The organism is Bacillus sp. AFS098217 (genome assembly GCF_002551815.1).
Lineage (GTDB): Bacteria > Bacillota > Bacilli > Bacillales > Bacillaceae_G > Bacillus_A.
Window position 1 is genome coordinate 1 of the sequence record NZ_NVPR01000073.1, and the last position, 57,671, is coordinate 57,671.

Consider the following 57,671-nt stretch of genomic DNA (forward strand, 5'->3'; position numbering starts at 1 on the left):
TAATAACAAAGTCTCAGCTTTTCAAGCTGAGACTTTGTTATTATTTATGCGACAGGTAAGACATAAAATAGTACGCAGAAAAACATCATTGCACTACCGCCTAGTACGAAAAGGTGCCAAATTGCGTGATTGAAAGGTAGCTTTTCCCACAAGAAGAAGATAGCTCCTACTGAATATAAAATTCCACCTGTTAAAAGTAATGAAAATCCGTGTCCAGTTAAATTTTCATAAAGTGGTTTAATGGCAACAATAATGAGCCAGCCCATAATGACATAGCACAGTGTTGACATTTTAATAAAACGACGTACAAAGAAAATTTTAAAGATGATCCCACCGATGGCAAGTGTCCAAATAATTGCAAGTAGTGTCCATCCAAGGGGACCGCGCAGTGTAATGAGTAAAAAAGGTGTATATGTGCCAGCAATCAATAAATAGATAGCAGAGTGATCTAAAATGGTAAATAATTTTTCTACTTTTGGATGATGGATACTGTGTAGTAGTGTAGAAAATAAGTATAGTAGAAACATGCTCACACCATAAATAGTAAATCCAACAATAGCAGAGGCTGTACCATGTTTGGAAGCATGAATAATTAATATAATTAAGGCCGGGATACTTAAAATAGCCCCGATTCCATGAGTAATCGCATTGGCAATCTCTTCTTTTACGAATTGTGTCATTTTTGTTATTTTTTGCGTCATGATTTGAATCCTTTCTATTATGATGAAATAAGATATCATTTCTTTTACCATACCATATGCAATAAAAATAGAAAATGAAATTTGTATAATCGATTATATTTTTGGATTTTTTCGACAAATGATAGCGGATACATTGACGTTTACAGACTTTTTTGACAAAATGAAATTATGGGATAGTAGAATAAGAAATCTACTTATAAGGGAGATGGGGAAAAATGTTATCAAATATCGGCTTTCCAGGGTTAATTTTAATTTTAGTAGCTGTACTGATATTATTTGGTCCTAAAAAATTACCAGAAATCGGACGTTCTTTAGGTGAGACGTTAAAAGAATTTAAAAAATCCACAAGAGAATTAACGGATGATACGTTTCAGGACAAAGAAAAAAATAAATAAAAGCTAGGTGTAAGGCGCTTAACTTTTTATACTCACTTTCCTACTTTATGGAAATGATAATAAACGATTTGTATTCATTCTTCTAGGGGAAATAGAAGAATTTGGATTGGATGAGAGAAGTGTGGTGAAAGAGATGGAAGATCGAGAGATGAGTATAGTAGAACATATTGTGGAACTTCGAAAGCGCGTAATAATTACTGTCTTATCATTCGTAGTATTTTTAATAATTGGTTTTGTTTTCACCAAAGATATTTATTTTTGGCTTGTAAAAGATTTACCGATGAAATTGACAGTTCTCGGTCCAAGTGATGTATTATGGATCTTTTTCTCGATTGCTACTGTATTTGCCATTGTGTGTACAATTCCGCTAGCAGCGATGCAAATTTGGTTATTTGTGAAACCAGGTTTGCACCCACGTGAACAAAAAATGACATTAATGTACATTCCTATATTATGTGTATTGTTTATAGCAGGTTTATGTTTCGGATATTTTATTGTGATGCCCTTCTTATTTCATTTTTTAACGACAATAGGTAATGAAATGTTTAATACAATGTTTACGACGGAAAAATATTTTCATTTTGTATTAAATTTAACAGTTCCATTTGCAGTTATATTTGAATTGCCAGTTGTCGTTATGTTTTTAACAAGCATTGGGTTATTAACGGCTGGATTTCTTCAGCAAGTTAGAAGATATGCTTATGTTATATTGATTGTTATTGCTTCTTGTATATCTCCTCCAGATTTTTTATCACATAGTTTAGTAGCGGTACCGCTAATTTGTATTTATGAAATAAGTATCGCGTTATCAAAAATTGTAAGTAAAAGAAAACGAAGACGAGAAGAAGAAATGCAGTCAAAAAGTGCCTCATTATAAAGGCACTTTTTTTTATTTATTTGTTATACTATATTTATAATCGTATACAATATAAAGAAGAAAAAAAATATAGAATCTCCGAAATTTAGACAAACTTTTCACCATTGTAAGTTTATACTGAAGTTATAAATCCAATGAAAAAGAGGATTGATATCGTGATCATGAAAAGTTTTTATTTCACTCATTCAACAGGGAATTGTATTAAAATATTTGAAATTCCTGTCCTACAAGCACAGCATCCGTTAGCATTTCTAATTCAGTCGCGTCTTCAATTATTTATCGCTAAAATTCAAAAACAAAAACAACCGAGATTCTCATACTCTTTTCGCGAATATTTGCAAAGCTGCTTAAAGTGGAATGATTATTCGAATGTGTATAAAACAAATACTCTTGAAAAAAATGCATAATTGAAAGTAACGACAGCGTAAATGCACCCTGTCGTTTTCTTTTTAGGCATAAAACAGAAGATTTTTATTGAAAAATGGTTTCAAATGGTTGAAAGCCTTGGGAATGCTAGTATAATAACAAGGAGAGCGTATTGGAAAGGGAAGAAGTAGAATATGCAAAAAATTAAAATTGTTACAGACTCAACGGTGGATTTATCACAAGACGTGATTGAAAAATATGGTGTTCATGTTATCCCATTATCCATTTCTGTGAATGGAAAAACATACTTAGATCGTGTTGACCTACAACCGGATGAATTTATTGAAGAAATGGAAAAGTCAGAAGAATTACCAAAAACATCACAACCGGCGGTCGGATCATTTGTTGAAATGTACGATCGTTTAGGAGAGGACGGTAGCCAAGTTCTATCCATCCACTTAACACACGGTTTAAGTGGATCGGTTGCGACAGCTAATACTGCAGCAACAATGACTGATACAAAAGTTACAGTAGTAGATTCATTGTACATTACGCATGCTTTAGCCTATCAAGTAATTGAAGCAGCAAAAATGGCGCAAGAAGGACATTCTTTAGAGGATATTTTAAAACGTGTTGAAGAAGTGCGAAAAAACACACGTTTATATGTTGTTGTAGATACGTTAGAAAACCTTGTAAAAGGTGGCAGAATCGGAAAAGGAAAAGCGATGATTGGTTCTTTGCTAAACATAAAGCCAATTGCAATTGTTGAAGATGGTGTCCTCAATCCAGTTGCAAAAGTACGTAGCCAAGGCCAAATCGTAAAAACATTGATGAAAATGTTTGAAGAAGACATAGCTGGTAAAACAGTAAAATCAGTAGCTGTGCCGCATGCAAAAGCATTGCCATTAGCGCAAAAAATGAAGGAAGCTGTTGAAAAAATAAGCGGTTTTACCCAAACAGAAATTTTTTATACAACGCCAGTTATTAGTACTCACACGGGTGCAGGTGCAATTGGATTTTCATATTTTGCTGAATAGAAAAAGAGCTACCTGAGAGTAGCTCTTTTTTATTTTGCTATTCACGGTCAGTAATATCCAAGTAAAAAAGATAGGTGGGGTATTACTGCCCGTAAAAGTCCAGTTCGTGAGAGTTAATAATCAGTGAGGGGTGAAAAAACATTAGTTGCGATGTCATAACTGGTAGTAATATACAATGATTATCGTGATGATGGCACTTATTGAAATCATAAAGCGCCGTTGTAAATATTCCTTCATATAATATTCCTCTCCGTTTTTACAGATTTATATGAACAAAAAACACTTGATTATTTAGAGTTCTCTTTCATTATATGCATAAAAGAGGAAGGGGATTTATAGCTTTATGTGCTTTTTTACAGATTCTTTTATTTCAGAAGACATTTTTTCTAAAATAAAAGTTTGCCCTAGAAATAACACATGAAGTTGTTCCAAAGGCAACATACGTAAATTCCAGTTATTACGAAGTCTTGTCATGGCTTCTCTTGGTGTCTCATCTGCAAGTGCAAAAGCACCGTAATGCATGGGAATGAAATGTGTAGCATTGAAAAACCTGTTTTGTTTTCGTTCTTTACACCATCTTAAAAATGAACGAATCTTTTTTTGTATTAATATTATCCATGTTTTCATAGCGCTTTACCATGAACATCACCTTATTTGAAATCTTTGCAGCCGTATTGTACCGAAATGTTGTAAAGGAAAACAGTGAAAAAAGTTGATTAACAATTAAAAGATTGTAAAAAATGGTGCGAACATCTTTACAAAATAGAAAGCTAGCATGTGAACTACTCACTATCTATGCTAACGCTTAGAGGAGGGAGACTTCTTACCTAAAGTTAGTTAAAAGAGAAGATAAAATGTTATATAAAGAGGTAACAAAGAAATAATAATTAGTAAACAATGGAGCATTTGTCTATTAATTCGCTTGAAAATAGGAAGTGATTTACTTAATTTCGCACGATTTCGTGAACAAATAGGATAAACAATTTTCTCATAGTGTTTACTTTTGTTATGATAGACATATCTTACATAAATTAAGGGAAGAGAAGAGAGGTTTGAAAATGAAGCGTTATCAAAAGCTGATTGGTCTTTTAGTTGTTTTTTGCTTCTTTATACTTGCAGGATGCGACTCAGGATCAAAACTCCGTAAACCATTAAATTGGGATTTAGAAACTTTCCAATACATAAATCAAGATGGTAAACAGTTTGGAACGAAAGATTTAAAAGGGAAAGTATGGGTAGCTGATTTTATGTTTACTCATTGTAAAACGGTTTGTCCACCGATGACTGCAAATATGGCTAAGTTACAAAAAATGGCGAAAGAACAGAACTTAGATGTTCAATTTGTTTCGTTTAGTGTAGATCCTGAAGTTGATAAGCCAGAAGATTTGAAAGCATTTATACAAAAATTCACAGAAGATACGAAGAACTGGAATTTGCTTACAGGATACTCATTAGAAGATGTGAAGAAGTTTGCAAAGGATAACTTCCAAACACTTGTAGATAAACCAGATAATGATGATCAAGTTATGCATGGTACATCATTTTATTTAGTTGATCAAAATGGAAAAGTGATGAAGAAGTATAGTGGAATTAGCAATACGCCATATGAAGATATCTTACGTGATATGAAACGATTATTGGAATAAAAGAAGGATGCTTCGGCATCCTTCTTTTTATAACTGTATTTTGGGATTTAGATATATAGTAAATGTTAATCTATGGATAAAATATCATGTTGCTGTGGAAGTTTTGGTGCACGAATTTCTAATACGCCGTTTTGATAAGAGGCTTTTGCTGTCTTTTTATTAATTAAATATGGTAATTTAATAATGCGAGAGGCTTCTGACATTGAGCGTTCACGGCGATAATAGTTATGAGATGTATGCTCTTTCGTTTCCTCAAGCACGTCTTCTGTTACAGAAATTTTTAAGTATTCACTCTGTATTTCGATTTGTATTTGTTCTTTTTGAATCCCTGGGAGTTCAGCTTTGACAACGAGGTCTTTGCCGGCTTCATATAAATCTACAGGAAATGTTAATAAACGATTTCCTTTTTGAAAAAAATGATTCAAATCAGCAATTACATTACGAAGAGGTGTTTGCTCGAAAAAATCGTCAATCTGCTTTAAATAACTGCGAACAGGTGGACGAGAAGAGGAATCTTTTTGTTCTTCACTCATGGTATTCCCTCCTAGAAATCAATTTGCAATATCATATGACAAAAGCGAGTGAATGTGAGTGCCTATTTTTCATCTTTGCAGAAAAAAATGTTAAAAATGTGAAACGGAGTGATTTTTTATAGTTTTTTTGTCGCCATATTGAGTCGATTATGCTAGTATAAATAGGGTTGATATAGTAGTATAGAAACAGAATGAAAACTGAAAGAGGGTAAGAAGTATGTGTGGTTTTGTAGGATGTTTATGTGAAAACCCTAGAGAGTTTTCAGAAACAGAAAAACATCAATTTGAAAATATGAACACGATTATTTTCCACCGTGGTCCAGATGACGAAGGATATTTTCGTGATGAACATGTACAATTTGGCTTCCGCCGTTTAAGTATCATTGACTTAGAGGCAGGACATCAGCCGCTAACTTATGAAAATGATCGATATGTAATTATTTTTAATGGTGAAATTTACAACTATGTAGAATTACGTGAAATGCTACTTGAAAAAGGTGCAACATTTGCTACGCAATCTGATACAGAAGTTATCATTGCATTGTATGCACATATGAAAGAGAAATGTGTAGACTACCTTCGCGGTATGTTCGCATTCATGATTTGGGATCGTGAAGAGAAAAAACTTTTTGGAGCACGTGACCATTTCGGTATTAAGCCACTATATATCGCACAGCAAGGTGATACAACATTCTTTGCATCTGAGAAGAAAAGTATCATGCAGGTTATGCAAGATAAAGATGTAAACCCAACTTCTCTGCAACATTATTTTACGTACCAATATGGACCAGAACCAGAAACGTTAACAACTGATATTAACAAAATTGAACCTGGTCATTATTTTGTGAAAGAAATCGGTAAAGAGATGGAAATTCATCGCTACTGGAAACCGTATTTCAATGCTTCAAGTGCAACGAAAGAAGAGCACATTCAAGCAATTCGCGATGTATTATACGACTCTGTAAAAGTGCATATGCGTAGTGATGTACCAGTAGGTTCATTCTTATCTGGTGGTATCGATTCATCTATCATTGCGTCTATCGCAAGAGAAATGAATCCAAACCTTTTAACATTCTCTGTTGGTTTTGAGCGCCGCGGCTTCAGTGAAGTTGATGTAGCAAAAGAAACGGCAGAAAAATTAGGTGTTACTAACCATAGTGTCTTCATTACAGCAAAAGAATTTATGAATGAATTCCCAAAAATTATTTGGCATATGGATGATCCTTTAGCTGATCCAGCTGCTGTGCCGTTGTACTTCGTAGCAAAAGAAGCACGCAAGCATGTAACAGTAGTTCTTTCTGGTGAAGGTGCGGACGAGCTGTTTGGTGGATATAACATTTATCGTGAGCCAAATTCTTTAAAAATGTTCTCTTACATTCCTACTCCAGGAAAGAGCGTATTAAAAGCATTAAGTGGTGCGCTTAAAGAAGGATTTAAAGGGAAAAGCTTCTTAGAGCGTGGATGTACACCAATTGAAGAACGTTACTATGGAAATGCGAAAATCTTCCGTGAAGAAGAAAAAGCTGAATTAATGAAGTATTATAATGAAAGTATTAACTATATGGATATCACGAAGCCATTGTATAATGAAATCAAAGATTATGACGATGTAAGCAAAATGCAATACATCGACATGTTCACATGGCTACGTGGCGACATTTTATTAAAAGCTGATAAAATGACGATGGCAAATTCATTGGAACTTCGTGTACCATTCTTGGATAAAGAAGTATTTGACGTTGCGTCTAAAATTCCAACAGAATTAAAAATCGCAAATGGAACAACAAAAGCAATTTTACGTGAAGCAGTGCGCGGAATTGTTCCAGATCACGTGTTAGACCGTAAAAAACTTGGCTTCCCAGTACCGATTCGTCATTGGTTAAAAGATGAAATGCACGACTGGGCTGTTAATATTATTAAAGAAAGCAAAACTGAGCATTTAATCGACAAACAGTATGTACTAAACTTACTGGAAGCACATTGTGCAGATAAAGGCGATTATAGCCGTAAAATTTGGACAGTACTAGCATTTATGGTATGGCACCAAATTTATGTTGAGCATAAATATGATACGAATCATTTTCATGAAGAAACAAAACGTGCGTATAGCTTAGTTTAATTAGGAAAACCTTAAGATCGCATTCGATCTTAAGGTTTTTTTCATAAATATGTATGGTACTTGATACAATAATAATAAAAGGATGGACAAAGCGTGATTACATTTGAAAAAGTGAATTTTGAAACAGAAAAAGTTGTTGAGGAAATGTTTGCGTCACATAGCTTAGTGAAAAAAGATGTTCAATATTGTATAAAAGCTGATGATACATATATTGGGGTAATTGATTATTTGACACAAGGTGAGAGTGCTATATTATCTAATTTAATGATTCATTTTGATTATCAAGGCTATGGATATGGAACGAATGCCTATTTTACATTTGAAGAGATGATGAAACAGAGAAATATGAAGGATATCAAGGTGCTACAGGGAGAGTTAACCGAGCAAGCCAAGTCTTTTATAGGGAACCTAGGTTTTGTATTGAACAGTGAAATATATATGAAACGTTTCTAGTAACTAGGCAGGGAAATGAATAGAAGGCAGGTGGATGTATGACGATGACAACGGGTCTTTTTCTAGTTGGAGGCTGTTTTGTAGTAGCAGAACTATGTCAAATTTTTATTCGGAAAATGATGCGTAAAAAGCGCAAACCGTATGAATGGCAATACATTCCAGTGTTTTTTATTTTGTTTTGTACTTTATTTTTCTTGCAACATACAGCTCACTTTCCACCAATTTTAAATATTTTTTTGAAGTTTGGCTTATTATATAGCGGCATTGGGATTGCGATTTTATTTAGCTTATTTTGTATACGTCATATTCATTATCAATCTTACATATTTATTTTAAATTGGTTAAATCGAGCTGATAGAAACCGCCTTATATAAGGCGGTTTTTTATCTGTTTTTGTAACCAATTCTTTATGATTTACATAGAATAGGACGAGCATAAATATATGCTTTATTAAATAGAGGAAGGAAATGATATATGAAGCTCGTTATAGATGCAGGACATGGTGGATATGATTCTGGAGGTGTTGGAAACAGTCTAGTTGAAAAAGATTTAACACTGCAAATTGCGAAGCGTGTTCGAGATATTTTACTTGCAAACTATACCATTACTATTAAAATGACACGTGATAGCGATATATTCATCTCATTATCCGAACGTGCAAATATTGCTAATTCTTTTGGGGCAGACTTTTTTATCTCATTTCACATTAATAGTGGTGGTGGAACAGGGTTTGAAAGTTATATTTATAACGGATTATCAGATAGCAGCTCTGCAGCAAGTAAGCAACAAAAGATGCATACAGCAGTAAAGTCTGTACTAACAAAATATGGTCTTCGTGATCGAGGGGCAAAAAAAGCGAATTATGCAGTGTTAAGAGAAACTGCAATGGATGCATTATTAACAGAAACTGCTTTCATCGATACAACATTTGATGCGAACTTATTAAAAAACCAGCAGTTTATAGAAGATTTATGCCAAGCATATGTAAGCGGAATTACTACAATTTTGGGATTAGCATCAAATCCTCTCCCTCCGATTCAGCCTAATCCACAACCACAAACGAAAGGGGTTGCTTATATTCGCGGAAAGGACGTGAATTTAAGAAGTGGCCCATCAACATCATCTTCAGTTATTCGTAAGTTGAACGCTCCAGAATCGTATGTAGTTTATCAGGAAAGTAATGGATGGCTAGATTTAGGAGCGGGACAATGGATATACAATGATCCATCATACATTGATTATGTTAAGTATGGAAATAGCGATGGTGGTCCAATTGGAGTGGCATATATTCAAGGAACGAATGTGAATTTAAGAAGTGGTCCATCAACATCATCTTCAGTCATACGTAAGCTAAACCCTCCTGAAGCTTATTTAGTATATATAAACCAAAATGGATGGCTAAATCTTGGAGGAAGTCAGTGGATTTATTATGATCCATCTTATATTAAATATGATAAATATTAAAATATAAAGAGATTATTACTGAAAGTGAATCATAACTTTTCCTTGAATGTTTTACAAACGGTAAAACTTAGAGGGATTTTTTTTGTTAGAAAATTATTTTATATTTTATTAAGTAGGTGTTTTATTGATTTAAATGACTGAAAATTCTTTGTATTTATTGTGGATGGGTTGTAAAATGAAACTATTATTAGGAAAGGAGTGGAGAATGGTGAAAGGAGCTCATAAAGATTGGATTTTGTTTAATGGAAGAATTGTGAATACGAAGGAAGAACAGCCGATGGCTGCGCTAGAAGAACGAGGTTTACAATTTGGTGATGGAATATATGAGGTGTTCCGTTTATATAATGGGAAACCTCACTTGCTAGATTTGCATTTAGAAAGATTCTTTAAATCCATGAAGGAAATTCATCTTAATCCACCTTTTACAAAAGAGGAACTGATTGAACAACTTCAGCAATTAATTGAAAAAAATCAATTTCAAGAAGATGGGAATGTGTATGTTCAAATTTCAAGAGGAGCTCAGCCGCGAAATCATGTATATGATTCGAACTTGAAGCCAATGTATTTTGCAAATATTGTACCGTTTCCAAGACCGACTGAACTTATGGAAAAGGGGATTAAAGTAACGGTAGAGGAAGATATTCGTTGGAAGTTTTGTCATATAAAATCCTTAAATCTTCTTCCAAATATTATGATTAAAAATAAAATTAATGAAGAAGGATATCAAGAGGCGATATTAGTTCGAGATGGAATTATAACAGAAGGTTGCCATTCAAATTTCTTTATTATAAAAAATAATAAAGTGATTACGCATCCAGCAGATCACTTTATCTTACATGGAATTACTCGTCATCATGTCATTTCGTTAGCAAAATCTCTACATATTGAAGTAGAAGAGCGAGAATTTTCATTACAGGAAGTATATGAAGCGGATGAATGCTTCTTTACAGCGACGCCTCTTGAAATATTTCCGGTTACTCAAATTGGAGATGAGCAATTTGGTAATGGAGAAAGAGGAGCAGTTACGAAAAAACTACAAGCTGCTTATGAAGAAAGTATTGCACCTTTAAAAGTAACAAATTGAGTATATAAGGAAAGGGAAGCTGGTATTCCACCAGCTTTTTTTCATGATATAATGCAAGCGTAGGACAAATTTTAAAAATGCTGTAAAAGGGGATTTTATGTATATGAATTATGAAGCATTTAAAGAAATAATTCACGGACGCCGTAGTGTGCGAAAGTTTATAGAACAAGAGGTATCTGTTAGTGACATAGAAGAGATTATTGATTGTGCTCGTTATGCTCCAAGTGATACGAACTCACAAACGTGGGAATTTATTGTCATTATGAATCGAGATAAAATTAAAGATATCGAAAAAATGACATGGGATGCATTACATACGTTAGCTGAAAAGGCGGCAAAAAATGGAGAAGAAAAAGCTGGGAAGCTATTAACTCGTTCATTTGGGCCATATGCAACCGCCTTTTCTGAAGCACCAGTGCTAATTGTATGTTTAGCAACTCCGTATGAATCAAAGTTTCGTGAAAAAATATTTGATCCAATCAAATTCGTTCCAGATGCAGTATGGGAAGAAGAGGGGATTAAAAGTAGCTGTTTAGCGGCTCAAAATTTAATGCTGGCAGCACATGCAAGAGGTCTTGGGACTTGTCCGATGACAGGACCCGTTTTATTAGCACAAAATGAATTGCGAAAATATTTACAAATTGACCCAGAGAAACAAATTAATATGGTAATTTCGCTAGGATATCCAAAAGATAAGCCAAAGAAGCTTGCTCGAAAAGAAGTAACAGATATTACAAAGTTTATTTATTAGGATATTTTTGTGATAAACGTGAAAAAGACATTGGATATACCAATGTCTTTTTATACTGGATTGAAATGATGAATTTTGTTCAAGATTTTACTGTCCTAGGTTATAAAGTGAATGAGTTATTAAAAGAGTTTTTTACTGCATTCAATATAATGAAATTTTTTTCTTGGGAAGAAACCTTTTTAGATTGGAATATTTTCTAATAATAGTGGGTTAAAATAAAGAATAAGAAGGAATTGCTAATTATTTTTTGAAAAAATTTATGATATAAAAAAAGAAAATATGATACAGTTATGATGAGCGGAAACAATTGTTCACGGAAGTGTTGAAAAATAAATTTAAAATGAAAAGTTATTTTTGTATAATAAATTAAGAATCGATTTACAGGGGGGATGAATTTTGAAAAAATTCATAATCACTGGATTGTCTGCTTTGTTATTAGTAGGGTGTGGGGTTTCAAAAGAGGAAGTAAAACCTAAACAAGAAGGACAAGTTGTAAATGCAAGTGATGAGAGTATGATTCCTTTTCCTGAAGGAGTAATGCCAATTGGTGAAGGTAAAATAAAGATAGTCACACCAGATGGCACTTCTGAAAATGGTAATATACCGACTGTGTTTATAAAGAGAGACACCCTAATTCAGCAAGTCGAAATCGAACTTACTGATTTTCAAAATGATAAAGAAACGTTTGTATTTGTAGATGATATGTTTGAAGAGAAATATCAAGTTACCCGCACGACGCAGACAACAGTAGAATTAAAACAAAAAACGTTAGAAACTGGATCTCATACAGTAACTGCAGTCCAATTTGAGAATAATGATCCGAGTGGAAAAGTTATTAGCTATACGCAGGCGAAACTTGAAACGAAACCAGCCTCTTAAAATAGCTGAAATATTATAATAATAAAAAGTACATTACTTTTCTAAGTAATGTACTTTTTTATTTTGAATTTGAATGTAATGAATATGATTTACGAATTCCAATGAAAAAATATGTACCTATCATTTGACAGGTATATATTTTGTAGGGATTTTGTTTGAAAATGTCGAATACAATATACTGCGTCGTAAAAACACGTTTTCCATTGTTTAGTGTGAAACAAATAGGAGGGAGAAGCCGTAATGAAACGTGCTCTTATAAATATTGATTATACATATGATTTCGTAGCTGAAAAAGGTGCATTAACATGCGGAAAGCCAGGGCAAGAGATTGAAAAGCATCTTGTAGAAATTACAAAGCAGTATATTGAAAACGGAGATTATGTTGTATTTGCAATTGATAAACATGAAGAAAAAGATTTGTATCATCCTGAGACGCAGTTATTTCCACCCCATAATATAACTGGTACAAAAGGAAGAGATTTATACGGAGAGTTACAAAGTGTATATGAAGAATATCAAGATAAGGAAAATGTGTACTATATGGACAAAACACGTTACAGTGCTTTTGCTGGAACAGATCTAGAAATGAAGCTAAGAGAAAGAGGGATACAGGAAGTACATCTTGTTGGCGTATGTACGGATATTTGTGTTCTTCATACAGCAGTGGATGCTTATAATAAAGGGTTTCATATCGTTGTACATGAGAAAGCGGTAGCTTCCTTTAATGAGCAAGGGCATAAATTTGCCTTAGGACATTTTAAATCTTGTTTACATGCAGAAGTACAGTGAATATGGAAAAAATGAGAGCTATGTAAAGAAAGAGACCTTTTCATTGAGGTCTCTTTCTTTACATAGTTACAACTTGCTGTTGAATCAGGTTTTTAATAAACGGACTAATATTTTCTGGTAATTGATTTAGATCAAATGAATTGTTTGAACTTTTTTGTTTGTAGTATTTAGAAATTTCTTAATGTTATAATGGTAGTTGGTGATGAAGATGAATTATGATGAAAAGGAAATGCGGCGTCTAGAAGCATTAAAAGAAATTGCAGAATTATTAAATGAAGCAACAAATTTGCAGGAAATGTTAGAGAAAGTATTACATACATTATTGCAAGTTATGAATTTACAAACAGGTTGGATCTTTTTTATTGATGAAAACGGAATGCATCGTATGCTTGTTGATAAAAATTTGCCACCAGCACTTACATGGAAGGAAAAGAAACCGATGTGTGAAGGAGATTGTTGGTGTGTCGATCGATTCGTGAATGGACGTTTAGAAAAGGCAACAAATATTATTGAGTGTAAGCGAATTGAAGATGCCATTGAATATAATTGGGGAGAGACGGAAGAGATTACGCATCATGCGACGATTCCTCTTCGTGCTGGAGCTAAGAAGTTCGGTCTATTAAATGTTGCTTCACCTCATAAAACACATTTTACGGAGGAAGAATTAGCCTTGTTAGAAGCAATTGCATTTCAGATTGGAACAACGATACAACGAATTAGGCTAGTTGAGAAAGAGCGCAAATATGTAGTGGTAGCGGAGAGAAATCGACTCGCGCGTGATTTACATGATTCGGTTAAACAATTGTTATTTTCCATTATGTTAACTGCTAGAGGGACTCTTGATATGACAAAGGACAAAGAATTGCAAGAGATGCTAAGTTACATAGGAGAATTATCGCAAGAAGCGTTACAAGAGATGACATTATTAATTTGGCAATTACGGCCAGAAGGATTAGAAAAAGGGCTTGCAGAAGCGGTGCAGAATTACGGAAAGTTATTAGGTATTCAAGTAGCAATTCGAATTGATGGGATTATTTCAATTGGTGATGAAATAGAAGAAGTGCTGTGGCGTGTGAGCCAGGAAGCTTTACATAATTGTAAAAAGCATGCTTCATGCGGGAGGGTGTTTGTTAACTTAAAAACAGAAAATAGTAAGTTAAACTTTCAAATTGAAGATGACGGTATTGGGTTTGTTAAAGAAAAAGTAAGAGATTCAGCACTTGGTTTAAAAAATATGAAAGAACGAATTGAATTGATGAAAGGAACATTTCGAATAAGAACGAGGCCGGGACAGGGAACAAAGATTGAGATTCAGTTACCGGTTTGAAAGGGAGAAGGTTATTGAAAATTAAACTATTACTTGTAGAAGATCATCATATTGTTCGAAGGGGGCTTGTATTCTTTTTAAAAACGAAAGAGGAATTTGAAATTATAGGCGAAGCAGAGAATGGAGAAGAAGCGTTAGAGTTTGTTCGAAAAGAAAGGCCAGATGTAGTATTAATGGATTTATCAATGCCGAAAATGGATGGGATTGAAGCGACAAAACGATTGAAGCAATATGACGATACTATTAAAATCCTGATGTTAAGTAGTTTTTCAGAACAAGATTATGTTTTGCCAGCACTGGAAGCTGGCGCAGATGGTTATCAATTGAAAGAAGTACAGCCAGATCAACTTGTTGCTTCCATTATTGCGGTATATCAAGGAAATACAAACTTTCATCCGAAAGTAACTCCTGTTTTGTTAGGACGACCAGTAGTGAAAGAGGAAAAGCAAGATAGTTTGTCTATGCTGACAAAAAGAGAAAGAGAAGTCCTTCGTGAAATTACGAAAGGAAGAAGTAATAAAGAAATAGCAGCAGAGCTTCATATTACAGAACAGACGGTTAAAACACATGTTTCAAATGTACTTGCTAAGTTAGACGTAGATGATCGGACGCAAGCTGCTTTGTATGCTGTAAAACATAGTTAACTGTTTCAAAAAAGAAACTTGTACAAGAGTACGAGTTTCTTTTTTATTTTTATTGTTATTTCTGTTGTAAAGAAGCTCTTATTGGCTTTGTGAATAAAAATCAGAATAAATAAAGTGAAATCTTCATAAATAGTAAAAGAATGTCTTGTGTGGCGTGAAGTGTAATGGTACATATTGTAAGTTAAAAAGCAGTTTCACAAAATTTGAGGTGGTAAGATGGTAAACCAACAAGAAAAAAAATTATGTCTTTGCATGATTGTAAAAAATGAATCAAAAATAATTGAAAGATGTTTGAATGCGGCTAAACCAATCATTGACTTTGTTTCCATTTGTGATACAGGTTCTACCGATCGTACGCCTGGAATTATTGAAAAATGGTGTAAAGAAAATGGAATACCTGGAACGATTCATCATGAACCGTTTCGGAATTTTGGTTATAACCGAAGCTTAGCTGTATCATTGGCACAAGAAACGTATCCAGAGTCTGATTATTTGTTGGTGCTTGACGCAGATATGGTTTTAGAAGTTACACCTGATTTTGATAAACGTAGTTTAACTAAGGATCATTATCTGACGTTGCAATACGATATTCATATTAAATATTGGCTTACTCGTCTGCTAAAAACATCTTTACCGTGGAAATCCGTTGGAGTTACACATGAATACTGGGATATAGACCGTTCTAAAGTAGGTGCTGATTATAATGCGGGAGTAGATAGACTAGATGGTCTTATTATTAATGATCAAGGAGATGGTGGAAGTAAGGTTGATAAATTTGAAAGGGATAAACGATTATTATTGGAAGGGATACAAGACCTGACAACTACACCAGATTTAAAAGTAAGGTATTTGTTTTATTTGGCCCAAACTTATTATCATCTAAGTGAATTTGAGGAATCAATTAAATGGTACAAGAAAAGGGTTGAAGCTGGAGGATGGGCGGAAGAAGTATTTTATTCGTTCCTAAGAATTGGTCTTTGTTATGAACAGTTGGCGAATATCTCTTCATTCAAACAAGGGCAGCTTAAGAAAGAGGCGGAAGAAAATCAGTCTGAAATTGAAGGTTTTATTCAGCAGGAAGAACAGTTTTTTGCACTAGCTATTACGTATTTTCAAAATGCTTGGGAGTATAGACCAACTAGAGCAGAATCTTTATATCAACTTGCAAGGGTATATCGAACGATGTCTAAAAACCATATAGGTTTAATGTATGCATTGCAAGGAAAAGAAATCCCTTTTCCGAAAGAAGATCTTCTTTTTGTAGATTACCACGTGTACGATTATTTATTTGATTATGAGATTTCCATTTGTGCCTATTATATCGAAAGTAAGAAACATTTAGGCGCAAAGGCACAAAAGTATCTCGAGTCTAAAATAAAAGAGTTACCGATGCATATAGCAAGTGCAGTAGAGAAGAATACGCAGTTTTATTAAAAAAGAAATAAATCGCAAGAATCATTGAGTTTACAGTAAACAAGAGCGATAGTGTATTTAAATCATTAACAAATAGAACGGTCATTTCTAGAAACTCATACAAAAGTATGAGTTCTTTTTTTATTCTTCATACTATTTTCTCAAAGAATTTCCCTCTTTTGATTGTGATTTGTATATAAATTTCTGATAATATATAGATAGAACTTAAAACAAAGGGGAGAAATATTCATGAAATTAGTCGTAATTAATGGGACACCACGAAAATTTGGTAGAACACGTGTTATTTCAAAATATATTGCTGAGCAATTTGAAGGAGAATTATATGATTTAGCGGTTGAGGAATTACCTTTATATAATGGTGAAGAATCACAGCGTGAATTAGAAGCAGTAACAAAGTTAAAAACTTTAGTGAAAGAAGCGGATGGTGTAGTGCTTTGCACACCTGAATATCATAATGCAATGAGCGGTGCGCTTAAAAATGCATTAGATTTTTTAAGTAGTAGTGAATTTATTCATAAACCGGTAGCCTTATTAGCAGTTGCGGGCGGAGGGAAAGGCGGAATTAATGCATTAAATAGCATGCGTATTGTAGCGAGAGGTGTGTATGCGAATGCAATTCCAAAGCAGGTTGTATTAGATGGTTTATACGTACAAGATGGCGAGATTAGTGAAGAGGCAAAACCATTGATTCAGGATTTAATAAAAGAACTAAAAGGATACATGAATGTATATAAAGAGGTAAAGAAACAATTAGGGGTTGAGGGATAAAACGCTCTTTATCATAATATTGACGAAGAAGGTGTACGATCAAATCTATATTTTCGTGATAGAGATGTAGTCGTTAATTCGTACTAAAACTCTAAACTATGTCCATCAAATGTATCTGTAAACTAAAATAATGCTACCTCAAGTAACGAGGTAGCATTATTTTGTACCAATAGTAAAACGAGACAAGGCGTTAATGCAATTATAAAAAAACAGAACCATCCCTAATACTTCTATGTTATGTACCGCAAAAAGTTCGGTAAGGGTAGGATGATGGCGCAGGCGGTGTGGCGTAATCAGCCTGTTCCGGGGAGTGCGCGTAGGGACGCGAAAGAACATCAAGAAGTTGCTTCATCACGCTGTAATCTCCTTGTTTCACTGCGGCTTCTAGTGCGGCTTCTACCCGGTGATTCCGCGGGATTAGTGCAGGATTGCTGTTTCGCATTAATTGATGTGAAGAAGCTTTCGATTCCTGCTGTCTGTCTAGTCTCGCTTGCCACTGCTTATACCATTGAGTAAATTCTGGGGTCCCAAACAAGACTGTATCCTCTAGTGTATCAAAAGTTAATGTGAGGAAGGTATTAGTATAGTCCGCACGATACTTCTGCATCATACTAAGGAGGTCTTCAATAAGGGATTCATCCTGTATTTCTTCGTTAAATATTCCTAGTTTAGCTCTCATTCCCGTGAGCCAATTAGATTGATACAACTTAGTAAAATCTGAAATCGCATCCTGGGCCAGTTTGATAGCCTGCGTCTCATCTATATGCAGCAGTGGCAATAGAGTTTCAGCAAATCGTGCGAGATTCCACCCGGCAATATGAGGCTGATTGCCATAGGCATATCGACCTTGAATATCAATGGAGCTGAATACCGTTGCCGGATCATAAGTATCCATGAAGGCGCAAGGACCATAATCAATAGTTTCTCCACTAATGGTCATGTTATCGGTGTTCATCACTCCGTGAATAAAGCCAACAAGTTGCCACCCGGCAATTAGTGTGGCTTGACGTTTAATCACTTCTTGAAGCAGGAAAAGATAGCGGTTCGGGGCAGCGCCAACGTCTGGATAATGGCGTTGCAATGTATAATCAGCGAGAATTCGGAGATCTTGAGCAGTGCCCCATTTTGAAACGTATTGAAAGGTGCCGACGCGCAGATGACTTGCAGCTACACGGGCCAGAATTGCCCCAGGTTGCTCGGTTTCACGAATTATTGACTCACCGGTAGTCACTACCGCTAGACTACGGGTAGTAGCAATACCAAGCGCATGCATTGCTTCACTGATGATGTATTCGCGCAGCATCGGTCCAAGTGCTGCGCGACCATCACCTCGGCGGGAGTATGGTGTTTTACCAGAACCCTTAAGCTGAATATCAACCCTCTTATCTAGGGGAGTAATCTGCTCGCCAAGTAACAGAGCTCGGCCGTCTCCTAACAAGTTAAAACGTCCGAATTGATGCCCCGCATAAGCTTGAGCAAGAGGTAAGGCACCTTTGGGAATCCGGTTGCCAGCAAGCACCGCTATACCATCTTCGCTTTGCAGCGCCTGATCGTTCAACCCTAGGGATGCTGCCAATGGATCATTGAGAATGCACAACTTAGGTGAACGTACAGGAGTTGGACTGTGGGTGGTAAAAAATGATTTTGGCAGACGGGCATAACTATTGTCTAAGTTCCATCCTGTTCCTGTTATTTCTTTTCCCTTTGTCATTGTATCTCCCTTTCTTTTTGTTTTTTACATAAAATAAAATTTGTTATGAGAAAATCTTAAAGCAGGTCCTCTTTTCTTGTCACATAGCAATATTTTTAGGAGAAAGATCAAAATTATACTCAAATTGGAAAATGAAAAAATACATTGAAATCTGAAATTGCAAAAGGTTTTAGCGCACAACTTGATACAATTATAACATCTCGTGCAAATGATTTTGTTGGTGGGTTCTTTTCCTGAGTTTATCTAAAAAAATAGTTAATTTCAATAAACGGAAGATGTAGAGCTTCTCTTGTTGATTGTATTTATGTGAAAAGAACATGCGAAAAAGAGGAGGAACTTCCAGTAAATCCATTGCATGATGGGAGCAAAAATACAAAAGTTATAAGGGAATCATATAAAAGAGGGTGTGAATTAACATGGGAAAAACGAAAGCACTAGGATCAGCGAAACATAAAGGTAATCAAACGCAGGATCATACGTCTTCAAAAAAAGCACGAAATCCTCAAAATGCAGGACAACGTAGTCACTAAAAATACTTCTGTCTCCCTTTCTTTTTCGATATAATGTAAAGAAAGGGAGTGTAAATTTATATATGAAATGGATTTTATTTTTCCTTTGTTTATTGCCAACACTATATATTATGTATATAACATATCGCATGAATAAAGTAGCTCATGAGAAAGTAAGCAATTGCGCTCCGTACATATTAATTTTAGGAGCAAAACTATTTGGGGATAAGCCTTCTTTATCTCTTCAAAATCGATTAGATGCAGCTTTAGAATATCTGCATGCTCATCCAGAAACAAAAGTGATTGTGTCGGGTGGCCAGGGGGAAGATGAGGATATTCCAGAAGCACATAGCATGCGAAATTATTTATTGAGCCGCGGTATTAAAGAGGAATTTATATTACTTGAGGATCGTTCGACAAGCACATATGAAAACCTAAAATTTAGCATAGATTTATACGGTGTGAAGCACGCTGTTGTTGTAAGCAATACGTATCATTTATATCGGACGAAGATTATTGCTGAACGTTTAGGTATGAGGATGGAAGCATTAGCTGCCCCGACGCCAGTGCGTTCTAAGAAAAAGGCATACATACGAGAATACGCCGCGATTATGAAAACAATATTATTCGATCACTAGAGCCTAAGCAAAGGGCTCTTTTTTATGGGGGTAAGCGTATCATTTGAAAAGCAGGCTAGATTCCATCAAAATGAAAGAAATAATAATAAGGGAGTTGTATTTGTGATTCAATTTAATCATGTGTCAAAAGCATATGAAGATGGTACGAAAGCAGTGGATTCATTGCATTTAGAAATTAAAAAAGGAGAATTTTTTGTTCTCATTGGACCGAGTGGGTGCGGGAAAACGACAACAATGAAAATGATTAATCGTTTAATTGAAACGACAGAAGGATCAATTTCTATTGATGGAAAAAACATTCAAGATTATAACATTCATGAATTGCGCTGGGACATTGGATACGTCTTGCAGCAAATCGCTTTGTTTCCTCATATGACAATTGCTGAAAATATTGCGATTGTACCTGAAATGCGAAAATGGAGTAAAGAGAAAGTCCGAGAACGTGTAGATGAATTGCTTGATATGGTTGGATTAGATCCAGATGTATATCGGGATCGTATGCCGGATGAACTATCTGGTGGACAGAAGCAGCGTGTGGGAGTTGTACGGGCACTAGCAGCCAATCCGAAGATTGTTCTAATGGATGAACCATTTAGTGCACTAGATCCATTAAGCCGTGAACAGTTACAAAAAGATATTGTGAAATTACAGAGAAAAATTCAAAAAACAATTGTTTTCGTAACGCACGATATGCAAGAAGCATTATCACTTGGTGATCGTATTTGTGTAATGAAAAAAGGGAAAATTGTTCAATTAGATACACCAGAAGGAATTATACATAATCCAGCGAATGATTTTGTAGAAGAGTTTATTGGAAATCGTGGTCGCCCTTGGTACGAAGGGAAGAACGTTGAAGATATACTGCCATTTGAGAATAGTGAACAAAGACAAAATGACATTTCACCTCTATCTTTATGGTCTCCTCTGCAAGAAGCGTTGATTCGCTTGCAGACAGAAGAATCTGTACCAATTGAAAAGGATGGACAATATGTTGGGACAGTGACAAGCCGCCATATTGTGAACTATATAGTTAGGCAAATGAAGGAAAGGGGCTAAATAGTGTCTGCATTATTACAAGTCTTTCAAGAACGAAAATTAGAATTATTTCATGCATTGATTGAACATCTTCAAATTTCACTTATTTCTTTATTTTTTGCAGTAATCATTGCAGTTCCGCTCGGTATTTTGTTAACAAGAAGAGAGCGAATTGCCGAGTTTATTATAGGAACATCAGCTGTTATGCAGACGATCCCTTCATTAGCTTTACTGGGGCTTTTAATTCCACTAGTAGGTATTGGGAAACTTCCAGCAATCATTGCGTTAGTTGTGTATGCGTTATTGCCTATTTTACGAAATACTTATACAGGAATTCGTAAGGTAGATGAATCGCTTATTGAGGCTGCAAAAGCAATGGGAATGAATAGCTGGAGAAGATTATGGAAGGTAGAACTTCCACTCGCATTGCCAATTATTATGGCGGGTATTCGTACAGCGATGGTATTAATTGTTGGAACAGCGACGTTAGCTGCATTAATAGGGGCTGGAGGACTCGGAAAACTTATTTTACTTGGTATTGATCGAAACGATCATGCTCTTATCGTTTTAGGGGCTGTACCAGCTGCGCTATTAGCTTTATTCTTTGACGGAGTACTTCGGATGTTTGAAAGTACAAAACGTTCTCCAGGGCGTATTATATCAGCTGTATGTATTGTAGTCATAGTTATAGTTACACCCTTTATTGGGAATACGCAACAGAAAGATATTGTGATTGCCGGGAAACTTGGATCTGAACCAGAAATTCTAATTCAAATGTATAAACAACTTATTGAACAAGATACAGATTTACATGTAGAACTGAAACCTGGGTTTGGGAAAACAGCATTTGTTTTTGAGGCTTTAAAATCAGGAGAAGTTGATATATATCCTGAATTTTCAGGAACTGCTTTATCCACTTTTGTGAAAGAAGAGCCGAAGAGCACGAATCGTGAAGCAGTATATGAACAAGCACGTATAGGTATGGAAAAGAAATATCATATGAAAATGTTAAAACCAATGGAATATAATAATACATATGCACTAGCAATGCCCAAAAATATTGCGGAGCAGTATCATGTCAAAACAATTTCAGATTTAAGAAATATTTCTGCGAATGTTAAGGCAGGATTTACATTAGAATTTGCCGATAGAGAAGATGGTTATAAGGGATTGCAGAAATTGTATGATTTTCAGTTTGCAAATATAAAAACGATGGAACCAAAATTGCGTTATAGTGCAATTGAATCAGGTGATGTTACAGTTATTGATGCGTATTCTACGGATAGTGAACTTGAGCAATATGGGCTTCAAGTATTAGAAGATGATAAAGGGCTCTTTCCTCCATACCAAGGGGCTCCATTATTAAGACAAGAGACACTTGAAAAATATCCTGAGCTTGAAAAGGTATTGAATAAACTTGCTGGAAAGATTTCAGATGAAGAGATGCGAAAAATGAATTATGAAGTAAATGTAAATGGTAAAAGCGCTGAAAAAGTAGCAAAACAATTTTTACAAAAAGAAAAGCTAATTCGTTAATTTTTACAAGAAATATACAATTTTATGTTTGGGAAATGACCGTTCATTACAAAATGAACGGTTTTTTCGTGCATACTTATACATTTTTTCAAAAAAGTATTCCCTTTTTACTCATTTTCTTTTAGAATAAGTAATGTTTTCCTGAAAAAATATAATAGAAACGTCTATTAGAGAAAAGGTGACTTTAATAGTTGAAAGGATGAACATAACACCTAGAATGACAGATGGGGTGGTACCGATAGAAAAGAAATTAGGATTTTTTCCATTAATCGCATTAGTAGTTGGAACAATGGTTGGCGGTGGCGTATTTAGTCTACCTCATGATTTAGCAGTAGGGGCAAATAGTGGCGCCACAATAATTGGATGGTGTATTACAGCAATGGGAATGATTCCGCTTGCACTTGTATACCAAACATTAGCAAGACAAAAACCAGAGCTTGAGGGTGGAATTTATAGTTATGCACGCGCTGGATTTGGTGAATATATTGGTTTTAATAGTGCATGGGGATATTGGCTTGCAGGGATTTTAGGAAACGTAGCAACAATTATGTTATTGTTTAGTACGCTTGGATATTTCTTCCCTATTTTCAAAGGAGGAAACAATGCAGCTTCTATCATTGGTGCATCTCTTTTATTATGGACACTTCACTTTCTGATTTTAATTGGAATTCGTGAAGCGTCTATTATGAACTTTATTGCAACAATTGGAAAGCTAGTTCCCATTCTATTATTCATTGTAGTGATGGTTACAGCGTTTCGTTGGGATACGTTTACACATGATTTCTGGGGTGAGGGAACAATTTCTGTTTCTTCTGTACTTGGGCAAGTGAAAAATACGATGCTTGTTACACTTTGGGTATTTATTGGAGTGGAAGGAGCAGTCGTATTATCTGGAAGAGCAAAAAATAGCCGAGATGTTGGAAAAGCGACAGTGTTCGGACTCATTTTAGTCATGTCTATTTATATTTTGATTTCAGTGCTTTCAATGGGAGCTATGACAAGACAAGAACTTTCTGCTTTAGAAACTCCGTCAATGGGACATGTATTAGAGCACGTTGTTGGACCGTGGGGCGCAATTGCTATTAATATTGGATTAGTTGCGTCACTTATTGGGACATTAATCGGTTGGTTCTTACTTGTTTCTGAAATATCTCATGTAGCAGGGAAAGATGGTGTATTTCCGAAAGTCTTTACGAAAACAAATAAAAAACAAACACCACATATGGCATTATGGATTTCAAATGGTGTTGCACAAACGTTATTTATTATCGTTCTGTTTTCGGCATCAACGTATCAAATGATGTATTTTATTGCATCTACATCCATTTTACTACCATACTTATTATCAGCACTGTATCAATTGAAATTAGTTGTTACAAAGGAACTGAAGCGTGCCAGATTAAAAAATGGATTATTGGCTTTAATTGCATCTGCGTATTCTATATGGTTGATTTACGCAGCGGGCTTAAAGAACTTACTACTTGTCTCAATTGTATATGGTATTGGACTTGTTGTTTATATGTTTGCACGAAAAGAAAAAGGAAATCGTTGTTTTTCAGGTATGGAGAGATATGCAATGGCTGTAATTGTTATTGCAGCAATCGTATCACTGTACATGCTTATTACAGGTAATATCAAAATGTAGAAAAGTCCTCTTGAAGGGCTTTTTTATTTTGATTACAAGGAGTTCGCATTTATTTACAGAATATCTAATATGTAAGATATTTAGGAGGGATGAGAATGGAAGAGAAAGAACAATTAGCAAGAATTATGGAATTGGCAAGTGACTTACGGAAAATTTTAGTACAGGAGTCATTTTTTAATCATCATCCCGAATTGCGTGGAGTTATTGAAAATTTAGCTGGTTCTGTAGAGACTTTGGCGGATTTACAGCATAATAAGGATGAAAATGCTGAAGATAGACTACGATATGTACTTGCTAAAATGAAGATCGCTCACAATGCTATTTTGCAAGAGAAAAAAACTTTTCCTTCTCACTAATATAAGTCTTACTCTTTGTAACCTGACGGATAACGTCAGGTTTTTTGTTTCTAGTTTTCTGCGGGAGTTCATACAATAAGAACAGCATGAAAAAAAAGAAGGTGAGTGTGTTGAAGCTGCATAAAGCTCTACATCCAAGTTTTATAAAGCGAATGTATCACATGAGATTTCTTGGGAGGTTTGTAGATGGTGTGGAAGAGAAGGCGGGGGATACTTTTTTTGTACAATGTCTTTCTCCAATCCCTTCTGTTTTGCAATCACAGTTTGCTGACGAGCCATATCTTTTTGAAGGTGTATATAGTAATAAAAAAAATGAGAAAGTTTTCGCTGACTTAAAGAAAAGAAAATTAGAAAGACAGTTGGTATTGTTTCGGCTTTATTACGAAAGAGGGAATTTATATGTTGAGTTAATATGTACAGAGCAGAGAGAAATAGTAGATGCATATAAGATTGTTCCTTCACCAAGACTACCTGGATATAAAAAAAGAGAATCCTTAGAACGTAAACTGGGCAATGGTTACTTATCTTTTCTTATGCCGAAGTTTCCGCAAGACTTTGATGTGCCAGAGTTATTGTGGCATGAGGGAAGACTATATGGGAATTTGTCATTAAAACCTTCTGTTAGTTCAATTGCATATTATGAGCAAAGAAAGGAATGTAAATATATCGAAATTGATGATTGGACCAAGCGTGTAGAGTTAGAAGTAGATAATCACTTGTATTTTGTGAGAGCGAATATATATGAGCAACTTGTAAAACGTGTTGTAGAAGAGGGGAAACTAGTTGAAGTGACAGATATAAAAACGCAGAAAGAAGAGAAAGAATGGGATGAGCGTGAATCTTCTTTTTTACAGTATGTACAGGACGTAGTGTACGCTAAAGATTTATATATAGATGCAACTGATGTCTTTAATTTTCATATTAGTGTCAAAACAAATATGTTAACGATTCTTGCGGGCATACCGGGGGTTGGAAAATCACGTTTTGTGCAAGCCTATGCGGAAGCGCTTGGGTTACGTTATGGTGAGGAACTAGTATGGATTCCTATATCCCCATCATATCAAGAACCACATGATTTGCTTGGTTATCTTCATCCAAATGGAACTTTCATAGCAAGTGACACAAAGTTAGTTCGAACATTATTAAAAGCAAAAGAAAATCCGAATCAGCTGTATATGGTTGTATTCGATGAAATGAATATGTCACATATTGAGCATTGGTTTACACCGTTTTTATCTATCCTTCAATTAGAAAAGAAAAATCGTATTCTCACTTTATATGAGGAAGTACCTGAAATAGAAAACACAATTCCATCCAAAATTGAAATTGGTGAGAATATTATTTTTATTGGCACTGTAAACTTTGACGAAACAACGAAAGAATTATCCGACCGCCTATTAGATCGAACAAATCTCATTACCCTTCAAAAAATTCCATTTTGTGAAATGAGTATGGAGCAAGATAAAGAGACACAACTTTTGCCTCTTAAAGTAACAGCTGGAGAATTTCGCGTAAATTGGTTACGAAATAAAGCAATGATTGACGTTTTTTCAGAGGAAGAATTAGAGTTGCTAGATAAATTACACGGCGTATTATCGTCATATGATGCATCGAAAGGTATTTCTTTTCGATGCGCAGCTGCGATTGCTACGTATTTGCAAAATATCCCACTTCAAAATAATCACACCTATATGATTAGCAGGGAAGAAGGATTTGACTTACAAATAAAGCAACGTGTGTTAACAAAGTTACGTGGAACAGAAATGACGATTGGTGCTCTTCTTTCTGAAGATGAAAAGAAAGGCGCAATGCTTATACCACTGTTACAGTCGCCGCTTGCAAATGATGTTTCTACATTTGAACATTCTTTAGCCTATATAAGGCAAAAACGGCGTGAATTGGAGTTGTATGGATATGCAAAATGAGGAGTGTTATGAGACTGAAATTGTTGATACAAAGGAGAAGCTCCCATTTGTATTAAAATTGATCGTAGGGATTGAAGCAAAGGGAGAGTTTATTCTTTTGAATCGTCTTTGTACCTCTACTATAGCGCTCTCACAGTGTGTTTATAAAGTGCAGGAGTTAAAATCATTACGCTTATGTTTACATTATGAAAAACCAGCTCATATTACATTTATATGGAATAAAGTATATGAGGGACAAAAAAACTTAAAGGAATCGCAATATGAATTACATGAAAAAAGGAAAAAAGTATTAGTATATGAGCATGGGAAAACTGATTTTTTTTATCCGTGGCGCTGCGGTTTATATCACTTTGAGGTACGAGTGGAAGAAGAAATATACTATGGAGCGTTTCAAATTGTTCCCAAAAATTTCTTAGATGATCAATTTGAAATGATTCAAACTTATGTGAAATCAATTTTAAATGAACTGATTTTAGATAGGGGGTATTATAAAAAGACATTTTCAGCACTTAGTGACATTGAGGATTCTTCATATTTAATACTACTTCGAATGCTTCCGCAAAAAATGAAAAAAATAAAACAAATTTATAAGGAAGTGGAAATGAATACGAAATATATGAATAAGTACGATTGGGAAATAAGAGAAAGAAGGGCTACGAGAAAAAGTGTAATAGTTGGTGAAAGAAAGCCTTGGGGAAAATATTACAATCGTAAGTTTGTTGAACAAAAAGATAGTTTGGAAAATGCTTTTCTGAAATTTAAAACGAAACAATTTTATTATTATTTGTTAGAAATGCAGAGTTTTTTACAAAAGACGATCGAAATATTAGAAGGAACAAAGCACATGAAAAAAGAGGAATACCAAGCTGTGAAAACAATTATGCAAACGATTGACCGTAATGGATCTGTGACGGATAGAGAAAAACAAAAATATCGGAATATACATTTGTTGAAAGAAGCAGATGTACGAAAAAGTTCTTTGAAAATACAAGAATATAAAATACTGTATCGTATTGTATATCAAAGTGCACAGTATTTTCAAAACTTGTTACACTCCCCATTTTGGGGAGATATTTCTGAAAAAACCAACATCACTTTACATGCTTTATCGGTACCTCATCGCCAATTAATCTCTCACTTAGAGTTGTTACCACATCATAATCAACACTCTCCAGCATTATTATTTGTATATAAGCCAACATTTTTAGTGTATGAGTATTATGCTTTTTTTATTGTTATTTCTATATTACAACAGATCGGATTTATAGACGAAATTCCAATTCGTGAACAAATACAAAAATATTTTTATTTAGATGGATTACAAGATGGTACGACAATTATTTTAAATCGTGATGATTTTCAGATTCATATTGCATTTAATGATTTGATTGAAACACATCCTCTTATTGCACTTAGTAAGGGAAGTCATTTTTATAATGGAGAGGATACGAAAAAACCAGACATTCGTTTAGATTGTTATGTAAAACAAGGAGAAAAGTATGAATATGAATCGTCTATCATTATTGAAGTGAAATATAGTCCCATGTATAATATTTTTCAGCCTCTTGGTAATACAAAAGCAACGGAACAAATGTATAAATATTGGTCTATTAAATATGTAGATGAAAAAGATGGGAAACGTATTTTCAAGAGAAGAGCGATTCACGAAGTGATTTGTGTTTATCCAGGAAGCCATATGCATGGAAAGAAAATTGAATCTGGTTGCGGTGTTTTCTTGCAATTATATCCATATAAAACGAAGCAAGGTAAAGAAAAGTTAGCTGGAAAACACGGGCTTGTACAAATTTTTGAGAAATGGCTAAAGAATACCGTTTTATAAAAAGAACTCCTTGCTTTTTGAATAAAAGAAAATCCTGAGAATCATTATTTCCCAGGATGTATTGTCAATTTGAAGTAATTGTTTTCCTCATACGATTTTAATGTTGTTAACACGCAGCACTCGACATAAATCGTATGAGGAAACTGGTAGTGAATCAATTGCGATAATGAGGTATTATCAAAGTAACATTAAAAAAACTTTTATTTCAATGTTAAGGGTTTTCTCAAATAACCTCTGTCCCTATGATACAAAATCAGAGCAATCACTAAAATTCCTGATGCAATCCATATAGATGTGTTTCCTATATGAGTGGTGGAAAATGTCCCTAACGACGCACCAAATAAAAAAGAAAGAATGATAACAAAGAATTCTTTAAATTGTTTTTTCGCTTCTTGATTATGTTCTATGAATGCCAAATATGCTGCCTGCGTTGCAGTTCGAAGGTTTCCTGTTGTCATCGTTGAATTGTAGGTCCACTTGTCTAGTTTGTTAAAAGTGGAAATTTGTAAAGATGATACAAACGAAATACATACTGTTATCACTATGTTAGGTACACTTTTTGGCAAAATACCTACAACGGCTAAAATAATGCATTCTAATATAAGGATAGAACGTCTATAACTATGTAATAGTTGTCTTATATGAGGAATCTTTACTACTTCTGATACCAAAACACCTAATATAAAAGCTAAAATAGGCGGGATATAAAGTAAAGCACTTTTCCATTCCCCACTAGCTGCTCTTATAGCGAATAGTACTATATTTCCTGTCTGTGCATTGGCAAATACTCTATCTCTGCTGACGAATGTATAAGCATCTAAAAAGCCTCCAACTATAGCTAACAAAACACCCAAACGAACAGAGTTTGAAGATAATGAAGGAATCGTAGTTAGTTTATCTTTCATAATATGATCTCCTTGTATCTTATATTGAAGATATTTATTTATAATTAATATTCTGCTTAGATGAAAAAGGCATTCCTTTAAAATCTTTAACAGCAGATTAGCAATACTTATCTTGATTTCGTTTCTTTTTACTTTTTCCTATATTAGATATAATGTATAATCCTACCCATTTTTTTAACCATAATCAACACTATTATTTAACATATTTTATTCGTTTTATAAAAATAAAAGTCGAATAGGAATTCTGTTTACTTTATAGAATATAAAAGGAGTAAATATTTTTAGTTGCATACGAAGGTTTGTTCTTATATGATAGATGGTGAAAGCGTTGTCAAAAAGAACGGCGATGGGAAAGGCGGGTAAATATGTTCCAGCGTGTTCAAACAAAGGAAGAACATTTTTGGTTCGAGCAACTGTGGGGAGATTTTTGTGAAGAAAGAGATTTAATGTTCGTAGAACGTAATTTAAATCCATCACGATTTTTATTAATAGAAGATCAGCACTATATCGGTACTGTAGAGTGTATTCGATATGTAGTGCCTGAACAATCAAATTCTGAGTTTTTCTATCCGTTTTCTGAAAATGATTTAGTGAAAGACTTAAAAAATGTTTATGAAATAGGAAAGTTAAGTATTGCGAAAACCTCTCGTGGGAGAGGGCATTTTAAAAGGCTAGCAGCTATTTTATTTATGCATGCTTTAGAAATGAAAGCTGAATGGTATATTGCTGTCGTTACAAAACGGATGTATATGTATTTATTTACACTTGGTTTTCCGATTGAGCCAATAGATAATCCCTTTAATTTTCATGATAAGTTGCAAGGTGTACCTGTACGGATTCATGCTCGAAAGGGAATAACACATCTATATTCATTGAAGGAATTTCGAGATATTATTCAAGGAAATGCTCATGCCCAAGCCCTTATTAAGGAATACAGTAAAAATATTATGTTAACAAACTAAATTGTCACAAATTTTTATATATTATTGTGATTGATATCACATCCTTCTCGTTCAATATACATTACGCTTTATTTGTAAGAATTGATTGAGGAAGGGATGGGATTGTATGTTTTGTTACCAATGTGAACAAACACCAACAGGTGGATGTAAAGTAATGGGTGTTTGCGGAAAAAACGAAACGATTGCAAGTTTACAAGATACAATTGTATTTGGATTAAAAGGAATTGCAGCTTATCGTACTCATGCAGCTCAGCTTGGGTATACAGATTCGTTTGTAGATGCTACAACGCATGAAGCATTATATATGACATTAACAAATTCAAACTTTAATGAACAAGAACATTTGGAAATGGCTATGAAAGTTGGGAAAGCTGCCTTACGAGTGATGGAATTGTTGGATGAGGCGCATACGAATCACTTTGGTGTTCCTGAACCTGTTCATATTACGCAAAATCGTGTAGAGGGTAAAGCGATTGTTGTTACAGGGCATAATCTATTTGCTTTAGAGGAATTGCTCAAGCAAACAGAAGGGAAAGGGATTCATATTTATACGCATTCAGAAATGCTCCCAGCTCATGGATATCCACAGTTAAAAAAATATAAACATTTAAAAGGGAACATCGGTAAAGCATGGTATGATCAGCGACGTCTTTTTGACAAATTTACAGGTGCGATTTTAGCTACAACGAATTGTGTAATGCCTATTAAAGGGTCGTATGCTGATCGTTTCTTTTCTTATGATATTGCTGGGCTAGAGGGCGTTCGAAAAATTGAAAATGATAATTTTGATCCATTGATTGAAAAGGCCTTGGAGTTACCAGAAGTATATATGGAGTCGGACGAACAGTTGTTAACAGGTTTTCATCATAATACGGTATTATCGTTAGCGCCAGAAATTATTGAAGCAGTAAAAGCAGGAAGAATTAAACGGTTCTTTGTGATTGCAGGTTGTGACGCTCCAGGAAAAGGCGGGGAATATTATCGTGAATTAGCGATGTCACTTCCGATGGAAACGGTTATTTTAACAACTTCTTGTGGGAAGTTTCGTTTTAATGATGTAGATTATGGGGTTGTACCAGAAACGCAGATTCCACGCTACATTGACTTAGGTCAATGTAATAACTCGATTTCAACAATAAAAATCGCAGCTGCTTTAGCGGATGCTTTTCAATGTGAAGTGAATGAATTGCCGATTAGTATTGTGTTATCTTGGTTTGAACAAAAGGCAGTTGCCATTTTACTTGGGTTATTTAGTCTTGGAATTCAAGATATACGTATTGGTCCAAAAGCACCTGAATTTATTTCACCTGGTGTACTTCAAGTGTTGCAAGAGACATTTGGATTGAAAATGATCACGACTGCCACTGAAGATATGAATATGATGTTATCATAATAAAGGGATGCCTTGTCATAAGGCATCCTTTTATTATGAAGTAAAAAAGCGTATTCTGATTAACTAGGGGGAAGTCAACCAGAATACGCGAACTCATAAGTGAAAAATATTAAAAACCAAATATACTTAAAATCATTTTACGACGCTTTGGTTTTTTTTCCCGTTCATATGTTGGCTTAATATCAGGTGTAATGTACAGTGGTTCTTCTTTCTTAAGATCCGCCTCTAGTTTCTGGATTCTGTCTAGCATTTCTTCTATTTCACGTCGATGTTGTAGCAATTGATAAGTAACAACATCATTCGCTTTATCTTTCATTTGTTCTTCCATTTGATCTAATCGCCGGGTAATTGCATTTAATTGTGTCACGAATTGCTCAAAATCATTTGAGGATTTTGTTTGAGAACTTGTATCTACATGAGAGCAATGATGATCTAACATTTGATCTAAGTCACTTTGTGTAAAAATGTAATGGCCATATTTGTTTTTTTCTATCTCAAGATTTAACTGTTGTGCAATCCGGACCACTGCCTTTGGGCTAATACCTAATTTTTTGGCAATAAAGGGTGTTTTATATTCCAAGATAATCCCTCCTATATATATCCTGTTGAATGATTTCGAGGTAATAAGCTTGTTACCTTCAAGAATGACAAAAGAAGTGCGGAATCGGCAAAGAAAGTGCTTTTTCACGAAAATGAGTCTATAAGCATATAAAGCTTCTAAAAAGAAAGAATTATGTCTGAATTTTGTAAGTATTCTTATTTGACGGAGGGAAAACATTTAGATTATCATAAATATAAATATCTTCTTTTATGTATGCATATAATGTATAAAAAGGTGATTGCGAATGTAGAATTTTGTAAGATTATAAGTAATGTTACTTCACTTGAATAAATTTAAGTAGGAGGTGGCTTCCTTGCTTACACCGTAAGTAAGGACACATATTTGGACATATATAGTATAAGTATGGTGATTGTTTTAATTGCCTTATCTGCATTTTTCGTTGCGGCAGAATTTGCAATTGTGAAAGTGAGAGGTTCACGCATCGATTATTTGATTACAGAAGGTAATAAATATGCAAAGTCAGTAAAAACAATCATTACAAACTTAGACGAGTATTTATCAGCTTGCCAATTAGGAATTACAGTTACAGCTCTCGGGATTGGTTGGTTAGGTAAACCAGCGTTAAAACACATGTTTGATGTGCTGTTCGCAAGTTGGAACGTGTCTCCCCAGCTTGCAGAGATTATGGCTGTGATTCTAGTGTTTATGTTCATTACTTTTTTCCATGTGGTTGTGGGAGAGTTAGCGCCAAAAACATTTGCAATTCAAAAAGCAGAACAAGTAAGTTTGCTTGTTGCAAAGCCACTACTTTTCTTTTATCGTATTACTTTTCCTTTTATTTGGCTGTTAAACGGATCAGCTCAATATGTAACGAGAAAATTTGGTTTGCAAAATGCGAAAGATCATGAGGAAGTACATTCGGAAGAAGAATTACGTCTATTAATGTCGGAAAGTTACAAAAACGGAGAGATTAATCAATCTGAATTTAAATATGTAAATAAAATCTTTGAATTTGACGATCGGATTGCAAAAGAAATCATGGTACCACGTAAAGAAATGTATATTTTAGATAAAGATACACCAGTGAAAAAAGCATTACAAATAATGTCAAGTGAAAAATATACAAGATATCCAGTTGTCGATGGGGATAAAGATCATGTGATTGGTTTTGTAAACTTTAAAGATATTTTCACAGACTTTGTGAATCATGGTACTGTTAGTAAAGAAAAGGTAGAGCAGTATATCAGGCCTATTATCCTTGTTATTGAGTCAATCCCAATTCATGATTTATTTTTAAAAATGCAAAGGGAACGAACACATATTGCGATATTAATTGATGAATATGGTGGAACATCAGGGCTCGTAACAGTTGAAGATATATTAGAAGAAATTGTTGGAGATATACAAGATGAATTTGATACGGATGAACAACCAGAAATTCAATGTGTCAGTGAAACAAAGACAATTCTAGAAGGAAAAGTGCTTGTTAGTGAAGTCAATACATTATTAGGTTTAACCATTGATGATGATGGTGTTGATACGATTGGTGGTTGGATTTTAACAAAGAACCTCGGGGTTGAGGAGGGAGATATTGTTGAAATTGAAACCTATAAATTTTGTGTGAAAGAGTTAGATGGTCACTATATTAAGAGGATAGAAGTGACGAAACCATCAGTACCAATTCTCATTTCAGAAACTGAAAAAGCTATATCACTACAAGAACAAATTAGCTCGTGAACTCTGCTTTTAGCAGAGTTTTTTTAGTGAGCAAAATGTTTTTTTATGCCAGGAGGCCGTGTTACAATAAAACAAGTCAGACCTTTAATGAAGTGAAGTATTTTTCGAATAAAATGAATGTACTTAAGAAGTTTTAGATTATACATATATTTGAAAGGAGCGTTTATATGAAGAAACATTTATATATAGATGGAGCGTGGAAGGAAGTAGGGGCGTATAAAACGTTGTATGCACCATACTCAGAGGAAGTACTAGCGGAAATTGCTCAAGGGACAGAGGAAGATGTTCAAAAAGCAATTTCTTCAGCGAAAAAGGCGATGAAAGAGATGGGGAAATTATCAGCATATGACCGCGCATCCATTTTAGAAACAGTTGCCCAAAAAATGCACGAGAGAAGAGAGGAATTTGCAGAAATTATTGCAAAAGAAGCGGCGAAACCTATTCGTGCAGCACGTGGAGAAGTAGATCGTACGGTACAAACATATAAGTTTGCAGCCGAAGAGGCAAAGCGTATATATGGAGAGACTTTACCGTTAGATGCAGCACCAGGAGCAGATGGTCGTATTGCTTATACTGTTCGGAAGCCAATCGGTGTTATTGGGGCCATTACACCATTTAATTTCCCACTAAATTTAGTTGCCCATAAAGTTGGACCTGCAATTGCTGCAGGTAACACGATTGTATTAAAGCCAGCTGACCAAACGCCACTTTCATCTTATGCCCTTGTTGAACTATTTGAAGAAGCTGGATTACCAAAAGGGGCTTTTAACATTGTATCTGGGCGAGGCTCAATTGTTGGTGAAGCATTGGTAAAAGATGACCGTGTGGCTTCAATTACATTTACAGGAAGTCCAAAGGTTGGCATCGGTATTAAAGCAAAAGCCGGATTAAAACGTGTAACATTAGAGCTTGGTTCAAATGCTGCAGTAGTGATTGATGAAAATGTAGAATTAACAGAAGGAGTAATTGAGCGTGTGAAATGGGGAGCTTTTGTGAATAATGGACAAGTTTGCATTTCCGTACAACGTGTATTTGTTCATGAAAATAAAATGGAAGAATTCACTGAGAAATTAACAAAGGCGATGGAAAAGGTAGTAGTAGGCGACCCGCTTCATGAAGAGACAGATGTTTCTGCGCTTATTTCCAAAAATGATGTTAATCGTATTGAGTTATGGATACAAGAAGCGGTAAAAGAAGGGGCAACTGTTTTGTGCGGAGGTAAAAAACGCGACGCGCGTATATTTGAACCAACTGTATTAACAAATGTTCCAAATCACGTTTCTGTCCAGTGTCAAGAAGTGTTTGGACCGGTTATGACGGTAAATACATTCCAAACATTTGAAGAAGCATTAGAAATGGTAAATAACTCACGATATGGCTTACAGGCTGGAGTATTTACAACTGATTTAACGAAAGCAATGCGAGCAATTGATGAACTAGAAGTAGGTGGCGTCATGATTAACGACATTCCAACATTTAGAGTCGATCATATGCCATATGGTGGTGTGAAAGAAAGTGGCACAGGACGTGAAGGAATTAAATATGCGATTGAAGAAATGACAGAAATGAAATTAGTTTGTATTAAAAAATAACGGGCATAAAAAGTAACAAAGGTACACTTGCAACTTGGACAAGTGTACCTTTTGTTTTCAATTGTGTTATTTCATTTCTTGTTTAAAAATAGCATCTTCAACATAAATTTGTTCTTTATCTATAGCTGTATTACGAGCTAAAACTAAACCAATTGGTGTATGTGTACCTTTATTTTGAACAATTGTGAAAGGGACATTTTTTTCGTTTGCTAATTTAATGTATTTTGATAAATGTGGGTAAGTAATGCTGCCATTTATAAATAGCTGTAATGATTGAGAAGAGCGCATGTTAGTGGCTACTTCTGTATACACATTGCTTTGCATCACTTGACCGATTGTTAAAGCGACTTCTACACGCTCACGTAATGTGCCTAAATACATATTACGTTCTTCTGGTTTGTTTTGCTTTTGGCCATAAATGCCTTCTTGGAGATAATCTTCCACATTTTTATTTGCCATATTTTTCACACCTTTCATTCTTATTGTACGCAAGAATCAAAAAGGATGCAAAAAAAGTCATTTTAAATATATGGTAGTTGATGTAGGGAGAAGGAAAATACCTGTCATTAATCAAAAGTATAATGAGTAATAAAAATAAAATTAACTTTATCAACAGAAATTAACAAAATGTGACAATAATCTCTTAACGAAATGTATTTTTTGTGTTAATATTCAAAATATATAGGGTATGTATCGCATGGAAATGGAGGGAATGGGGGTTTTTCCAATCGATAAGGATATTAAAGAAGTATTTTGTTCGCATTTAAAAGACAACAGGCACCAATTCGTAGAGAACTGGAAAAACAAAATGGTAATTTCTGAAAAAGATCCATTTAAGCAAGAAGTAGCTCGAAATGGAGAGAGTGTATTAGGGTTAATTATTGAATTTATTATGGAGGATAAGGATATAGCTTATCTTCAGCCGGTATGTGAGAAGATTGCGATTGAGCGTGCAGGGGCAGATGTGAATATTGGAGATTTTGTCTATAATGCAAACGTCGGAAGAAATGAACTATTTGAGGCGATGTGTGAATTAGATGTTAATGCTCGTGAACTGAAACCAATTATGACAAAAATACATACTTGTTTTGACAGATTAATTTATTATACCGTTTTAAAGTACTCGGAAATTATATCAAGAAATTTAGAGGAAAAACAGCAATATATAAATGAAACACATAAAGAAAGATTGACGATTTTAGGACAAATGTCGGCTAGTTTTGTTCACGAATTTCGAAATCCATTAACCTCAATTATGGGATTTGTAAAATTGTTAAAATCAGAACATCCCAATCTATCATATTTAGATATTATTTCACATGAATTAGATCAATTAAACTTTCGAATTTCGCAATTTTTACTTGTTTCTAAAAAAGAAATATGGAATGAATCTGAACGTTTTTGGCTTAATGACTTATTTCATGATATTATTCAGTTCTTATATCCAAGTATAGTAAATGCCAATGTTTCAATTGAAAAAAACTTACCATATCCTATCCCATTTGTCGGGTACCGTAGTGAAGTGAGGCAGGTTTTTCTAAATATTTTAATGAACTCAATTGATGCTCTCGAAGCGGTTAAAGAAAATCGTAAAATTATTATCGATGTACGTGAAGATGAAGAAATGATTTATATTGTGATTAAAAATAATGGGCCAATGATTCCGGTGGAAAGTATTGAAACCATTTTTGAACCATTTGTCACCACAAAAAAATTAGGAACGGGTATCGGATTGTTTGTGTGTAAACAAATTGTTGAAAAGCATAATGGATCGATTACGTGTCAATCCAATTTTGAGTGGACAGAATTTCATATTACATTTCAAAAATGAAATGAAAAAAGTCTGCACCATAATACTATGGTGTAGACTTTTTTAATTTGTAAGAATAACGGCTTCTACGTTTGGAGATTGAGTAGAATAGCCTACAAGTGAAATTGTGTAGATTGTATTTGGTTCAACTTTTACTTTCGGAATTGTGACAAGAATTTTTTTTGTATCAGCAAGTGAAATTTCAATATCAGCTGTACCAGGACTTACTTGTAAATAATCTGTTATTTGTTTAAAGAGTACGTTCTCGAATAAATGATCACCATCTTTTAATGAAACGTTAACAACAGGGGTGTCAGGTGATAAGTGTGCAAATCTTATTTTTGCTTGACCAGATGGTAAATGAGTATTATCAAGCATTGGCTGTAGCTGGATATGTGAATTGTTACCGAGTACGGCAAGCGTATAGGAATGGTTTCCCATCATGGGTACAAGTGCTGAAAAAATAGGCGTTTCATTATCAACAGGAACAATATCAATGCGGTATTGTCCTTGTGCTAAGGAAAAATAAGGACTGAGCTGTTTAAAAGAAATATTTTTGATTACTCTCTGTCCATTCACTAAAATATCAATAGGTGGTGTATGAGAAGATGCGTGGAAAATTCTTATATGGGATGGTAATGTTGCTTCTTGAGACTCACGTTTTTCATACGCATGTACAAGCTGTGTGATTGCATGATGATACTTCATAGATAATTCTATATATTTTTTAGGATTTGTATATTGATAGTAGCGGGCAAGTTGCTCATAACGAGCTGCTTCTTGTCCGTATTTTTCAATTTCAGATTGAGCCATGGAAACGCCTCCTTTGTCATCACTATAACTATATGCTTATTGGAAAAGGTGTTATGCAAAAAACTTACTTTTCCAAAAGGAAACTGTTATCCCAAGTGTTAAAATGACAACAGCTGGTTTGTTTGATGCCACTAATTTTAAATATATACAAATTGCACGATTCAATGTAAGTAAAAGAGGTCTGAACTAAACTATGAATTTTTTCATTTCTAGGCAAACACACATACAAAATAATGGTTGTCCTACATAATGTAAAAATGAAATGTAAATTTAAGTTATGGAGGAGAGGAATAAGTAATGTGGGGCTATGGATATCCTGGTAGTTATTGTGGATATGGTTATGGCGGATATGGGGGCGGAGGCTGTGGTACGGGTTATGGATTTGCGTTATTAGTTGTACTGTTTATTTTATTAATTATCGTTGGAGCATGTTGGGTGCGTTAATAATCGATAAAGAGCGTCATGCTGAACTGGTTAATATGGTTAATCGGTTCTTTTTTTTCTGGAAAAAAGAACCGATTAAGAAATAAGGATATTTATCATTTAAACCGAGAAGCCCCCTTCCTCTAAACGAAGTGAAGGTGGGGGTAGTTCAATTTGGAGAATAAGTGATTTTAGAGTGGAACAAGTTAAATGTTTTGTGATGGCAAAAAATAGAATTGTGAGAAATTTGTCTAATTTTGTTTAAAAGTATGAAATATAAACTACATAAATAGGAAGGAAATTGACGGGAGTTTCGTCGAAGTTTACACAATGTCAGCGTTTTTGAGAGGCTGATGTTATGATAAGAAAATAATTTGTTAGTGTGTTTTTAGGCTCGTTTTTTATAGGGAGGGGGATGTTTAAGCAATAAAGAGCGTTTAGTTTTTAAATGCATTTCTGAATTTTTGTTTTTTTAGCACTTATTTGTATATTTTATAATAGTTTTTTCATAGATTCACTGCGCTTGCAGAGGATTCTTTTTTATGAAAGAAACGTCAATTTTCTTCATATATATATACAAATTGGAGAAATGGGGGAGCGCTATGCGCGATTACTTAATTAAACCACTTGTTGGTCAACCGTATCCGATGATTTCACACGGAAAAGGTGTATATTTGTATGATCAAAATGGTAACAAATATTTTGATGGTTCGTCAGGAGCGATTACGGCTGGTATCGGACATGGTGTAACAGAGATTGCGGAAGTAATTAAAAAGCAGGCGGAGGAGATTGCTTTTGTCTATCGATCACAGTTTACGAGTGAACCAGCAGAGAAGTTGGCAAAGAAATTAAGTGATTTAAGTGTAGGAGATTTAAACTGGAGTTTTTTCGTAAATAGTGGTACAGAAGCAAATGAAACGGCTATGAAAATTGCAATTCAGCATTTTCAAGAGCGAGGCATTCAAGGGAAACATAAAATTTTGTCAAGGTGGATGAGTTATCATGGCATTACGATGGGCGCTTTATCAATGTCCGGACATCCACTACGTCGGCAACGTTTTGTATCTATTTTAGAAGATTATCCAACTGTGCCAGCACCTTATTGTTTCCGGTGTCCTGTGCAAAAGGTATATCCAACTTGTCAGCTTTCTTGTGCGACAGAATTAGAACGTGCAATTGAGCGGATTGGAGCAGAACATATTGCAGCTTTTATAGCTGAACCAATTATTGGTGCTGCTGGCGGTGCAGTTGTGCCACCGAAAGAATATTATAAGGTAATTAAAGATATTTGTAACCATTACAATATTTTATTTATTGCCGATGAAGTTATGACAGGTCTTGGCCGCACGGGTGCATGGTTTGCGATGGAACATTGGGGCGTGGAACCAGACATCATGACGCTTGGAAAAGGCCTAGGTGCAGGTTATACACCGATGGCAGCAACGGTTGTAAGTGATCGTGTGATGGAACCGATTTTACGGGGGTCACGTTCTGTTATGAGTGGGCATACGCTAAGTGCAAATCCATTATCCGCAGCGACAGCTTTAGCTGTTATTGAATATATGGAAAAACATAATCTACCTGAAAAAACAGCTGAAAAAGGAGAGTATTTAATTAAAGGGTTACAAAAAATCCAACAAGAATCGACGATTATTGCCGATGTACGTGGAAAAGGATTCTTGATTGGAGTAGAATTGCAACCGTTTACAAAATCATCTGAACTTATTTCAGTTGCAGCGAAAAATGGACTTCTTTTATACCAAGCTGTTTCAGGGCAAGCAGGAAAAGAGGATAGCGCACTGCTTGTTGCACCACCAATGACAACTACATATTCTGAATTAGATGAATTACTTTCAATTTTTGCAAAAAGTGTGGAAGAGATGATGCAAAAAGGAGGGCATAGTATCGCATGACAACCATAACAAATACATTTGGTAAATTAAAAGAAATTGACGAGGTTATTTCGTTGTTTCATGATGATATGACATTAATGTTTGGAGGATTTGGCGGGATTGGATCCCCTCCGTCACTCATACAAGCCATTGTAGAGAAAGGGATTGCGAATTTACATTTAATTGGAAATGATACAGGGTTTCCGGATGTAGGAATTGGTCGTCTTGTGACAAATGAGAGAGTAAAATCGCTCATTACTTCTCATATTGGTTCGAATCCAAATGCAGGAAGACAATTAAATGGAGGAAGACTACAGATTGAATTTTCACCACAAGGAACATTAGCAGAGCGAATTCGAGCAGGCGGCGTAGGACTTGGTGGAATTCTTGTTGATGTTGGTGTTGACACAATTGTAGAGGAAGGAAAACAAACAGTCGAAATGAGTGGGAAAACCTTTTTAGTGGAAACAGCTTTAACCGCTGAAGTAGCGATTGTATATGCAAAAAAAGCAGATCCATTTGGTAATCTTGTATTTGATAAAATCGCTCGTAATATGAATCCACATGTGGCAATGGCTGGGGATATTACAATTGTTGAGGTCGAAGAAATTGTTCCACTTGGAAGTTTAGATCCTGAAGAAATTGTTGTTCCAGGTGTTTTTGTAAATTATATCGTGCCATCGGAAGGAGTGAACTGGAAATGGGTATGGGAGTAGAAGTGAGAGATAAGATTGCAAAGCGTGCTGCGAAAGAGATACAAAATGGGATGATTGTTAATTTAGGAATTGGTATCCCTTCTCTTGTACCTAACCATTTACCAGAAGATATGCATGTGATGTTTCATGCAGAAAACGGTATTGTTGGAATGGGCCCAACGCCTAGTAAAGGAAGCGAAGATGGAAACTTATGTAATGCGGCTGGATTGCCGACGTCGCTTATTACAGGAGCAAGTTATTTCGATAGCTGTATGGCATTTGGGATGATTCGAAAAGGATTACTTGATATAACTATTCTCGGTTCCTTGCAAGTGAGTGAGAACGGTGATTTAGCCAACTGGATTGTACCAGGAAAACGCGTTCCGGGTATTGGCGGAGCGATGGATTTAGCACAAAAAGCAAAGCGGGTTGTTGTTGTGATGAATCATGTTGATAAATATGGAAACGCAAAAATTGTTTCAGAATGTACATTACCGTTAACGTCGAAAAAATGTGTGGATTTAATTATTACGGATATGGCTGTAATGGAAGTTACTTCTGAAGGTTTAGTACTCCAAGAGCTAATGAGCCCTTATACAGTAGAGGATGTGAAACAAAATACGGAGGCATCTTTTCATGTAAGTTCTAATTTACTTGTGATTGAATGAGAGGAGCTAACAAATTATGAAGCAATTAAAAAAACAAGTATGTGATTATATTGAAAGTCATGAAGGAGAAACTATAAAGCTCTTACAACGATTAATTCAAGAAAAGAGTGTATCAGGTGATGAAAGCGGTGCACAAGCAATTGTAATTGAAAAGCTACGAGAATTAGGCTTAGATCTCGATATTTGGGAGCCTTCTTTTACAAAAATGAAAAATCATCCTTATTTTGTATCCACACGAACAAGTTTTTCAGATAGTCCGAATGTTGTTGCGACTTTGAAAGGAAGCGGCGATGGAAAGTCCATGATTTTAAATGGACACATTGATGTTGTACCAGAAGGTGATGTAAATCAGTGGGAACATCATCCATATAGCGGTGAAAGAGTAGGGAATCGTGTATATGGTCGTGGAACTACGGATATGAAGGGCGGAAATGTAGCTCTTATGCTGGCGATGGAAGCGATTATAGAACTGGGTATTGAATTAAAAGGAGATATTTATTTTCAAAGTGTAATAGAAGAAGAGAGTGGCGGAGCGGGTACTTTATCGGCAATTTTGAGGGGGTATAAAGCGGATGGCGTTATTATTCCTGAGCCGACAAATATGAAGTTTTTCCCGAAACAACAAGGTTCCATGTGGTTTCGCTTGCATGTGAAAGGGAAAGCAGCTCATGGTGGTACTCGTTACGAGGGAGTTAGTGCAATTGAAAAAAGCATGTTTGTCGTTGAGCATTTAAGAAAGCTAGAACAGAAGAGAAATGAACGGATTACAGATCCATTATATAAAGAAATTCCAATCCCAATTCCAATCAATATTGGGAAAATTGAGGGCGGTAGCTGGCCAAGTTCTGTTCCGGATTCGTTAATTTTAGAAGGAAGATGTGGAATCGCGCCGAATGAGACTATAGAGGCGGCAAAAGAGGAGTTTGAAAATTGGGTGAGCCAATTAAAAAATATTGATCCATGGTTTGAAGGGTATCCAGTAGAAGTAGAGTGGTTTGGAGCAAGATGGGTTCCTGGTGAATTGGATGAGAAGCATGTGCTTATTACAACGCTTCAAGATAATTTTGCCCAAATTGAAGGGAAAAGTCCCGTTATAGAAGCAGCTCCTTGGGGGACAGATGGCGGGTTATTTACACAAATCGCTGATGTGCCAACGATTGTATTCGGGCCAGGAGAGACAAAAGTAGCTCATTATCCAAATGAATATATTGAAGTCGATAAAATGATTACCGCAGCAAAAATTATTGCATGTACGTTACTAGACTGGTGTGAGGTGAAAAGATGAAATATTATGAATCATTTAGAGAACAGACGAAGCATTATACTGTAGAAGGAGTGTTAGATTATTTTAATAAACGCATTAGAATAGATCATTATACAGGAAATGTTGAAAGCATTACACAAACAATAGATGAATTAACAGAGAAGCACTCTTTCACAAAATGTATTATAAAAGGAAAGGGAGAGCATGTTTCAACATGGCTCTCCTTCGGTTTCTTATTGGAAGCAACGATACCGCATTATTTTCAAGGGCATGATGCGTACTTTTTCGTGAAGTATCGTAATGATGAAAGACGAAATAGTATTCATTGGGTGGAAGAAGACAATATTATAAGCGGTGTAAGAGCAAAAGAAGTAAAGGAAAAAGAAATTCCTGAGAAATTTGTGTTAAGAAAAGCGACAGAAGCAGACGCAGAAGAGTTAGCAGATGTGTTCGGAAAAGTATTTGAAATTTACCCAACACCTTTAAATGAAGCGAGTTATGTGAAGCAGACGATGAAGGAAGATACAATTTATTACCTATATGAATTAGAAGGACGCATTATTAGTACTGCTTCTGCTGAAATGAACGTGAAAGAAGGAAATGCAGAATTAACGAATTGTGCTACTTTACCTGAATATCGAAAACATGGATTTATGAAAAGTTTACTTGTTAAGTTAGAGGAAGACCTTCAAGAGAGAGCTATTTTTTGCTCCTATACGATTGCTCGCTCTCTTTCTTTCGGAATGAATGCAGCCTTTCACCAGTTAGGATATACGTACACAGGAAGACTTGCGAATAACTGTTATATTTTCGATAAATTAGAAGATATGAATATATGGACGAAAGATTTATCCCGCATGAACGGGCAGTAATACCCACCTTAAGATTCAGAGAAAAGCGAAGAAGATTGGTGGTAGACAAACGGCCCGTAAAAGCCTAACTGGTGAGAGCTTTCCATCAGCGAAGGATGAAGAAAACCTCCGCTGATGGAAGTTTCATTTTATCTAGCCATAAAGTAAAAAATATGAGTAAGGCGTAAGATATATAAATTTCACTAGAAAATAGAACGGAATCGTCATGCTTACAATCGCACACAGGGATGCCAAAAATTCGGCATATAATTTGCTGGATTTTTGGCAAGAGGGGGGATGACATTGCTGGCAGTTTCGACACAAGAAGTCATTGAAGCGATTTTAGGCAGTATTGATGAAGCCATCCATGCAGTGGATGAAAATGGCATTACAATTTTTTATAATACGGTTGCGGCGAAACATGATGGATCAAAGATTGAGAATGTATTAGGGAAACATTTATTAGAGGCATTCCCATCGTTATCGCGAGAAACGAGTACACTTATGAAAGTTTTAGATACACAAAAGCCAATCTCACATCAAGTTCAGCGCTATCAAAATTTAAAGGGAGAAGATGTTTGTACTGTAAATACAACGTTACCTATTTTCATAGAGGGAAGTATTGCAGGTGCTGTTGAAATTGCAAAAGATTATTCCACGATTCAAAAATTAACGGATACGATTGTTGATTTACAGTCAAAAATGAAGCGTTCTTCCAGTAGAAAATCTATTAAAAGGCATGTTGCGTTTAATACAATTGTGACGAATGATTCACGTTTTAGTCAAACGAAAGAGTTGGCACAAAAAGTAGCACCGACAGACGCAAATGTTTTAATATATGGTGAAACAGGAACAGGAAAAGAATTATTTGTACAAGCGATTCATGAGGCTTCAAAACGAAAAAACAAACCATTTATTGCACAAAACTGTGCTGCTCTTCCAGAATCACTATTAGAAAGTTTATTGTTTGGAACGACAAAAGGTAGCTATACTGGAGCGATTGAACGGGCGGGGTTATTTGAACTTGTAGATGGAGGGACATTATTTTTAGACGAATTAAATTCGATGCCCCTTGATCTGCAGGCAAAAATGCTTCGTGTATTAGAAGATGGGGTAATTCGCCGCATTGGTGATAATAAAACGAGAAAAGTAGATGTCCGTGTCATCACTGCGATGAATCAGCCTCCAGAAGTATGTTTACGTGAAAATAAAATTCGTACCGATTTATATTATCGATTAAATGTATTTTCTTTATATATTCCACCACTTCGTGAACGAAAAGAAGATGTATTATTGTTGGCATCTTACTTTTTAAGAGACTATAACAAGGAATATAAAAAAGAGGTACTTCATATTGATAAGGAAACGAAAGAAAGGTTACTAGCGTATCATTGGCCTGGAAATGTGAGAGAATTAAAACATACCATTGAACATGCAGTCATCATTGCAGAAGGAACTTCGTTAAACACTTGTTGTTTGCCACGTACATTGCAGAAGGACATTCCAAAGAAGAAAAATATTTTACCGTTACGTGAGGCACTCCACCAAACAGAAAAAGAATTAATTGATAGCGCCTTAATAGAGACAGAAGGGAATATCTTGCAAGCTGCTAAATTACTAGGTATTCCAAGACAAACGCTGCAATATAAATTGAATAAGTATGACAAAACCGCCGAATAATCGGCGGTTTTTTATGAGTTTGCACCAATAAAAGAGCGTTTACATATATAAAGAGTAACGAATATGATACTGAATACGGTGTTATAACAAAACCAGAAAAATATTTTCTTCCATATATAATAGGATATTCTTCATGATAACGTACCAAGAATATAGATTTGGCATAGTTATTGCTTATATAAAAATTGAGCGTAAAAAAAGGGGGAATAGCAATGTTACATGATGTATATAAACCAAATCGTCATTGGAAAGATATTGAATTATGGAAAGATGTCACAGAAGAGCAATGGAATGATTGGGTTTGGCAATTAACGAATACGATCAAAACGTTAGATGATTTAAAGAAAGTAATCAATTTAACACCAGAAGAAGAAGAAGGTGTTAAAATTTCAACGAAAACGATTCCGTTAAATATTACACCGTACTATGCTTCTCTTATGAATCCTGATGACCCACGCTGTCCGATTCGGATGCAATCTGTACCGATATCGGAAGAGTTATATAAAACGAAGTATGATTTAGAAGATCCGCTTCATGAAGATGAAGATTCACCAGTTCCTGGTTTAACACACCGTTATCCAGACCGCGTTTTATTTCTAGTAACAAATCAATGTTCGATGTATTGTCGCTACTGTACACGTCGTCGTTTTAGTGGACAAATTGGAATGGGTGTACCGAAAAAGCAATTAGATGATGCGATTGCTTACATTCGTGAAACACCACAAGTACGAGACGTGTTAATTTCTGGTGGTGATGGTCTTCTTATTAATGATAAAATCTTAGAATATGTATTAAAGAACTTACGAGCAATTCCACATGTGGAAATTATTCGGATTGGAACGAGGGCCCCAGTTGTATTCCCACAACGTATTACAGAAAATCTATGTAATATTATTAAAAAATATCACCCAGTATGGTTAAATACGCACTTTAATACTTCTATTGAAATCACAGAGGAATCCAAACTGGCATGTGAAATGCTTGCAAATGCAGGGGTCCCAGTTGGAAACCAAGCGGTTATTTTAGCAGGAATTAATGATAGTGTACCGATTATGAAAAAGCTGATGCATGATTTAGTGAAAATCCGTGTTCGTCCATATTATATTTATCAGTGTGACTTATCGGAGGGAATCGGTCATTTCCGTGCTCCAGTTTCAAAAGGTTTAGAAATTATTGAAGGATTACGTGGACATACGTCTGGTTACGCAGTGCCAACGTTTGTTGTCGATGCGCCAGGCGGAGGTGGGAAAATTGCCCTTCAGCCAAACTATTTAATCTCACAAAGCGCCGATAAAGTTGTGCTTCGAAACTTTGAAGGAGTTATTACAACTTATCCAGAACCAGAAAACTATGTGCCAGGAAGAGCAGAAGGTTACTTTAAAGAGATTTATCCAACATATGAAGAGAAGCGCTCTGATATAGGCGTAGCAGGATTGATGAGCGATAAGAAATTCAATCTTGTTCCGGATGATTTACAACGTATGAATCGCCGGAAAGATTATGAAACAAATGAAACACATTCTTCTTTAAAAGATAAACGAGATAAGCGTGATCAGTTAAAAGATAAAAAATATCAAGCCCAAATGGCGAAGTTAGAAGAAAATAAAGAAGCTGAGGGTGACGCAGTATGAATTGTATGTGGTGTGACAGTACAGAAGCGAAAGAAAGTCTGAATACTGTATATTGGGAGTTACCAGATGGTACAAAAGCCATTGAAATCCAAAAGACACCATGCATTTCTTGTTCATCATGCGGAATGGACTATCAACCTGATCATATTGTAAAAGAAATTGAAGATCAGTTGTTTTTAATTTATACAAAAGATTTACCAAAACAATTGACATATGAAGAGTTAATGGAACGACCGCGCCTATTAAAGAGAAATTATTTTGACTTTTAACCAGCGATTATGCTGGTTTTTTTCTTTTTACCCTTGTATAATGTACCCAAGTTAGAAAGGTAGGGAATATTTTTGAAAAAGTCATTTTACCATTATATGATGAAGCATCGTGCATCTTTAGTCAAAAACGAAATATCTGATTTAGCTGAAGCTATGTATGATGATTTAAGTTTCCCAAAACAATCAGAAGATTACGATGAAATTAGTTCGTACTTAGAACTAAGTGGATTACTGGGAAGTATGTCTATATTTGATGAAGCATGGGGGCTGTATATACAAGAAAGATAACTATCAAAACATATACAAATATATTTGTATCGGTACATCACTCTATAAAAGTGATGTATTTTTTTATGGAAAAAATTTTTCGAATATAAGCTCATGTGATAAGCGTTTTTCTATCGTTTGCATATACTGTTATCAAAATCACGGCTTTGAAAAGGAGAGATATAGATGTCCAGCAAAAAACAACCTAAATATAATGTCGGAGATATAGTCGTGATTACGCTATATGGAACCGTTGGTAAAATCACAAATATGAAAATGTTAGATGGTGTTTATGTATATGAAATTAATAATCATGATGGATATTATGTGGAACAAACCCTGCAACATGTTACAGAACAGGAAATGAAAAAAGGTGAAACAGAATGGATTGAATTACGCTATCATTTTACGTTCGGTGATCTTGTGCAAGTGACAGGTTATGATAAAGACGTCTTTCGCATTGTTGGCTTTCGTACAGAAGTATGGCGATATAAAAATGATGCGTGGGAAGATACAATATATGAGTTATCAAGAATTACAGACGGCGAGTGGCTTGAGGCTGATGAATCCGACTTAACATTACTCGCAAATGCACAAACAGCAAACGCTATTTTAAAGAAAATGAAACAAGATAAAGCTGGAATGAATAAATTAGATTTAGGAAAATTGAAGTCGATAAATAATTCGAAAAAGGTAAGTATTAAAACGAATAAGCAAGAGATTATTGATGGGTTATTAGATATTTATAATGACTATCAATTATTATATGAAACATTTCAGGATGAAGAATACAAAATTGTAATGGATGTTGTTCATAGTTATTTAGTCAAATTAACAGAGAAGAAATAGTGAACTAGAAAGTAAGAAGGAATTGAACAAAAATATATGCTGTATAAGGTATACCCACAATGATTAAAAAAATAAAAAGCCATTTAATAAGAGAGTCTGCCCATTTGTCTTCATGCATGAACTCTTCTTTTCTTTGTTCTATTTCATATTGATAGTCCATTGTTATTTCCTCCTTTGGATAGCTTGTACTACATCGTATGTTGCAACCTTAGGCAATATGACTGATACCTGTAATATAAAAAAAGAAAATCTATTTTTCTAATCTCATATACATAATTTTGAAATTCCTTCATAAAACAGAAATAAAGGAGTGATGCTCATGAAGGAAATTGAAGTCGTGATTGATACGGAAGAAATTGCGGAGTTTTTTTATGAGCAACTAATCGAAAGAGGGTATGTACCGAAACGAGAAGAAATTGAAGATCTTGCTGACATTACGTTTGAGTATTTACTAGAAAAATGTATGATTGATGAAGTATTTGAAGAAGATGAAGAGTGAAAGTAACGGCGGGATAGACTCGTCGTTTTTTTACTCTTCAAAACATAGTCCTTCTTTACAAACTTGTCACAGCACCTAGGGGGAAATTATTGGTATAATAGAAAGGAAATTTTATACAAGAGGTGAAGGGATGTTCAAAAAAATTATTGATTCTGTATTCGGAAAGAAGAGTAGACATCGTTCGTATTCAAGTAGCGATTATCGCTATAGAGGGCATTCATATTCAAGTAGCGACTATAATAAGAGACGTCCATCTCATGGTTATGGGCATCAGCACTATAAAAGAAAGCGTAAGAGTCGTAGTTTCTTTTCAAGTAGTTGATGAATTGGCGTAAGATAATAGCTTGGTTTGATAGACCACTGCGTAAGAATACAATTGTTGCACAGCGTTATAAGATTGAATCAGTAATTGGAATGGGGAGCTATGGGTTTACTTATATCGTGAACGATTTACAGACAGATGAGAATAAAGTATTAAAACAATTGAGACAAAGCAAACAAAGATATATGTCTGGCAGAAAATCATTTGCGCAGGAGCAAGAGATTTTAGCGAAGTTAGATCATCCAGCAATCCCAAGTTTATATGATCACTTCATATGGAAGAAGCAGCCATTTTTTGTAATGGAATACATGCCGGGGAAAAATTTTGAGGATTTTATTTTCTTAGATGGTCATGTATATGAAGAATATGAAGTTTTTTGTATTTTAGATAAAATATTGGAGATTGTCTCCTATTTTCATAATAAAGGTATTATTCATAGGGATTTAAGAATTCCTAATATTTTAATGGAAGAGAATCAGATTAGTATTATTGATTTTGGATTAGCGAGATTGAAGGGAGAAGTCGATGAACGAGCGTCCTCCTATGAAGGTGAACAAGCCTTTATGCGAGAGATTCATTATCGTAGCGACTTTTATGCACTTGGTCACTTTACATTGTTTTTGCTATACGCTGGTTATGAATCTAATAATATAAAAGAAAAACCGTGGTATGAAGAGTTGCAATTAGAAGAAGAAAACCGCGAAATTATTATGAGAATGCTACAAATGAAAGTTCCATATTATGAAAATATACAAGATGTTAGAAAAGATGTACGCTATGTATTAGAGAGGATGGAAGATTAATGTTTCAAAAGTTTTTAGCAAGCGTTGGAATTGGAAATGCAAAAGTGGATACAGTTCTTGAAAAAGATGAATATATGGTAGGAGAAGAAATTGCTGGTGTGGTTCAAATTACTGGAGGATCGGTTAGCCAACAAATTGAAAGCATTTACTTAATATTATCAACATCTTATGTGCGAGAAGTAGATGATAAAAAGGAGAATGTGACATTTGACTTAGAACAAGTGCGTTTAACAGAGCCTATTAGCATAGAACCGAATGCAAGAATGGAAATTCCATTTTCATTCTCGATGCCCATTGAAGCTCCACTTACTTTTGGAATGAAGACGGTTTGGATCTATACAGGTCTTGATATTAAGCGAAGTATTGATCCATGTGATCTTGACTACATTCAAGTATTACCAAATGCATTATTAAACAGCGTATTAGATAGTGTAAAACAATTGGGATTCGATCTTCGTCATGCAGAGTGCGAAGAATTGCCACATCGTTTGCGCAATCATATCCCGTTTGCGCAAGAACTTGAATTTGTACCAGTATCTGGACAGTATTATGGAGAATTAGATGAATTAGAATTATTGATTCTACCACGTGCTTATGATCGATTGGACATCATTATGGAAGTAGATAGGAAAGCGCGTGGACTGGCAGGCCTATTTTCCGAAGCGTTAGATTTAGATGAAAAAGTAATTCGTTTTACTGTGACTCGCGAAGACATTCCATCGATGCAACAAAAAATTAACAGTTATATTTCTTACTAAATCATGCATAAAAAAGAAATGGAGAGGAAAACTAAAACAACCGCTCCATTTTTTTATATTGTGAGGTTATGTATGTGAAACGATATCGACATTTATACTTGTTAAGTTGTACATTGCTCATTTGTTTTGTCGTATTATCACTTTCGTATCATACCGCTTGTATTGAGAAATTTGATGATGTTATTACACAATTTATTCAAAGTTTCCGGAACGAGTATGTAACATCGTATTTCATTTGGATGTCTTATATCGGTTCAAAAAGAATATATTTTCCATTACTCATTATAATGGTAATGTATTTTCTCATACGAAAAAAGTTGTTAAGTGCGTTATTTTTAATGATTAATTATTATGGATCTCGCTATTTTAACAACATGCTCAAGTTATGGTATGAGCGTCCAAGACCCGATGTGTCGCAACTTGTTACAGCGACTGGATATAGTTTTCCGAGCGGTCATGCGATGAATGCTACGGCATTTCTAGGGTTTGTTGCTTATGTAACCATTACTGAACATCGTATTGCATTGCACAAAAAGTTGTTGATTATTTTTATCACATGTTTCCTAGTATTTTCAATTTCTGTTAGTCGTGTCTATCTTGGTGTTCATTATCCATCTGATATATTAGCTGGATGGGCAGCAGGGGGGAGTTGGCTCATTTTATGTATTATATTTCACCAAGCATTCATCAAAAAAGAACCTATGTCGTCATAGGTTCTTTTTGCATAGGCTCAACATGAATATGAGTGTATAAAATTCCAAACTTTTGTCGTAACATATCTTCAATTTCATCAGTAATGTAATGGCTCTTGCTTACTTCCATATGAGCATCTACTTCAATGGTAATATCTACATACGTTTGATTTCCATACATACGGGCACGAATATCGACAATATGTTCAACACCTGAAACAAGCTTGACGGCTTGCGAGTATTCTTCCATTTTTTCGGGATCAATTCCATCTGTTAACATATGGGAAGCTTCTACAAAGATGTCCCATGCAGTTTTACAAATAATCAACCCTACAACTAAGGCGGCAATTGGGTCAAGTATAGGCATATTGAATTGTGATGCTAAAATACCAATCACTGCACCGATACTAACGAGTGCATCTGATAAATTATCTTTTGCAGCGGCTTCCAATGCTTTACTTTTGGTTTGCTTCGCAATTTTATTCGTATACCTATACACGCCATACATGATGACAGCACAAAATAAGGCAACCCATGCTGCTAGTACATTAGGTGCCGTTTGCTCGGGATTAAAAAACGATTGAATTGCACTTATGATAACTTCTAAACCGACCGTTGCCATAATAAAGGAAGCAACAAGTGAAGCGATTTGTTCTGCGCGTGAATGTCCATATGGATGATCTGGATCACGAGGCTTACGGGAAATTTTAAGACCAATTAAAACAGCTAAAGAGGCACCTATATCCGTTAAGTTATTTAAACCATCCGCACGTAATGCACTGGAAAGGGCAATATAGCTAATGATAATTTTCATTGATGATAAAAATATGTAAGCAATAATGCTGACAATGGCACCCTTATCAGCTTCTTTGTTAGAAAGTGAATTCATAATGATCACTCACCTTTCTATTAGGAATTTCTTTCTATAAATAGAGTATCAAACGAAACTCATGTGGGTCTATACAAACATTGTTGACGGCTTATAGCTTTTTGAGTAGGGGATAACAAAGTTTCACAAAGGAAAAATATGTTGAAAAGTACAAAGTTAGGAAAGATAAAAAAATGCCACTGAAACAATATATTTCAGTGGCATTTTTTATTTTAGTACGCTTCTAAAAACTCAGTAACTTGTTCTTCTGTTTTTGCGTTTGCGCTATGTAAGTGACCTAGTTTTTCACCGTTTTGGTATACAAGTAAGCTTGGAATTCCCATTACTTGATACTCTTCTGCAATGCTTGGGAACTCATCTTTATTAATAGAATACCATTCAAATTTTTTGAACTCTTCCATTACATCTTCGATAAAGTTGTCCATACGAACACAATCTGGGCACCATGTTGTGAAAAACTTAATTACTACTGGCTCCTCGCTTGCGATGATGTCTTTGAATTCCTTGTCAGACTTGATTTCTCTCATGTTTTTGACTCCCTTCATTGTCATACGAATTTGCTAGTATTTTTATGCAAAATCCGTATTTGCAAAATAGATTATTTGCAAAATCTTCTACCGCTTTTTCTTGTAGGCCTGGTATAACATGTGAATAGGTGTCTAATGTGATACCTACTCTTTTATGTCTTAGTCGTTCACTTACAATCTTCGGATGAATACCTTGTTTCAACATTAAAGTTGCATGGGTATGTCGAAGGTCGTGAAACTGAATATCAGGAACCTTACTTTTCTTTATAAGCTTTTTCCATAGCTGTGTCAAACTTCTGAATTTACAGGGATTACCGTTGAAGATAGGGCAAACCAAATTATAATCGTTATATTCGCTACTGTAACGTTCTTTTTCTACATTTATTCGCTCACGATGTTCTTCTAAAGCATGTAGTGTAATTTCGGGAAGTACGATTAAACGTGTCCCAATAGATGTTTTTGGTCAAATGTTATGTTCATTGAGCCAATCCCAGAAGTAATTAAAAAAATATCAATTTTGCACTGGGAAACGGTATCCCTATTACGTTAAAATAGATGCCCCTTATACATTAGAACGTAAAACAAATACAGAGATTACTACAAATATAAATATGGATCTTATTCTTTAAGCGGTTACATTTTTAAATTTAATAGAAAACCCTGCATTCTGTTGATCCAAATATACATTTCCAAATAGGGAAATATGACACCTACCACATTTAATTCGGACGGGGTATTTATCTAGCCAACTCAGTTGCAATTTAATACGAGTGATACTTTCACACACATTACATTGAAAATCATTTGTTACTATCATTAGATTCATCCTTTTTAATAGATAATTTCTTTATAGAATATATTATCATCATAATTCTTGTTCTAGATGTAACTTTAGAACAAACTTTGATTTTTTCAGTATATAAGTATACGAAAAAATATTATAATAACTGAATAAGTAAATGATTTTTAGGAGGAACTATTTTTGAAAGAGTTGGTATATTTAGACAAGGACTTTGTACATTCTTTTATTGCGCAAATAAATCATGAATTAATAGGTGCTAAAAGTAAAGAGATTCAAGAACATAGAATGGAGGCAAAGGAAAATACGCTAGGGCAGCAGTATAATGCTCTAAATCAATTTGAAGATTATCTTCTTAAAAATTCTTCATTAGTTAATTTTAATGAACAGAAAGACAGCGAAGAAGTGAATCCAGGTTCATATATTAAGTTTACTTCAAGCTTTCAACCGATAAATTTTGATGTTGTTCAAAAAATGATAAATGATAAATTTATTAAGTTTCTTTTTAATAAACTAGAAGAAGCAAAAAATGTAGAAGTACAAAATATCCTTGAACAAACATTAACACTCGAACAAAGGACTGTTTTTCTGAATGAACTCGAAAAAACATACGAGAATATGGTGAGTGTTCAAAAGAATAAGATTCATTCAGTTAAAGATATGTTGGTATATATTAAAGAGGCCATTCCATTTAGCTCGTTTATAAAGATGGATAATTGTTTAATACCAGTTAAGGAGTGCTATTTAAGTGAGAGCATCGGAGAACTCGCATTTAAATACGGATCAGAAGACACATCAGTCGAAATCACCCTAATTGGAAAAATAACAAAAAAAATAAATAAAAAAGAAATACATGCTCTTGATTATTCGAATTTAGTAGATAAGCAGCCAAATGAAATTTTAAATAAATTTTTGGGATTTCCTACAAATTTACTAGGGGGATTTGGAGTAGTAACAGCTAATAATTATATCATTTCACCAGTTGCTATGTATTTTGAATAAGGCTACATTTTTTGATTTTTTCTTCCTATGTTATAGACGTAGAAAAAGCTAGTGGGGAGAAAATGGGGAGAGAAGTACGCTTTGATGACGAAGGTTTAATTTTAAAGTTAAATGGAGCAACTGTTTTTTGCATTGAAATTATCTATAAAAATGCCATTTCGTACAATTAAAAGTGTGTTTGTAGACTATTTTGATGCTCTACAATAGATGCTTCGCATGCCTGAAACATCTATATCTTCTCTTAATATCTTTGAGGAAAGTTTTAAATATGCTGATGAATGGTGTTTTCTTTCCTATGAGAATAGAGTACCTCCCGTAATGATTGAATTAGAAGGTCAAGAAAAGTATAAGTATGTTGTTTTTGAAATTGATAATCCTGCTAAGGTAGTAGCGGATATTAGGAAACATATGAGAGATTAATATGAGCGTTAGATAAAGGGTGATACAAACTTAGTAATTGTATCACCCTTTGCATGTGACTCGTTCTATACTTTTCACGACTTATTAAAGAGAATATATGACTGCGTAAAATTTATAATTTTATATAGATGTTCTTTTATTATTTGGAGTTTTTAATTGGTACTTTCACTCTTATTTTTAGAGGGAATTGTACCGAATATTGCTCCAACTAAAGTCATAAAAATTGCACTTCCTACTGAAAATGACATAATTAAATCTCCTAGTAATAAATTGTTATAATTATATATTTTATTATATTTTGGTTTATTGATATACAGAACGCAGGGTCGGAGAAACAGGCTAGAAAACTAAACAAAAGCGTTATTTTAGTAACAAACAAATTAAAAAGGACCTGCTATTTGGGGACAGGTCCTTTTAAAAAGATGAGAGAGAACTACACAGGGAATCACCTTTATATTACCATAAATAGGATTTTAATCCTATTTATGGATGTTGAGAAATAAATTAGAAAGGTGTTAATAAAAATTTCATTTTGTAGTAAATTCGAAACTCCCTAACTTTGGATAGCTAGGGAGACGGTATAACAGCCAACGAAGGCTTATTTGTAAGATATCAAAAATTTTAAAAAATGTATCCATGTAAATTTTGGGAAAACAAAGAGTCGCTAGAAAGGTATCAAGGACTAATGAATCAGATAGAATATTTGGAATGTAGGTCAACCGATAATTTCATTGAGATGAATTACATTGTGGTAAATAGAAAGCAATCTATAGTATCCGTAAAATATCGTGCATGTGAATCTATAAAAATTGATTTAACAGCAATAGAAGAAAATTTAGGAAGAGAACATCAATCGATTATGATACCAGAAGTAAAACTAACCTTTACATACAAAGGAGGAGTTTTACGTCGTTTTTTTAATTGATGTACATATAGAAAAAGGAACTCATAAAGAATTCCTTTTCTAGTTCGTGTGTGAGTTATAAATAGATAGTAAGATAATATAATATTACATTCTAATATAAAGAATTACAACAAAAAATTTAAAATATATAGTGAGTCAGTGTAAGTACAAACAAAAGTTATTTGTGAAATCTTCAACTGCTTTCTCTCTTTAATATGAAATATATTTGATGACGTAAACCAAGCTATTGTTAGGAATTGTTACAGCCTTATAAGCATATAAGTTTATAAAATACATCTTTATGTACAAGGAGTGGGTAGAGTGAATAGAGTAGGAAAGGATGATTTTGTTTCTGGATTTGTACCAAATCATAATCATGGATCGGTGGATTATACATCTGTTGAGGCGGGGCATGTACATCAATGTCTTGATGTAACATCTCCACCAATTCCCGCACAAGAAGGTGGGCATATACATTATACTCAAGGATATGTTGTCTTTGAGGATGGACATACGCATTATTATAAGGCATACTCAGGACCTGCGATTCCTGTAGGAAATGGAATGCATGTTCACTATTATGATTTTTATACGACTGAAGATAACGGACATAAACACCGTGTTAAAGGAGTGGATCAGCCAGCTCCAGGTAATAAATAAAGTTAATGCAGAGGATGGAAACTTCCAGGTTCGTCTGGATATATAAATGATAACTTCTCAAATGAGTTTATAACCTTTGATAAAGATGGGCATTTATATGCTTTTGCGAGTAGTGCTTCTAATATAGACGGTTCATATCAATCCATAATAGCTATTGGCAATGATTATACAGAAACCGCATGTACGAAAGATAGTATACAAGTACCTAAATCGCTTAAAGCTAAATTAACAGATAGAGAAAAGAAAGAAGCACGTGATATTTTAAAAAAATAATCTTGATAAGACAGGAAGAAAGATAGATTGAATTGTGTTAATACAATTCAATAGCTTTTGAGAAAAGAGGGACAAACGTCTCTCTTTTTTATTTTCACAGAAAAGAAAGGGGTTTTTATGTCGGTTTTTCAACTTGTATTTATATAGATATAAATAGTTGTTCTTGTTGGTTAATTTATACATTAGATAAATAGTTAACCAAAAATTTCTATAAAATATATAGAAATTGAAAATTCTTACGATATAATATAATGGAAATATAAAGAATAATGATTGCAATAAGATTATTTGGAGAGGGTATGGAAAATGTTATATCAGAAACAGGCAACACAACAAACGCCAGCATATATCATTTATTTACTTGATGTTAGCGCTTCTATGAACCAAATGATGGATGC

59 protein-coding genes and 3 pseudogenes (1 of these 62 running past the window's edge) are annotated in these 57,671 nt (G+C 34.6%); 50 read left to right on the plus strand and 12 right to left on the minus strand.

Features of this window, described 5'->3' with window-relative positions; all coding sequences use genetic code 11:
* Positions 1–44: 44 nt before the first annotated feature.
* Positions 45–701, minus strand: coding sequence for a PAQR family membrane homeostasis protein TrhA (gene trhA / locus COO03_RS18790; protein WP_097898613.1), 657 nt, complete (start codon positions 699–701; stop codon positions 45–47).
* A 215-nt stretch (positions 702–916) separates the two neighbouring features.
* Between trhA and COO03_RS18795 the strand changes: the two genes are divergently transcribed.
* From COO03_RS18795 to COO03_RS18810, 4 genes are all read left to right on the plus strand, one after another.
* Positions 917–1,096, plus strand: coding sequence for a twin-arginine translocase TatA/TatE family subunit (locus COO03_RS18795; RefSeq protein WP_097898614.1), 180 nt, complete (start codon positions 917–919; stop codon positions 1,094–1,096).
* Positions 1,097–1,229: 133 nt separating this feature from the next.
* A complete protein-coding gene (gene tatC / locus COO03_RS18800) occupies positions 1,230–1,973 on the plus strand; it encodes a twin-arginine translocase subunit TatC (protein ID WP_097898677.1) in 744 nt (247 codons plus the stop codon).
* A gap of 155 nt (positions 1,974–2,128) precedes the next feature.
* On the plus strand, positions 2,129–2,380 hold the full coding sequence (locus COO03_RS18805) for a DUF2535 family protein (RefSeq protein WP_141523306.1): 252 nt from the start codon (positions 2,129–2,131) through the stop codon (positions 2,378–2,380).
* A gap of 153 nt (positions 2,381–2,533) precedes the next feature.
* On the plus strand, positions 2,534–3,376 hold the full coding sequence (locus COO03_RS18810) for a DegV family protein (RefSeq protein ID WP_097898616.1): 843 nt from the start codon (positions 2,534–2,536) through the stop codon (positions 3,374–3,376).
* 333 nt (positions 3,377–3,709) lie between these two features.
* On the opposite strand, the pseudogene COO03_RS18815 reads toward COO03_RS18810, so the two are convergent.
* Positions 3,710–3,919, minus strand: a pseudogene (locus COO03_RS18815) (MBL fold metallo-hydrolase); the annotation flags it as partial.
* A gap of 515 nt (positions 3,920–4,434) precedes the next feature.
* On the opposite strand from COO03_RS18815, the gene COO03_RS18820 reads away from it, so the two are divergent.
* Positions 4,435–5,022: an SCO family protein gene (locus COO03_RS18820; protein WP_097898617.1), complete on the plus strand. Its 588-nt coding sequence runs from the start codon at positions 4,435–4,437 to the stop codon at positions 5,020–5,022.
* A gap of 65 nt (positions 5,023–5,087) precedes the next feature.
* Here the strand turns inward: COO03_RS18820 and COO03_RS18825 are convergent, their stop codons facing one another.
* Positions 5,088–5,555 carry an Hsp20/alpha crystallin family protein gene (locus tag COO03_RS18825; protein ID WP_097898618.1) on the minus strand — a complete coding sequence of 156 codons (468 nt, stop codon included), beginning with the start codon at positions 5,553–5,555 and terminating at the stop codon, positions 5,088–5,090.
* A gap of 217 nt (positions 5,556–5,772) precedes the next feature.
* Here COO03_RS18825 and asnB point away from each other — a divergent pair, with 217 nt between their 5' ends.
* The 12 genes from asnB (at position 5,773) to COO03_RS18885 (ending at position 17,267) form a co-directional block, all read left to right on the plus strand.
* A complete protein-coding gene (gene asnB, locus COO03_RS18830) occupies positions 5,773–7,674 on the plus strand; it encodes an asparagine synthase (glutamine-hydrolyzing) (protein WP_097898619.1) in 1,902 nt (633 codons plus the stop codon).
* 93 nt (positions 7,675–7,767) lie between these two features.
* A complete protein-coding gene (locus COO03_RS18835; RefSeq protein WP_097898620.1) occupies positions 7,768–8,127 on the plus strand; it encodes a GNAT family N-acetyltransferase in 360 nt (119 codons plus the stop codon).
* Positions 8,128–8,165: 38 nt separating this feature from the next.
* Entirely contained in the window at positions 8,166–8,501 is a 336-nt protein-coding gene (locus COO03_RS18840) for a hypothetical protein (protein ID WP_170958187.1), read from the plus strand.
* Between the two features lie 100 nt (positions 8,502–8,601).
* Complete coding sequence (locus COO03_RS18845; protein ID WP_097898622.1) at positions 8,602–9,591, plus strand: N-acetylmuramoyl-L-alanine amidase; 990 nt, start codon at positions 8,602–8,604, stop codon at positions 9,589–9,591.
* Between the two features lie 208 nt (positions 9,592–9,799).
* Positions 9,800–10,675: a D-amino-acid transaminase gene (gene dat / locus COO03_RS18850; protein WP_097898678.1), complete on the plus strand. Its 876-nt coding sequence runs from the start codon at positions 9,800–9,802 to the stop codon at positions 10,673–10,675.
* A gap of 103 nt (positions 10,676–10,778) precedes the next feature.
* Positions 10,779–11,426 carry a nitroreductase family protein gene (locus COO03_RS18855; protein WP_097898623.1) on the plus strand — a complete coding sequence of 216 codons (648 nt, stop codon included), beginning with the start codon at positions 10,779–10,781 and terminating at the stop codon, positions 11,424–11,426.
* Positions 11,427–11,822: 396 nt separating this feature from the next.
* Positions 11,823–12,305: a hypothetical protein gene (locus COO03_RS18860; RefSeq protein ID WP_097898624.1), complete on the plus strand. Its 483-nt coding sequence runs from the start codon at positions 11,823–11,825 to the stop codon at positions 12,303–12,305.
* A 240-nt stretch (positions 12,306–12,545) separates the two neighbouring features.
* Complete coding sequence (locus tag COO03_RS18865) at positions 12,546–13,094, plus strand: cysteine hydrolase family protein (RefSeq protein WP_097898625.1); 549 nt, start codon at positions 12,546–12,548, stop codon at positions 13,092–13,094.
* Between the two features lie 208 nt (positions 13,095–13,302).
* Positions 13,303–14,421 (plus strand): GAF domain-containing sensor histidine kinase, encoded by a 1,119-nt coding sequence (locus COO03_RS18870; RefSeq protein WP_141523145.1) that lies wholly within the window; start codon positions 13,303–13,305, stop codon positions 14,419–14,421.
* Between the two features lie 14 nt (positions 14,422–14,435).
* Positions 14,436–15,065 (plus strand): response regulator, encoded by a 630-nt coding sequence (locus COO03_RS18875; protein WP_097898627.1) that lies wholly within the window; start codon positions 14,436–14,438, stop codon positions 15,063–15,065.
* A 216-nt stretch (positions 15,066–15,281) separates the two neighbouring features.
* The gene (locus COO03_RS18880; protein WP_097898628.1) at positions 15,282–16,499 is read left to right on the plus strand and encodes a glycosyltransferase; all 1,218 of its coding nucleotides are present in this window, start codon (positions 15,282–15,284) and stop codon (positions 16,497–16,499) included.
* Between the two features lie 228 nt (positions 16,500–16,727).
* The gene (locus COO03_RS18885; RefSeq protein WP_097898629.1) at positions 16,728–17,267 is read left to right on the plus strand and encodes an NADPH-dependent FMN reductase; all 540 of its coding nucleotides are present in this window, start codon (positions 16,728–16,730) and stop codon (positions 17,265–17,267) included.
* A gap of 235 nt (positions 17,268–17,502) precedes the next feature.
* Here the strand turns inward: COO03_RS18885 and COO03_RS18890 are convergent, their stop codons facing one another.
* On the minus strand, positions 17,503–18,978 hold the full coding sequence (locus tag COO03_RS18890; protein ID WP_097898630.1) for a protein adenylyltransferase SelO: 1,476 nt from the start codon (positions 18,976–18,978) through the stop codon (positions 17,503–17,505).
* Between the two features lie 592 nt (positions 18,979–19,570).
* On the opposite strand from COO03_RS18890, the gene COO03_RS18895 reads away from it, so the two are divergent.
* From COO03_RS18895 to COO03_RS18925, 7 genes are all read left to right on the plus strand, one after another.
* On the plus strand, positions 19,571–20,125 hold the full coding sequence (locus COO03_RS18895; RefSeq protein WP_097898631.1) for a YdcF family protein: 555 nt from the start codon (positions 19,571–19,573) through the stop codon (positions 20,123–20,125).
* Positions 20,126–20,227: 102 nt separating this feature from the next.
* Complete coding sequence (locus tag COO03_RS18900) at positions 20,228–21,181, plus strand: ABC transporter ATP-binding protein (RefSeq protein ID WP_097898679.1); 954 nt, start codon at positions 20,228–20,230, stop codon at positions 21,179–21,181.
* A gap of 3 nt (positions 21,182–21,184) precedes the next feature.
* On the plus strand, positions 21,185–22,696 hold the full coding sequence (locus COO03_RS18905) for an ABC transporter permease/substrate-binding protein (protein WP_097898632.1): 1,512 nt from the start codon (positions 21,185–21,187) through the stop codon (positions 22,694–22,696).
* 217 nt (positions 22,697–22,913) lie between these two features.
* Positions 22,914–24,341, plus strand: coding sequence for an arginine-ornithine antiporter (arcD, locus tag COO03_RS18910; protein ID WP_097898633.1), 1,428 nt, complete (start codon positions 22,914–22,916; stop codon positions 24,339–24,341).
* Positions 24,342–24,436: 95 nt separating this feature from the next.
* Positions 24,437–24,697: a LemA domain protein gene (locus COO03_RS18915; protein WP_097898634.1), complete on the plus strand. Its 261-nt coding sequence runs from the start codon at positions 24,437–24,439 to the stop codon at positions 24,695–24,697.
* Positions 24,698–24,807: 110 nt separating this feature from the next.
* The gene (locus tag COO03_RS18920; RefSeq protein ID WP_097898635.1) at positions 24,808–26,622 is read left to right on the plus strand and encodes an AAA family ATPase; all 1,815 of its coding nucleotides are present in this window, start codon (positions 24,808–24,810) and stop codon (positions 26,620–26,622) included.
* Positions 26,612–28,462: a hypothetical protein gene (locus COO03_RS18925; protein ID WP_097898636.1), complete on the plus strand. Its 1,851-nt coding sequence runs from the start codon at positions 26,612–26,614 to the stop codon at positions 28,460–28,462. The genes COO03_RS18920 and COO03_RS18925 overlap by 11 nt, the downstream gene beginning before the upstream one ends.
* A 200-nt stretch (positions 28,463–28,662) precedes the next feature.
* On the opposite strand, the gene COO03_RS18930 is transcribed toward COO03_RS18925, so the two are convergent.
* Complete coding sequence (locus COO03_RS18930; RefSeq protein ID WP_097898637.1) at positions 28,663–29,367, minus strand: YoaK family protein; 705 nt, start codon at positions 29,365–29,367, stop codon at positions 28,663–28,665.
* Positions 29,368–29,732: 365 nt separating this feature from the next.
* On the opposite strand from COO03_RS18930, the gene COO03_RS18935 reads away from it, so the two are divergent.
* Together COO03_RS18935 and hcp are read left to right on the plus strand one after the other, a co-directional pair.
* Positions 29,733–30,329 (plus strand): hypothetical protein, encoded by a 597-nt coding sequence (locus COO03_RS18935; protein ID WP_097898638.1) that lies wholly within the window; start codon positions 29,733–29,735, stop codon positions 30,327–30,329.
* 106 nt (positions 30,330–30,435) lie between these two features.
* Complete coding sequence (hcp, locus tag COO03_RS18940; protein WP_097898639.1) at positions 30,436–31,722, plus strand: hydroxylamine reductase; 1,287 nt, start codon at positions 30,436–30,438, stop codon at positions 31,720–31,722.
* Between the two features lie 109 nt (positions 31,723–31,831).
* Here hcp and COO03_RS18945 read toward each other — a convergent pair whose 3' ends face one another.
* Positions 31,832–32,302, minus strand: coding sequence for a chromosome segregation protein (locus COO03_RS18945; RefSeq protein ID WP_097898640.1), 471 nt, complete (start codon positions 32,300–32,302; stop codon positions 31,832–31,834).
* A gap of 363 nt (positions 32,303–32,665) precedes the next feature.
* Between COO03_RS18945 and COO03_RS18950 the strand changes: the two genes are divergently transcribed.
* Together COO03_RS18950 and COO03_RS18955 are read left to right on the plus strand one after the other, a co-directional pair.
* A complete protein-coding gene (locus COO03_RS18950) occupies positions 32,666–34,021 on the plus strand; it encodes a hemolysin family protein (RefSeq protein ID WP_097898641.1) in 1,356 nt (451 codons plus the stop codon).
* Between the two features lie 167 nt (positions 34,022–34,188).
* Entirely contained in the window at positions 34,189–35,613 is a 1,425-nt protein-coding gene (locus COO03_RS18955; protein ID WP_097898642.1) for an aldehyde dehydrogenase family protein, read from the plus strand.
* A gap of 66 nt (positions 35,614–35,679) precedes the next feature.
* On the opposite strand, the gene COO03_RS18960 is transcribed toward COO03_RS18955, so the two are convergent.
* Positions 35,680–36,072 (minus strand): YueI family protein, encoded by a 393-nt coding sequence (locus COO03_RS18960; RefSeq protein ID WP_097898643.1) that lies wholly within the window; start codon positions 36,070–36,072, stop codon positions 35,680–35,682.
* A gap of 238 nt (positions 36,073–36,310) precedes the next feature.
* Between COO03_RS18960 and COO03_RS18965 the strand changes: the two genes are divergently transcribed.
* A complete protein-coding gene (locus tag COO03_RS18965; RefSeq protein ID WP_097898644.1) occupies positions 36,311–37,444 on the plus strand; it encodes a BA2291 family sporulation histidine kinase in 1,134 nt (377 codons plus the stop codon).
* A 42-nt stretch (positions 37,445–37,486) separates the two neighbouring features.
* Here the strand turns inward: COO03_RS18965 and COO03_RS18970 are convergent, their stop codons facing one another.
* Positions 37,487–38,236: a DUF4397 domain-containing protein gene (locus tag COO03_RS18970; RefSeq protein ID WP_097898645.1), complete on the minus strand. Its 750-nt coding sequence runs from the start codon at positions 38,234–38,236 to the stop codon at positions 37,487–37,489.
* A gap of 297 nt (positions 38,237–38,533) precedes the next feature.
* Between COO03_RS18970 and COO03_RS18975 the strand changes: the two genes are divergently transcribed.
* The 11 genes from COO03_RS18975 to COO03_RS19025 all read left to right on the plus strand — a co-directional run bounded on the left by COO03_RS18975 (position 38,534) and on the right by COO03_RS19025 (position 48,725).
* Positions 38,534–38,680: a YjcZ family sporulation protein gene (locus tag COO03_RS18975; RefSeq protein WP_097898646.1), complete on the plus strand. Its 147-nt coding sequence runs from the start codon at positions 38,534–38,536 to the stop codon at positions 38,678–38,680.
* Positions 38,681–39,261: 581 nt separating this feature from the next.
* Positions 39,262–40,572, plus strand: a complete 1,311-nt coding sequence (locus COO03_RS18980) for an aspartate aminotransferase family protein (RefSeq protein ID WP_097898647.1) — start codon at positions 39,262–39,264, stop codon at positions 40,570–40,572.
* Positions 40,569–41,267 carry an acetate CoA-transferase subunit alpha gene (gene atoD / locus COO03_RS18985; RefSeq protein WP_097898648.1) on the plus strand — a complete coding sequence of 233 codons (699 nt, stop codon included), beginning with the start codon at positions 40,569–40,571 and terminating at the stop codon, positions 41,265–41,267. Before COO03_RS18980 ends, atoD begins: the two co-directional genes overlap by 4 nt.
* Positions 41,252–41,914, plus strand: coding sequence for a CoA transferase subunit B (locus tag COO03_RS18990; RefSeq protein ID WP_097898649.1), 663 nt, complete (start codon positions 41,252–41,254; stop codon positions 41,912–41,914). Before atoD ends, COO03_RS18990 begins: the two co-directional genes overlap by 16 nt.
* 16 nt (positions 41,915–41,930) lie before the next feature.
* Positions 41,931–43,199 carry a peptidase gene (locus COO03_RS18995; protein WP_097898650.1) on the plus strand — a complete coding sequence of 423 codons (1,269 nt, stop codon included), beginning with the start codon at positions 41,931–41,933 and terminating at the stop codon, positions 43,197–43,199.
* On the plus strand, positions 43,196–44,050 hold the full coding sequence (gene ablB / locus COO03_RS19000) for a putative beta-lysine N-acetyltransferase (RefSeq protein WP_097898651.1): 855 nt from the start codon (positions 43,196–43,198) through the stop codon (positions 44,048–44,050). Before COO03_RS18995 ends, ablB begins: the two co-directional genes overlap by 4 nt.
* A gap of 276 nt (positions 44,051–44,326) precedes the next feature.
* The gene (locus COO03_RS19005; RefSeq protein ID WP_097898652.1) at positions 44,327–45,709 is read left to right on the plus strand and encodes a sigma-54 interaction domain-containing protein; all 1,383 of its coding nucleotides are present in this window, start codon (positions 44,327–44,329) and stop codon (positions 45,707–45,709) included.
* 212 nt (positions 45,710–45,921) lie between these two features.
* Complete coding sequence (gene ablA, locus COO03_RS19010) at positions 45,922–47,340, plus strand: lysine 2,3-aminomutase (protein WP_097898653.1); 1,419 nt, start codon at positions 45,922–45,924, stop codon at positions 47,338–47,340.
* On the plus strand, positions 47,337–47,609 hold the full coding sequence (locus COO03_RS19015) for a YokU family protein (RefSeq protein WP_097898654.1): 273 nt from the start codon (positions 47,337–47,339) through the stop codon (positions 47,607–47,609). The genes ablA and COO03_RS19015 overlap by 4 nt, the downstream gene beginning before the upstream one ends.
* Positions 47,610–47,681: 72 nt before the next feature.
* Positions 47,682–47,897, plus strand: coding sequence for a YozE family protein (locus tag COO03_RS19020; protein WP_097898655.1), 216 nt, complete (start codon positions 47,682–47,684; stop codon positions 47,895–47,897).
* Positions 47,898–48,062: 165 nt separating this feature from the next.
* A complete protein-coding gene (locus COO03_RS19025) occupies positions 48,063–48,725 on the plus strand; it encodes a hypothetical protein (RefSeq protein WP_097898656.1) in 663 nt (220 codons plus the stop codon).
* A 4-nt stretch (positions 48,726–48,729) separates the two neighbouring features.
* Here the strand turns inward: COO03_RS19025 and COO03_RS19030 are convergent, their stop codons facing one another.
* On the minus strand, positions 48,730–48,885 hold the full coding sequence (locus COO03_RS19030; protein WP_097898657.1) for a DUF3930 family protein: 156 nt from the start codon (positions 48,883–48,885) through the stop codon (positions 48,730–48,732).
* A 159-nt stretch (positions 48,886–49,044) separates the two neighbouring features.
* Between COO03_RS19030 and COO03_RS19035 the strand changes: the two genes are divergently transcribed.
* The 5 genes from COO03_RS19035 (at position 49,045) to COO03_RS19055 (ending at position 51,820) form a co-directional block, all read left to right on the plus strand.
* On the plus strand, positions 49,045–49,224 hold the full coding sequence (locus tag COO03_RS19035; protein WP_097898658.1) for a YozD family protein: 180 nt from the start codon (positions 49,045–49,047) through the stop codon (positions 49,222–49,224).
* A gap of 130 nt (positions 49,225–49,354) precedes the next feature.
* The gene (locus COO03_RS19040; RefSeq protein ID WP_097898659.1) at positions 49,355–49,546 is read left to right on the plus strand and encodes a hypothetical protein; all 192 of its coding nucleotides are present in this window, start codon (positions 49,355–49,357) and stop codon (positions 49,544–49,546) included.
* Positions 49,546–50,349: a serine/threonine protein kinase gene (locus COO03_RS19045; RefSeq protein ID WP_097898660.1), complete on the plus strand. Its 804-nt coding sequence runs from the start codon at positions 49,546–49,548 to the stop codon at positions 50,347–50,349. Before COO03_RS19040 ends, COO03_RS19045 begins: the two co-directional genes overlap by 1 nt.
* The gene (locus COO03_RS19050) at positions 50,349–51,107 is read left to right on the plus strand and encodes a sporulation protein (RefSeq protein WP_097898661.1); all 759 of its coding nucleotides are present in this window, start codon (positions 50,349–50,351) and stop codon (positions 51,105–51,107) included. Before COO03_RS19045 ends, COO03_RS19050 begins: the two co-directional genes overlap by 1 nt.
* 74 nt (positions 51,108–51,181) lie before the next feature.
* Complete coding sequence (locus COO03_RS19055) at positions 51,182–51,820, plus strand: phosphatase PAP2 family protein (RefSeq protein ID WP_141523146.1); 639 nt, start codon at positions 51,182–51,184, stop codon at positions 51,818–51,820.
* Here the strand turns inward: COO03_RS19055 and COO03_RS19060 are convergent.
* The 3 genes and pseudogenes from COO03_RS19060 to COO03_RS19070 all read right to left on the minus strand — a co-directional run.
* Entirely contained in the window at positions 51,807–52,688 is an 882-nt protein-coding gene (locus tag COO03_RS19060) for a cation diffusion facilitator family transporter (RefSeq protein ID WP_141523147.1), read from the minus strand. The two genes, COO03_RS19055 and COO03_RS19060, sit on opposite strands and share 14 nt — an antisense overlap.
* Positions 52,689–52,900: 212 nt before the next feature.
* The gene (locus tag COO03_RS19065) at positions 52,901–53,215 is read right to left on the minus strand and encodes a thioredoxin family protein (protein ID WP_097898664.1); all 315 of its coding nucleotides are present in this window, start codon (positions 53,213–53,215) and stop codon (positions 52,901–52,903) included.
* Between the two features lie 55 nt (positions 53,216–53,270).
* A pseudogene (locus tag COO03_RS19070) lies at positions 53,271–53,636 on the minus strand (tyrosine-type recombinase/integrase); the annotation flags it as partial.
* A 561-nt stretch (positions 53,637–54,197) separates the two neighbouring features.
* On the opposite strand from COO03_RS19070, the gene COO03_RS19080 reads away from it, so the two are divergent.
* The 5 genes and pseudogenes from COO03_RS19080 to COO03_RS19105 all read left to right on the plus strand — a co-directional run.
* Positions 54,198–55,016 (plus strand): DUF6414 family protein, encoded by an 819-nt coding sequence (locus tag COO03_RS19080; RefSeq protein ID WP_097898666.1) that lies wholly within the window; start codon positions 54,198–54,200, stop codon positions 55,014–55,016.
* 62 nt (positions 55,017–55,078) lie between these two features.
* Positions 55,079–55,436, plus strand: a pseudogene (locus COO03_RS19085) (hypothetical protein).
* 685 nt (positions 55,437–56,121) lie between these two features.
* Entirely contained in the window at positions 56,122–56,361 is a 240-nt protein-coding gene (locus tag COO03_RS19095) for a hypothetical protein (protein WP_141523148.1), read from the plus strand.
* Positions 56,362–56,661: 300 nt separating this feature from the next.
* On the plus strand, positions 56,662–57,000 hold the full coding sequence (locus tag COO03_RS19100; RefSeq protein WP_097898669.1) for a YmaF family protein: 339 nt from the start codon (positions 56,662–56,664) through the stop codon (positions 56,998–57,000).
* A gap of 579 nt (positions 57,001–57,579) precedes the next feature.
* Positions 57,580–57,671, plus strand: partial view of a vWA domain-containing protein gene (locus tag COO03_RS19105; protein WP_097898670.1) — the beginning only. 673 nt of this gene lie beyond the right edge of the window; the window shows 92 of its 765 coding nt (coding positions 1–92); the start codon lies at positions 57,580–57,582; its stop codon lies beyond the right edge, outside the window.

What these genes read in the sequence shown, in the direction of transcription:
- hcp (WP_097898639.1), top strand. Translation starts at nt 30,436, where the DNA reads ATGTTTTGTTACCAATGTGAACAAACACCAACAGGTGGATGTAAAGTA.
- COO03_RS18795 (WP_097898614.1), top strand. Translation starts at nt 917, where the DNA reads ATGTTATCAAATATCGGCTTTCCAGGGTTAATTTTAATTTTAGTAGCT.
- COO03_RS18825 (WP_097898618.1), bottom strand. Translation starts at nt 5,555, where the DNA reads ATGAGTGAAGAACAAAAAGATTCCTCTTCTCGTCCACCTGTTCGCAGT.
- tatC (WP_097898677.1), top strand. Translation starts at nt 1,230, where the DNA reads ATGGAAGATCGAGAGATGAGTATAGTAGAACATATTGTGGAACTTCGA.
- COO03_RS18955 (WP_097898642.1), top strand. Translation starts at nt 34,189, where the DNA reads ATGAAGAAACATTTATATATAGATGGAGCGTGGAAGGAAGTAGGGGCG.
- COO03_RS19030 (WP_097898657.1), bottom strand. Translation starts at nt 48,885, where the DNA reads ATGGACTATCAATATGAAATAGAACAAAGAAAAGAAGAGTTCATGCAT.
- COO03_RS18935 (WP_097898638.1), top strand. Translation starts at nt 29,733, where the DNA reads ATGTTCCAGCGTGTTCAAACAAAGGAAGAACATTTTTGGTTCGAGCAA.
- ablB (WP_097898651.1), top strand. Translation starts at nt 43,196, where the DNA reads ATGAAATATTATGAATCATTTAGAGAACAGACGAAGCATTATACTGTA.
- COO03_RS19045 (WP_097898660.1), top strand. Translation starts at nt 49,546, where the DNA reads ATGAATTGGCGTAAGATAATAGCTTGGTTTGATAGACCACTGCGTAAG.
- COO03_RS18975 (WP_097898646.1), top strand. Translation starts at nt 38,534, where the DNA reads ATGTGGGGCTATGGATATCCTGGTAGTTATTGTGGATATGGTTATGGC.
- COO03_RS19025 (WP_097898656.1), top strand. Translation starts at nt 48,063, where the DNA reads ATGTCCAGCAAAAAACAACCTAAATATAATGTCGGAGATATAGTCGTG.
- COO03_RS18980 (WP_097898647.1), top strand. Translation starts at nt 39,262, where the DNA reads ATGCGCGATTACTTAATTAAACCACTTGTTGGTCAACCGTATCCGATG.
- COO03_RS18960 (WP_097898643.1), bottom strand. Translation starts at nt 36,072, where the DNA reads ATGGCAAATAAAAATGTGGAAGATTATCTCCAAGAAGGCATTTATGGC.
- asnB (WP_097898619.1), top strand. Translation starts at nt 5,773, where the DNA reads ATGTGTGGTTTTGTAGGATGTTTATGTGAAAACCCTAGAGAGTTTTCA.
- COO03_RS18965 (WP_097898644.1), top strand. Translation starts at nt 36,311, where the DNA reads ATGGAAATGGAGGGAATGGGGGTTTTTCCAATCGATAAGGATATTAAA.
- COO03_RS18810 (WP_097898616.1), top strand. Translation starts at nt 2,534, where the DNA reads ATGCAAAAAATTAAAATTGTTACAGACTCAACGGTGGATTTATCACAA.
- COO03_RS19005 (WP_097898652.1), top strand. Translation starts at nt 44,327, where the DNA reads ATGACATTGCTGGCAGTTTCGACACAAGAAGTCATTGAAGCGATTTTA.
- COO03_RS19065 (WP_097898664.1), bottom strand. Translation starts at nt 53,215, where the DNA reads ATGAGAGAAATCAAGTCTGACAAGGAATTCAAAGACATCATCGCAAGC.
- COO03_RS18870 (WP_141523145.1), top strand. Translation starts at nt 13,303, where the DNA reads ATGAATTATGATGAAAAGGAAATGCGGCGTCTAGAAGCATTAAAAGAA.
- COO03_RS18865 (WP_097898625.1), top strand. Translation starts at nt 12,546, where the DNA reads ATGAAACGTGCTCTTATAAATATTGATTATACATATGATTTCGTAGCT.
- ablA (WP_097898653.1), top strand. Translation starts at nt 45,922, where the DNA reads ATGTTACATGATGTATATAAACCAAATCGTCATTGGAAAGATATTGAA.
- COO03_RS19095 (WP_141523148.1), top strand. Translation starts at nt 56,122, where the DNA reads ATGAATCAGATAGAATATTTGGAATGTAGGTCAACCGATAATTTCATT.
- COO03_RS18840 (WP_170958187.1), top strand. Translation starts at nt 8,166, where the DNA reads ATGACGATGACAACGGGTCTTTTTCTAGTTGGAGGCTGTTTTGTAGTA.
- COO03_RS18820 (WP_097898617.1), top strand. Translation starts at nt 4,435, where the DNA reads ATGAAGCGTTATCAAAAGCTGATTGGTCTTTTAGTTGTTTTTTGCTTC.
- COO03_RS19060 (WP_141523147.1), bottom strand. Translation starts at nt 52,688, where the DNA reads ATGAATTCACTTTCTAACAAAGAAGCTGATAAGGGTGCCATTGTCAGC.
- trhA (WP_097898613.1), bottom strand. Translation starts at nt 701, where the DNA reads ATGACGCAAAAAATAACAAAAATGACACAATTCGTAAAAGAAGAGATT.
- COO03_RS19035 (WP_097898658.1), top strand. Translation starts at nt 49,045, where the DNA reads ATGAAGGAAATTGAAGTCGTGATTGATACGGAAGAAATTGCGGAGTTT.
- COO03_RS18925 (WP_097898636.1), top strand. Translation starts at nt 26,612, where the DNA reads ATGCAAAATGAGGAGTGTTATGAGACTGAAATTGTTGATACAAAGGAG.
- COO03_RS19050 (WP_097898661.1), top strand. Translation starts at nt 50,349, where the DNA reads ATGTTTCAAAAGTTTTTAGCAAGCGTTGGAATTGGAAATGCAAAAGTG.
- COO03_RS19015 (WP_097898654.1), top strand. Translation starts at nt 47,337, where the DNA reads ATGAATTGTATGTGGTGTGACAGTACAGAAGCGAAAGAAAGTCTGAAT.
- arcD (WP_097898633.1), top strand. Translation starts at nt 22,914, where the DNA reads ATGACAGATGGGGTGGTACCGATAGAAAAGAAATTAGGATTTTTTCCA.
- COO03_RS18855 (WP_097898623.1), top strand. Translation starts at nt 10,779, where the DNA reads ATGAATTATGAAGCATTTAAAGAAATAATTCACGGACGCCGTAGTGTG.
- COO03_RS18995 (WP_097898650.1), top strand. Translation starts at nt 41,931, where the DNA reads ATGAAGCAATTAAAAAAACAAGTATGTGATTATATTGAAAGTCATGAA.
- COO03_RS18895 (WP_097898631.1), top strand. Translation starts at nt 19,571, where the DNA reads ATGAAATGGATTTTATTTTTCCTTTGTTTATTGCCAACACTATATATT.
- COO03_RS18970 (WP_097898645.1), bottom strand. Translation starts at nt 38,236, where the DNA reads ATGGCTCAATCTGAAATTGAAAAATACGGACAAGAAGCAGCTCGTTAT.
- COO03_RS18915 (WP_097898634.1), top strand. Translation starts at nt 24,437, where the DNA reads ATGGAAGAGAAAGAACAATTAGCAAGAATTATGGAATTGGCAAGTGAC.
- COO03_RS19040 (WP_097898659.1), top strand. Translation starts at nt 49,355, where the DNA reads ATGTTCAAAAAAATTATTGATTCTGTATTCGGAAAGAAGAGTAGACAT.
- COO03_RS18880 (WP_097898628.1), top strand. Translation starts at nt 15,282, where the DNA reads ATGGTAAACCAACAAGAAAAAAAATTATGTCTTTGCATGATTGTAAAA.
- COO03_RS18990 (WP_097898649.1), top strand. Translation starts at nt 41,252, where the DNA reads ATGGGTATGGGAGTAGAAGTGAGAGATAAGATTGCAAAGCGTGCTGCG.
- COO03_RS18930 (WP_097898637.1), bottom strand. Translation starts at nt 29,367, where the DNA reads ATGAAAGATAAACTAACTACGATTCCTTCATTATCTTCAAACTCTGTT.
- COO03_RS18890 (WP_097898630.1), bottom strand. Translation starts at nt 18,978, where the DNA reads ATGACAAAGGGAAAAGAAATAACAGGAACAGGATGGAACTTAGACAAT.
- atoD (WP_097898648.1), top strand. Translation starts at nt 40,569, where the DNA reads ATGACAACCATAACAAATACATTTGGTAAATTAAAAGAAATTGACGAG.
- COO03_RS18845 (WP_097898622.1), top strand. Translation starts at nt 8,602, where the DNA reads ATGAAGCTCGTTATAGATGCAGGACATGGTGGATATGATTCTGGAGGT.
- COO03_RS18885 (WP_097898629.1), top strand. Translation starts at nt 16,728, where the DNA reads ATGAAATTAGTCGTAATTAATGGGACACCACGAAAATTTGGTAGAACA.